General features: G+C 43.7%; 46 protein-coding genes and 1 tRNA gene (2 of these 47 cut by a window edge). 25 read left to right on the top strand and 22 right to left on the bottom strand.

Annotation, left to right across the window (positions count from 1 at the left end; all coding sequences use genetic code 11):
- A protein-coding gene (gene ftsZ, locus PPO43_RS03085) for a cell division protein FtsZ (protein WP_272620333.1) crosses the window boundary here: on the top strand, positions 1–978 show its 3' portion. It extends 414 nt beyond the left edge of the window; only the last 978 of its 1392 coding nucleotides appear in the window; its start codon lies off the left edge, out of view; the stop codon is at positions 976–978.
- Positions 979–1128: 150 nt separating this feature from the next.
- Here ftsZ and PPO43_RS03080 read toward each other — a convergent pair whose 3' ends face one another.
- Together PPO43_RS03080 and PPO43_RS03075 are read right to left on the bottom strand one after the other, a co-directional pair.
- Positions 1129–2274, bottom strand: coding sequence for an OmpA family protein (locus PPO43_RS03080; RefSeq protein ID WP_272620332.1), 1146 nt, complete (start codon positions 2272–2274; stop codon positions 1129–1131).
- A gap of 69 nt (positions 2275–2343) precedes the next feature.
- Positions 2344–3105, bottom strand: coding sequence for an alpha/beta fold hydrolase (locus tag PPO43_RS03075; RefSeq protein ID WP_272620331.1), 762 nt, complete (start codon positions 3103–3105; stop codon positions 2344–2346).
- A 348-nt stretch (positions 3106–3453) separates the two neighbouring features.
- On the opposite strand from PPO43_RS03075, the gene topA reads away from it, so the two are divergent.
- On the top strand, positions 3454–6084 hold the full coding sequence (topA, locus tag PPO43_RS03070; protein WP_272620330.1) for a type I DNA topoisomerase: 2631 nt from the start codon (positions 3454–3456) through the stop codon (positions 6082–6084).
- 210 nt (positions 6085–6294) lie between these two features.
- On the opposite strand, the gene PPO43_RS03065 is transcribed toward topA, so the two are convergent.
- Positions 6295–8598, bottom strand: coding sequence for a T9SS type A sorting domain-containing protein (locus PPO43_RS03065; RefSeq protein WP_272620329.1), 2304 nt, complete (start codon positions 8596–8598; stop codon positions 6295–6297).
- A gap of 249 nt (positions 8599–8847) precedes the next feature.
- Here PPO43_RS03065 and PPO43_RS03060 point away from each other — a divergent pair, with 249 nt between their 5' ends.
- The gene (locus PPO43_RS03060) at positions 8848–10710 is read left to right on the top strand and encodes a T9SS type A sorting domain-containing protein (RefSeq protein ID WP_272620328.1); all 1863 of its coding nucleotides are present in this window, start codon (positions 8848–8850) and stop codon (positions 10708–10710) included.
- A gap of 696 nt (positions 10711–11406) precedes the next feature.
- Here the strand turns inward: PPO43_RS03060 and PPO43_RS03055 are convergent.
- Complete coding sequence (locus tag PPO43_RS03055) at positions 11407–15435, bottom strand: AAA domain-containing protein (protein ID WP_272620327.1); 4029 nt, start codon at positions 15433–15435, stop codon at positions 11407–11409.
- Between the two features lie 309 nt (positions 15436–15744).
- On the opposite strand from PPO43_RS03055, the gene PPO43_RS03050 reads away from it, so the two are divergent.
- The 12 genes from PPO43_RS03050 to PPO43_RS02995 all read left to right on the top strand — a co-directional run bounded on the left by PPO43_RS03050 (position 15745) and on the right by PPO43_RS02995 (position 29571).
- Complete coding sequence (locus tag PPO43_RS03050) at positions 15745–16131, top strand: hypothetical protein (protein WP_272620326.1); 387 nt, start codon at positions 15745–15747, stop codon at positions 16129–16131.
- A 41-nt stretch (positions 16132–16172) separates the two neighbouring features.
- Positions 16173–16664 (top strand): hypothetical protein, encoded by a 492-nt coding sequence (locus tag PPO43_RS03045; RefSeq protein ID WP_272620325.1) that lies wholly within the window; start codon positions 16173–16175, stop codon positions 16662–16664.
- A gap of 636 nt (positions 16665–17300) precedes the next feature.
- The gene (locus PPO43_RS03040) at positions 17301–20327 is read left to right on the top strand and encodes an amidohydrolase family protein (protein WP_272620324.1); all 3027 of its coding nucleotides are present in this window, start codon (positions 17301–17303) and stop codon (positions 20325–20327) included.
- A gap of 198 nt (positions 20328–20525) precedes the next feature.
- The gene (locus tag PPO43_RS03035; RefSeq protein ID WP_272620323.1) at positions 20526–21818 is read left to right on the top strand and encodes an amidohydrolase family protein; all 1293 of its coding nucleotides are present in this window, start codon (positions 20526–20528) and stop codon (positions 21816–21818) included.
- Between the two features lie 126 nt (positions 21819–21944).
- Positions 21945–22322, top strand: a complete 378-nt coding sequence (gene rpsF / locus PPO43_RS03030; RefSeq protein WP_272620322.1) for a 30S ribosomal protein S6 — start codon at positions 21945–21947, stop codon at positions 22320–22322.
- Positions 22323–22373: 51 nt separating this feature from the next.
- The gene (gene rpsR, locus PPO43_RS03025) at positions 22374–22643 is read left to right on the top strand and encodes a 30S ribosomal protein S18 (RefSeq protein WP_336298913.1); all 270 of its coding nucleotides are present in this window, start codon (positions 22374–22376) and stop codon (positions 22641–22643) included.
- A 35-nt stretch (positions 22644–22678) separates the two neighbouring features.
- Positions 22679–23203: a 50S ribosomal protein L9 gene (gene rplI / locus PPO43_RS03020; RefSeq protein ID WP_272620321.1), complete on the top strand. Its 525-nt coding sequence runs from the start codon at positions 22679–22681 to the stop codon at positions 23201–23203.
- Between the two features lie 127 nt (positions 23204–23330).
- Positions 23331–24074, top strand: a complete 744-nt coding sequence (locus PPO43_RS03015; RefSeq protein ID WP_272620320.1) for a type III pantothenate kinase — start codon at positions 23331–23333, stop codon at positions 24072–24074.
- Entirely contained in the window at positions 24049–25428 is a 1380-nt protein-coding gene (locus tag PPO43_RS03010) for a hypothetical protein (RefSeq protein ID WP_272620319.1), read from the top strand. The genes PPO43_RS03015 and PPO43_RS03010 overlap by 26 nt, the downstream gene beginning before the upstream one ends.
- A 333-nt stretch (positions 25429–25761) precedes the next feature.
- Entirely contained in the window at positions 25762–27189 is a 1428-nt protein-coding gene (locus PPO43_RS03005) for a hypothetical protein (RefSeq protein WP_272620318.1), read from the top strand.
- Positions 27190–27266: 77 nt separating this feature from the next.
- Positions 27267–28124 carry a DMT family transporter gene (locus tag PPO43_RS03000; RefSeq protein WP_272620317.1) on the top strand — a complete coding sequence of 286 codons (858 nt, stop codon included), beginning with the start codon at positions 27267–27269 and terminating at the stop codon, positions 28122–28124.
- Positions 28125–28416: 292 nt separating this feature from the next.
- Entirely contained in the window at positions 28417–29571 is a 1155-nt protein-coding gene (locus PPO43_RS02995) for a vWA domain-containing protein (RefSeq protein WP_272620316.1), read from the top strand.
- 71 nt (positions 29572–29642) lie between these two features.
- Here PPO43_RS02995 and PPO43_RS02990 read toward each other — a convergent pair whose 3' ends face one another.
- The 11 genes from PPO43_RS02990 to PPO43_RS02940 form a co-directional block, all read right to left on the bottom strand.
- Complete coding sequence (locus tag PPO43_RS02990) at positions 29643–31154, bottom strand: GH3 auxin-responsive promoter family protein (protein WP_272620315.1); 1512 nt, start codon at positions 31152–31154, stop codon at positions 29643–29645.
- A gap of 321 nt (positions 31155–31475) precedes the next feature.
- The gene (locus PPO43_RS02985) at positions 31476–32195 is read right to left on the bottom strand and encodes a YdcF family protein (protein WP_272620314.1); all 720 of its coding nucleotides are present in this window, start codon (positions 32193–32195) and stop codon (positions 31476–31478) included.
- 233 nt (positions 32196–32428) lie between these two features.
- Positions 32429–33604: a TlpA disulfide reductase family protein gene (locus PPO43_RS02980; protein ID WP_272620313.1), complete on the bottom strand. Its 1176-nt coding sequence runs from the start codon at positions 33602–33604 to the stop codon at positions 32429–32431.
- A 41-nt stretch (positions 33605–33645) separates the two neighbouring features.
- Positions 33646–34890 carry a hypothetical protein gene (locus PPO43_RS02975; RefSeq protein ID WP_272620312.1) on the bottom strand — a complete coding sequence of 415 codons (1245 nt, stop codon included), beginning with the start codon at positions 34888–34890 and terminating at the stop codon, positions 33646–33648.
- A 219-nt stretch (positions 34891–35109) separates the two neighbouring features.
- Positions 35110–35334: a preprotein translocase subunit SecG gene (gene secG, locus PPO43_RS02970; protein WP_272620311.1), complete on the bottom strand. Its 225-nt coding sequence runs from the start codon at positions 35332–35334 to the stop codon at positions 35110–35112.
- Between the two features lie 48 nt (positions 35335–35382).
- Entirely contained in the window at positions 35383–35976 is a 594-nt protein-coding gene (locus PPO43_RS02965) for a hypothetical protein (RefSeq protein ID WP_272620310.1), read from the bottom strand.
- A complete protein-coding gene (locus PPO43_RS02960) occupies positions 35973–36236 on the bottom strand; it encodes a hypothetical protein (RefSeq protein WP_272620309.1) in 264 nt (87 codons plus the stop codon). The genes PPO43_RS02965 and PPO43_RS02960 overlap by 4 nt, the downstream gene beginning before the upstream one ends.
- A gap of 293 nt (positions 36237–36529) precedes the next feature.
- Positions 36530–36898: an RNA recognition motif domain-containing protein gene (locus tag PPO43_RS02955; protein ID WP_272620308.1), complete on the bottom strand. Its 369-nt coding sequence runs from the start codon at positions 36896–36898 to the stop codon at positions 36530–36532.
- 226 nt (positions 36899–37124) lie between these two features.
- Positions 37125–37886 (bottom strand): class I SAM-dependent methyltransferase, encoded by a 762-nt coding sequence (locus PPO43_RS02950; RefSeq protein WP_272620307.1) that lies wholly within the window; start codon positions 37884–37886, stop codon positions 37125–37127.
- A 1-nt stretch (position 37887) separates the two neighbouring features.
- Positions 37888–38433, bottom strand: coding sequence for a hypothetical protein (locus PPO43_RS02945; RefSeq protein WP_272620306.1), 546 nt, complete (start codon positions 38431–38433; stop codon positions 37888–37890).
- Between the two features lie 47 nt (positions 38434–38480).
- Entirely contained in the window at positions 38481–39104 is a 624-nt protein-coding gene (locus PPO43_RS02940) for a hypothetical protein (protein ID WP_272620305.1), read from the bottom strand.
- A gap of 401 nt (positions 39105–39505) precedes the next feature.
- Between PPO43_RS02940 and PPO43_RS02935 the strand changes: the two genes are divergently transcribed.
- Positions 39506–40084: a hypothetical protein gene (locus PPO43_RS02935; protein WP_272620304.1), complete on the top strand. Its 579-nt coding sequence runs from the start codon at positions 39506–39508 to the stop codon at positions 40082–40084.
- 362 nt (positions 40085–40446) lie between these two features.
- Here the strand turns inward: PPO43_RS02935 and PPO43_RS02930 are convergent, their stop codons facing one another.
- Complete coding sequence (locus tag PPO43_RS02930; protein ID WP_272620303.1) at positions 40447–41337, bottom strand: hypothetical protein; 891 nt, start codon at positions 41335–41337, stop codon at positions 40447–40449.
- A 471-nt stretch (positions 41338–41808) separates the two neighbouring features.
- Here PPO43_RS02930 and PPO43_RS02925 point away from each other — a divergent pair, with 471 nt between their 5' ends.
- The 4 genes from PPO43_RS02925 (at position 41809) to PPO43_RS02910 (ending at position 46701) form a co-directional block, all read left to right on the top strand.
- Positions 41809–42606, top strand: a complete 798-nt coding sequence (locus PPO43_RS02925; RefSeq protein WP_272620302.1) for a UDP-2,3-diacylglucosamine diphosphatase — start codon at positions 41809–41811, stop codon at positions 42604–42606.
- Positions 42607–42615: 9 nt separating this feature from the next.
- Positions 42616–43422: a hypothetical protein gene (locus tag PPO43_RS02920; protein WP_272620301.1), complete on the top strand. Its 807-nt coding sequence runs from the start codon at positions 42616–42618 to the stop codon at positions 43420–43422.
- 340 nt (positions 43423–43762) lie between these two features.
- A tRNA-Phe gene (locus PPO43_RS02915) sits at positions 43763–43835 on the top strand.
- 466 nt (positions 43836–44301) lie between these two features.
- Positions 44302–46701 (top strand): AAA family ATPase, encoded by a 2400-nt coding sequence (locus tag PPO43_RS02910; protein ID WP_272620300.1) that lies wholly within the window; start codon positions 44302–44304, stop codon positions 46699–46701.
- Positions 46702–46816: 115 nt separating this feature from the next.
- On the opposite strand, the gene PPO43_RS02905 is transcribed toward PPO43_RS02910, so the two are convergent.
- The 5 genes from PPO43_RS02905 to PPO43_RS02885 all read right to left on the bottom strand — a co-directional run bounded on the left by PPO43_RS02905 (position 46817) and on the right by PPO43_RS02885 (position 53013).
- Complete coding sequence (locus PPO43_RS02905; protein WP_272620299.1) at positions 46817–47272, bottom strand: hypothetical protein; 456 nt, start codon at positions 47270–47272, stop codon at positions 46817–46819.
- Between the two features lie 402 nt (positions 47273–47674).
- The gene (locus tag PPO43_RS02900) at positions 47675–48640 is read right to left on the bottom strand and encodes a polymorphic toxin type 23 domain-containing protein (RefSeq protein WP_272620298.1); all 966 of its coding nucleotides are present in this window, start codon (positions 48638–48640) and stop codon (positions 47675–47677) included.
- A 403-nt stretch (positions 48641–49043) separates the two neighbouring features.
- The gene (pbpC, locus tag PPO43_RS02895) at positions 49044–51458 is read right to left on the bottom strand and encodes a penicillin-binding protein 1C (RefSeq protein ID WP_272620297.1); all 2415 of its coding nucleotides are present in this window, start codon (positions 51456–51458) and stop codon (positions 49044–49046) included.
- A 72-nt stretch (positions 51459–51530) separates the two neighbouring features.
- Positions 51531–52580, bottom strand: a complete 1050-nt coding sequence (locus tag PPO43_RS02890) for an SPFH domain-containing protein (RefSeq protein WP_272620296.1) — start codon at positions 52578–52580, stop codon at positions 51531–51533.
- Between the two features lie 58 nt (positions 52581–52638).
- Positions 52639–53013: an START-like domain-containing protein gene (locus PPO43_RS02885; RefSeq protein ID WP_272620295.1), complete on the bottom strand. Its 375-nt coding sequence runs from the start codon at positions 53011–53013 to the stop codon at positions 52639–52641.
- 418 nt (positions 53014–53431) lie between these two features.
- Between PPO43_RS02885 and PPO43_RS02880 the strand changes: the two genes are divergently transcribed.
- From PPO43_RS02880 to ung, 5 genes are all read left to right on the top strand, one after another.
- The gene (locus tag PPO43_RS02880) at positions 53432–54304 is read left to right on the top strand and encodes a sigma-70 family RNA polymerase sigma factor (protein ID WP_272620294.1); all 873 of its coding nucleotides are present in this window, start codon (positions 53432–53434) and stop codon (positions 54302–54304) included.
- Positions 54305–54633: 329 nt separating this feature from the next.
- Positions 54634–55317 (top strand): endonuclease III, encoded by a 684-nt coding sequence (gene nth, locus PPO43_RS02875; protein WP_272620293.1) that lies wholly within the window; start codon positions 54634–54636, stop codon positions 55315–55317.
- Between the two features lie 200 nt (positions 55318–55517).
- Positions 55518–55937 carry a RusA family crossover junction endodeoxyribonuclease gene (locus PPO43_RS02870; protein ID WP_272620292.1) on the top strand — a complete coding sequence of 140 codons (420 nt, stop codon included), beginning with the start codon at positions 55518–55520 and terminating at the stop codon, positions 55935–55937.
- Positions 55938–55949: 12 nt separating this feature from the next.
- Positions 55950–56600 (top strand): hypothetical protein, encoded by a 651-nt coding sequence (locus PPO43_RS02865; protein WP_272620291.1) that lies wholly within the window; start codon positions 55950–55952, stop codon positions 56598–56600.
- Between the two features lie 91 nt (positions 56601–56691).
- On the top strand, positions 56692–57372 hold the full coding sequence (ung, locus tag PPO43_RS02860; protein WP_272620290.1) for a uracil-DNA glycosylase: 681 nt from the start codon (positions 56692–56694) through the stop codon (positions 57370–57372).
- Between the two features lie 37 nt (positions 57373–57409).
- On the opposite strand, the gene PPO43_RS02855 is transcribed toward ung, so the two are convergent.
- Positions 57410–57671 carry the final stretch of a hypothetical protein gene (locus tag PPO43_RS02855; protein WP_272620289.1) on the bottom strand. Its footprint extends 629 nt past the window's final position, so the window shows 262 of its 891 coding nt (coding positions 630–891); its start codon lies off the right edge, out of view; it ends in the stop codon at positions 57410–57412.

Genomic DNA, 57671 nt, shown 5'->3' with positions numbered 1-57671 from the left:
GAGGGCCGTCGTCGGGCCAAGCAAGCTCAAGAAGGATTGGAAGAATTGAAAAAGAACGTAGATACGCTTATCGTTATTTCAAATGATAAGTTGCGTAAAATCTATGGTAATCTTTCTCTTTCTGATGCCTTTGCGCAGGCCGATAATATCTTGACTACAGCAGCCAAGGGTATTGCGGAAATCATTACGGTTCCTGGTTATGTGAACGTAGATTTTGAAGATGTAAATACCGTTATGCGCGATTCTGGTGTAGCGGTTATGGGTACAGCGGTCAAGGATGGTGAAAACCGTGCTTTGGAAGCAGTAGAAAGTGCTTTGGAGTCACCACTACTCGAAGATAGCGATATCAAAGGAGCTAAACATATTTTGTTGAATATCACCTCTGGTGCACGTCAAGTGACTATGGATGAGGTATTTGAGATTACGGAATATGTGCAGAATGAAGCTGGTGAAGGTACTGACTTGATCTGGGGTAACTGCCATGATGAAAGCTTAGGCGATAGCCTAGCTGTTACGGTTATTGCTACAGGTTTTCAGTCTTCTCTAAAAGAGAACGAACTTCGCTTTAAGGCCGAGCAGGTTCGCAAGCAGGAAGAGCCTGTAAAGCAGCCTCGCAAAACGATTGAGCGCGTTTCTTTGGATGATGGAGAAGATGATAGCTACAATTTTTTGAGTAAAAAAAAAGGGATTCAAGAACTAGGTTCTGAAAAAGAGCCCTTTTCGGATAAAAAAAGAGAAGAACCCTTCGTTAAAAATGAGCAAAAGCAGCAGCGCCGTAATATGGAGCCGCCTTATCAGCTTGGAGATAGCGAAGAACTTCGTCGTCTAGAGAATCAACCCGCTTATATGCGTAAAGGAGTTCGATTGGAAGGCAAGGAGAAGAAGGATAAAAAAGAGTCTTCTAATTGGTCAGTAGATGAACATGGCCGTCCAGAAATTAACGAGCGGAATTCTTATTTGCACGATAATGTAGACTAGTTAACTTCTTTGTCTTCAGTGAAAAGCAGAAACTTTCTAAATGAAAGTTTCTGCTTTTTTTTGAGGCCGAAGGCCCTTTTTTGGCTGTGGCCCAAAAATATAAAAAAGCTCACCCTTACTAAACAAGGATGAGCAAAGTACATATACAAATTAGTTGCAGCTTAATTTTATTTCTACACGACGATTGAGCGAGCTGCCTTCAGGCAAAAGGGGTTTTTCTAAACCATAATACTCCGTTTCGATACGCCAAGGAGAAATGCCCATCATTGAAAGCCAGCGCTGCACCTTATGAGCACGTCTTTTAGATAGTTCTTTCATTCGCTCCTTATCGCCAAAAATATCGGTATGCCCGATGACCGTCAACTTAGCATTAGGGTGTTTTTCCATAAAGTCAAAAACATAATGCAAGACCTGTTTACATTTGACCATACCCTTGAAATCAGTTGTTCCGTCCTGAAATTGAAGGCCGTCTAAAACCAAAGGTTGGCCACAAATAACATCTTCCGCAGAGCGGACTCTAGCAATACCTCCAGGTTCTTCTGAGGCAGGAATCTTTTTAGGTTTTGGGGGAGCTGTAGGTTCAGGCTTGGGCTTAATTGTTTCCTTAGGTTTTACTTTAGGCTTTGGCTTGGGATCTACTACCTGAGCAATAGGATCTTTTGGACTTACTTTAGGTTCTACTTTGGGCTTTGGCTTGGGTTTTTTATTCGTATTTACACCAAATTTGCGTTCAAAATTACGCACATTCTCTTCCGAATCGGCAATTTTGCCTAAGCTCTCATCATCCCAAGTTTTCAACTTGACATCAAAGCAGTTAAAGTGGTTTTGGTCAAACTCATGCCCACGCCCCTCAATAAAATCAGCCGTTTTGACATCATTGGGAAGCCGTTCAAAATGAACCTCACAACTAAAAACAGTGTAGCCAAAACCATCCAAAGACATATATTCGCCTTTGCTACGTAGATGTTGAGCCAACATTTGACTGTTTCTCCGAATATTTTTAATCGCTTTGAGGTTGTAGGCACGCCCATCTTTGGCCCGCAAATACCAAGGAGCCTCCCCTCCCGGAGGATAAAAAATGGCACTAATACCTTGACCTGAACGACAAACAAAGCGAAAATAAAAAACAGTCTCGTCCTTAGTATACTCAATTTTATCTAAAATGTAGTTGTCTTGCCATTTGCGATAAACAGGCTTATGATCTGTATATTCCTTTTGGGCCAATAGGGAAGTGCTAGCCCAACAGACAAGAAAGAGGAAGACAGAGAAAAACCTCAGGGGAAAATGCATCGTCATTTAATATTCTTTTTTAAGTGAACTTAATAGTTACTTTTGGAGAATCAAAAGACTTACCAAATCCTATTTTTAGGTGAAAAATTTCCGCAAGGCCGCCAGAAAAGCTTGGGGCTGTTCGGCATGTACCCAATGCCCCGCATCCGCAATGGGCGTAATTTGAGCCGCAGGAAAATAATGTTGGTAATCACTTAATTCTTCGGGATTTATATAATGAGAATTAAGGCCCTGTATAAATAAAGTTGGACCCTCATATTGTTCTTCTGGCAAACTATTAGCCAAAATTTCTCTATAATGTGACGCAATAACAGGCAAATTCATTTTCCAACGATAACCCCCTGTTCGCTCCCGACTCAAGTTCTTAAGTAAAAATTGTACAACCCCTTCCTCATGAATGCTTTTTCGCAAATGAGCTTCGGCCGCTGACCGGTTTTCTAATTCTCCTAAAGGCAAAGATTGCATGGCCGCAATAATCGTCTCATGATTGCCCCTATAACTCTTAGGAGCAATATCCACAACCACCAATTGTTCAACCATGTCGGGCTCCTCTAACGCCAGTTGCATAGCCACTTTGCCCCCCATAGAATGCCCCACTATTTTGGCCTCATATAACCAATTCTCCTCCATGAATTTCCGAACATCATCTGCCATTAAAGCATAACTAAATTCCTCCGAATGCGGAGATTTTCCATGATTGCGCAAATCCACCAAAAATACCATATATTCCTCAGCCAACTCTTTGGCCACATATTGCCAATTATCCAACATCCCAAACATCCCATGCATAATCACAATTGGCTTACCAGCCCCGTACTGCTTAAAATTTAATTTCATTTATTATATATTTGGTTAATTTTTTGGGGCCTCCGCTACGGCTTCGCCTTGCGGCGCTACGTTTCAGGGCTCGCTCTCTGCTCGGCCCTTCAGCCCTTCGGGCTTCGGTCTGGCCTTCGGCCACCCTTTCACATCGCTAGGCCAAAAATAGCCCAGTTTTGGCCCTTAACTAGGCCGATAAAACAATTTTTCTGGCAAAAAGCTGCCTTTTTCTTGATTTTTACAAAAAAATAAGCTTTCATCTTTCCACAAATACAGAAAAAACTTAGTATTAGGGCAGAGATCTTATCCCCCCACCCAAATTTCACCCCTTGCCACCCTCTTTAGGCACACCTATTTAAACTTACTATGGCCAAAAATTTATTGATTGTCGAGTCGCCTGCTAAGGCCAAAACTATTGAAAAATATCTCGGTAAAGACTTTACCGTAAAATCGAGTTTCGGACATATCCGAGACCTCATCAAAAATTCTAAAGACCAAAAAGCAATTGAAGTGGACAATAATTATAAGGTCCACTACGAAATCTCTCCCGCCAAAAGAAAGGTAGTGAGTGAACTCAAAAGCTGGGTCAAAAAAGTAGACGAGGTCTGGCTCGCAACGGATGAAGACCGCGAAGGAGAAGCAATCTCTTGGCACCTCGCTAAGGTGCTAAACCTAGATGTACATAAAACCAAGCGTATCGTCTTTCGCGAAATTACTAAACCCGCCCTCCAAAAGGCAATTACAGCCCCCCGCCTCATTGACCTCGATCTGGTCAATGCCCAACAAGCCCGCCGCGTCCTCGATCGACTGGTTGGCTTTGAACTTTCAGAACTGCTCTGGAAAAAAATTCGTGGAAAACTCTCTGCAGGCCGTGTCCAATCTGTAGCGGTCCGCCTAGTCGTAGAAAAAGAAAGATCGATTGAAGAGTTTACCCCTGAAGCCTTTTTTGCAGGTACCGCCAGCTTTTTAGTACCCAATGAAAGAGGCGGAAGCTCTAAACTACAAGCTAAACTCTTTAGCCGCGAAAGCCGCAGCAAAGAATTGCATATTGAAACAATAGAAGAAGCCCAAGCTTTCCTCCAAGATTGTATTGGCGCCGAATTTACGATTGAAGATATTGAGGTTAAAGATAGCAAGCGTAGACCACCTGCCCCCTTTACCACTTCTACGCTCCAACAAGATGCTTCTAATAAGCTCTACTTTAGCGTAGCCAAAACAATGCAGGTCGCTCAAAGACTTTATGAGGCTGGACATATTACTTATATGCGTACGGACTCGACTAACTTGAGCGAAACGGCCCTGCAAGCCCTAGAAGCTGAGATTAAGAAGTCTTTTGGACCAAAATATCACCAAGCACGCAGCTTTAATAATAAGAAAGGCGCTCAAGAAGCGCACGAAGCTATCCGCCCTACCAATGTAGAAAAACAAGTGGTCAGCAGCAACCGAGATGAGCAACGCCTTTATGACCTCATCCGCAAAAGAACTTTGGCCAGCCAAATGGCTGACGCCCTCTTAGAAAAAACTACGGTGACCATTGATATCTCTAGCCGCCCGGATGAAATTTTCTTGGCTAAAGGAGAGGTAATCAAGTTTGAAGGCTTTTTGGCCCTTTATCTGGTCCATAAAGATGATGATGAGGAAGAAGAAGAGGAAAACAGCGACTTGTTGCCTCCTATGAAAGTAGGCCAAAAGCTAAAAAATGAGGGAATCGATACCACAGAACGCTTTAGCCGTGGACCCTCTCGCTATGCAGAGGCTTCTTTGGTTAAAGAGTTGGAAAAAAGAGGAATCGGTCGACCTTCTACTTATGCCCCAACAATTACTAAAATTATGGACCCTAGCCGAGGCTATGTGACTAAAGAAAGTAGAGAGGGCCAAGAGCGAAATTACCGCAAACTGTCTTTAGTACAAGAAGCCGCCGAAATTAAAGCAGTAGAACTAACCGAGAAATACGGAACGGAAAAGAATAAGTTGTTTGCTTCAGATTTGGGCAAACAGGTAACGGATTTTCTCATGGAGTACTTTGGTGATATTATGGACTATAATTTCACCGCCGATGTAGAAGACCGCTTAGATAAGGTGGCAGAGGGGCAAGAGCAATGGCAAAAAATGCTGGACCTCATCTATAAGCCTTTTCATAAATTAGTAGAGCAAACCGCTGAGGATGCCGATCGCGTAACTGGAGAACGAATCTTAGGTAAAGACCCCAAAACTGGGCATACGCTACTTGTTCGTATTGGCCGCTATGGTCCTTTGGCCCAAATTGGCGCTCCCGATGAGCTAGGCGAAGAGGAAAAACCTCAATATGCGAACCTCAAAAGAGAGCAGTCTATTGAAACGATTACTTTTGAAGAGGCTTTGGAGTTATTCAAATTGCCTCGAAATATTGGAACCTATAAAGGCCAAGAATTAGAAGTAAATGCTGGCCGCTATGGTCCCTACGTCAAATTCGATGGCAAATTTATTTCTTTGCCCAAAGGAGCCGATCCTATTTCATTTACTTATGAGGAGGCAATTCCATTAGTAGAGGCCCGCATCAAAGAAGATGCGCCAATTGGTCACTTTAAAGATTTGCCAATTACTAAGGGTTCTGGTCGCTTTGGTCCTTTTGTGAAATGGAATAAGATGTTTGTTTCGATTACTAAAGGCTCTGGCTTCCAATTGGAAAGTATTACAGAGGCCCAAGCTGTAGAATTGATTGAAGCAAAGCTGGAAAAAGAAGCTAATCGCTACATCCAACAATGGCCAGATCATAGCCTCAACATTGAAAATGGCCGCTGGGGCCCCTTTATCCGCTCTGGCAAAAAATCTTATAAGTTGCTGGATGCCGATGGCAAAAAACTAACGCCAGAAGAAGCCAAAGAGGTTACGCTAGAACGCGCGATTGCTTTGGTGGAAGATCAAGGGGGGACGGTTAAAAAGCCCAAGGCGAAGAAAGCAACAGCCAAAAAGAAGACGACAACAAAAAAGGCTAGCCCGAAAAAGAAAGCAAAGTAGAGCTTGTCGATAAACAAAGAGCTATCAGATTATTCTGATAGCTCTTTTTGATTTTTGCCAAAAGCTTATTTGGCCCAGCGCTGCGCAGCGGTGGCCGAAGGCCAGACCGAAGCCCGAAGGGCTGAAGGGCCGAGCAGACCTGCGAGCCGCGAAGCATAGCGGCGGCCGACCTAGGCGAAGCCTAGCCGGCCGCGGGCCCCAAAAAACAAATTAGTGAATCTGAATTTTTTGACTGTGTTGAATATGGGCGCCTGTAATTTGGAGGAAATAGATGCCCTGGGGAAGATTTTCCCAGTTCATTTGGTAATCTTGTCCCTGTACCTGATAATGTAGTTTTTGTTTTCGACCTTGCAGGTCAAACAACTGCAAATGAATCTCTTGTTGATCTTGCTCAAAGCTTAAATACAGTTCATTTTGAGCGGGATTGGGATAAATGCTAAATTGATGGTTGGCGATAGACTCAAGGCCTGTAGTGAGAGTAAATGGATAGCAAGCAGAGGTTTGGCTGCAGCTGTTTAGCGTTAATTCTACGGCATAATTTCCAGAACTACTGGGGGCAAAACTCGCATTGTTGGCGCCAGGAATAGCCAAGCCGCTATTGCAATCGATCCATTGGTAGCTGCTGGCGTTGGGGCTAGCAAAAAGGCTGTCATTGCTTTGGCTAACTGTGCTATCTAGCTGCTCAATGGTCAGTTGAAGATAGACGATAGAGTCGCAACCTGCGGCATTGCTAAGTAGGTAGCTTGCGCTATTGTTGCTACTATAATAGGTGTTTCCATCAATCCAGCTAAAGCTTCCACAGGCCTGTTGCTGGTCAATAGAACTGCTAGCTTGAGCCAAAATAATCTCTAAGGAATCTTGGGCTCGGCAGCCTAGGCTATCTTGGCCAAAAACATAAATCCATTCAGATTGGTTGGGGGTATAATAGCTGTTATTGGGCCATTGGGGCTGGAAATAAATGCTATCGGCTCCGCTAGCTGATAAATAGATAGAGTCATTGGCACAAACAATATTTTGTAGCGACCAATTGGATTGAATTTGTAGCTGACAAGCTCCATTTAAGCCTAAGAGAAAGGCATCTTGGCTGGCTAGGCTTTGGGCTAGGCCAGCGCTAGAAATTGGATCAAAATCAACACTATTAGAAAAGCTTCCGCCTAGATAGAGTTTGCCATCAGGGCGAATCAAGCTAGCCGCAGCAACTTCATCGGCACTGCTGCCCCAGTTTTGGGCCCAAAGAAGCTCCGCCTGAGCAGAATAACGGGCCAAAAAGAGATCAAAACCTCCATTGTTGGCCAAGAACTGGCTGTTGCCTGCTGCATCAGAGATGTTTAGGTTGCTGGCATAATGTCCCCAAAGATAGATCTGCTGGCTGTTATCGAGCAAAATGCCGCGAGCAGCCTGAGTAGAGGTGTTTCCAAAACTATGTCCCTGCACAAAATGGAGTTGTGCGTCATATTGGGCAAAAAAAGCATAGCGTCCAGAGTAACCCGTAACCGAATAAGTAGCTGCAGAGGGATCTAGATCAGTTGTCGCATTAAGATCGCCACAAAGGTAAAGCTCATCAGTGGGGCTAAGCGCAACATCGCCCAAAATATGCCCTCCGCCAGAAGAAGAGCTTAAGCCAAAACCCGCTAAATATTGCCCCTGTGCATTATACTTGGCCACAAAAATTCCATTGGAGCCGCTATAAGAAATGCTTTGGCTGTTGCTAGAGGGATCTAGGTCTAAGCTGCCGTAATAATTGCCAAAAAGCAACCAATCGCCCTGACTATTTACGGCTATTTTTTGGCCATAATCCTGATATTGATTGCTCAACTGAAAACCTCTCTGATACTGAAAACTGCTATCATAGGCCAAGACAAATACATCATAAGTAGAATAATTTCCCTGATAAGCTGTCGAGCGCCAATATTGAGGATTGGCCGCTAGCGAAATATTAAGGCTGTCTTTAAATCCACCCGTCAAAAGCAAATCTCCTCCAGCCGTTTGCGCAATATCTCGAATCATTAAATCGCCTTTGGCACGCAAGGCCGCTCCTCTTTGCCACTGCCCCGCAGCAGAAAGCTGAAGCAGAAAACCATCTGTATTGCCATCTGCATCAGCCGCCAAACTATCCGTTTGTCCAGCATGTACCCAGCTCAAAGGGCCACTAAAACTGCCCACTAAATAAAGTTGCTGTCCAATAGCTTGGAGCCCATACAGCTCAAAATCAGCAGCACTCTTCAACTCGCCCTGCCAAATCACTTGCCCTTGAGTATCCTGTTTTTGGATCAAATACTCCTTTTGTCCCAAATTTTGCCCCAATACATACTGCGTATTGCCTGTTGCCAAAATGCTGTCTTCATAGGCAAAAGCCAAGTAAATATAATCCTGCTCATCCTGCGCCAAAAGCGTCAATCGCTCTATAGATGGCCCTTCTGCCGTTTGTAAATCGGCAAAATGCAATTCTTGAGCTTGCACCCAACTGCCCAATATTAGGCCCAAAAAGATGAGGTAATTTGATAAATGATTCATAGTTGTTGTTAAAATAGTCCCCCCTCAATTCTTTTATTTCTAGGGAGTTCTGAGGTTAAAAAATCATCAGCCCCTTGACAAGAACACTGCCAGTCCCCAAAGTTTAACTGAATAGTCTAGACATTAAATTTTTTACAATTAGTCTTCCTTTGAATAAAAACTACACATTTTTTATATTTGTGACAACAAATAATTGTAACCCCACCTTAAGTAAATTTTAATTTTTAAAAAGTATTTAAAACTAAAATTTTGAAGAACATTTATCTCTTTTTATCCCTACTTTGTTTTGCCCATTTTGCTTCGGCCCAAATGCAGGTAAATGCTTATGCTCGAGTGACTAATATTAGTGGCAATAGCTTACAGCTGAGTCAAGTAGATGAAACTTTTGATAGCTTTGAAGATGGCGAACAAGTCCTAATCATCCAAGTTCAAGATGATGTAATTGGTAGCAATACCGCCAATAACAGTAGTTTTGGGGATCTGGACCAAATTCTCAACGCAGGCAATTTTGAAATAGCCCAAATTCTATCCCATACAGAATCTGCTGGTACGCCTATTAGCATTACGCTCCAAAATTCATTGATTAGACCATATAGCACAGGAACTAATAGCCGCCTACAAATTGTCTCTTTTCCACAGTTGGGTAGCCCCAATTATACCACAACAGCAGACCTAACTGCCAAAGCCTGGGATGGCCAAACAGGAGGTGTTCTAGCCTTTGAGGTGCTCAATCAACTCACTCTAGCTCACAATATTTCTGTAGACGGCCTCGGTTTTAGAGGTGGCGCAGTTTCTAGAAACTATAGTGGTCCCGCTTGTAGCGCCAATGGCGTTTATATCAGTAGCTCCGATGAATATGGCGAAAAAGGAGAAGGAATTTATCCAAATACTAACCCTAATTATACCTATGCCCGAGCAAAAATGCTCAATGGTGGCGGCGGTGGCGCTCATCACAATGGTGGTGGCGCTGGTGGTGGAAATTATACCGCTGGTGGCGAAGGTGGCCGTGGCTATAATGGTGGCGGCAATGTCTGCCCTGCCGCTACCGCTGTTGGTGGGCAATCTGGCCTTGCTCTTTCTTCGCAAATAGCACCCAACCGCATCTTTTTTGGTGGCGGCGGTGGCGGCGGCCAACAAAATAATAGTCGCGGAACTTCTGGTGCCAATGGTGGGGGCCTAATTTATATCAAAGCCCAAGAAATGATCAGCTCCGCTAGCTGTAGTGGCATCACTATCTCTGCCAACGGAAATGATGCCGCCTCTTGGACCAATGACGGTGCTGGCGGCGGTGGTGCTGGAGGTAGCATTTTGCTCGCCGTCAATAATTTTAATATCAATTCTACTTGCCCACTTTTAGTTGAAGCAAATGGCGGAACTGGCGGCTCTAGCCTTAGTAGTCCACATGGCGGCGGTGGCGGCGGTGGCCAAGGCGTTATTTTTTACTCTAGCACAGAACCTAATAGCAATGTGCTCAGCCGAACTACTAATGGTCAAGCAGGCTGTAATAATAATAGCTCCCCCTGCAATAATTTTGCGGGTAGTCCTTCTGGAACTAATGACGATGGGGTCTTTGATGAGGCGCTTCTTCCCTTAGAACTTAGCTATTTTAAGGCCCAAAAAGCCAATAATAAGGTTGATCTAAGTTGGGGGCGTAGCCAAACAGACCAAACCAACTGGTTCGAACTCCAACGATCTGCTAATGGCCTCCATTTTGAAACCTTAACCCAAATTCCTTCACAAGATCAACAACAACATTATAGCTGGACCGACGAATCTCCCCTCCAAGGTCAATCTTATTACCGCCTCTTGCAAATAGCCCAAAACGAGGAACAGGCAATATCTGCCCTGCGTACAGTTTACTTTGAAAACGGCGCTCTAGCACTCCAAATTTTCCCGAACCCAACCCAAAATGAACTCTACCTCCAACTCAACCAAACAACTGATGGTCTTCAACTAGAATTGCTAGACATTCAAGGCCGAAAACAAAGTATCCAATACGAAAAAGAAGCAGATTTATATAAGATCCATTGGAATAACCTCCCCCAAGGCATATACTTCCTCCAAATTATTGGACCCAATTTTCATCAAATCAAAAAGATCCAAATTCACTAAGCCAATAATTTTTATTTGAGGCCTGCGGCCGCCCTTTCATTTGGGGCGGCCGCCCCTATGCTACAGGGCTCGCAAGCTTGCTCGGCCCTTCAGCCCTGCGGGCTTCGGTCTGGCCTGCGGCCACCCTTCCGCAGCGGTAGGCCAACGGCCCTACGGGCCAGGCGGCTTCGCCGCCCCAAAACCCTAAATGGACCTTTTTTACAAAAAAATGAAGCAAAATTTGCAAATCCATAAAATGAGCGTATATTTGCCACTGAGCCAAGAGGCAGGAGCAGCTCCTACTGAACTCCCCCAGGTCGGAAACGAAGCAAGGGTAGGTGGTTGAGCGCTCCGTGCAGGTCGGGCTCTTTTTTTATGCCTATAACTAAGCTGAATATATAAAGCCGCTTTTCTGTAAAGAAAAGCGGCTTTTGCTTTTTATAATAACTGTTCAGGACCTTCTGTACCCCAATAAAACTTGAGCTTTTAAACGGCTTAATTTCATGAGGGTTTTAACCCTCATTCATAAATCATTGCGCAGCAATACCATTCTTGCTGTAGGTTTCAACCTACAGTAAAAAGGGCCGAAGGCCCGTCGGCCTAGGGGCCTGCAAGGGTGCCGCGTAGCGGCAGACCCAGCCGCTGAAAGCGGCGCAGGGCCGAGCAGACCTGCGAGCCCTGAAAGGGCCCGGCCGCCGAAGGCGGCAGGCCCCAAACCTACTCCAAATCTTCTAAAATTGCCCGAATCCGAGCCTGCTCCGCCTCTGTCTGCTTCCACCAACTGTAGGTCCAAACCCGCTCCAAAGGAATATTCATGCGCTGTAAATAATCGCGACGGAAGAAATCCCAAGCATAGGCCTCCTCCGAATAATCCGAATGATAGAGGTCAATGAAAAAGGCCAATTTGGGCTGTCCTTGCCCATCTCTCAACAAAAAGGGAATCTGCAAACCCGCCAACTGCGCCTGCCAATCTAATTGATAACTCTCTGGCAAATGCTTGGACAAAAAGCGATGAAAACGCAAGGCAAAACCCGCTAAGCGACTCTCAGGATTAAATTCCTCTAGCTGCTTCTGGTCCGAATGACTATAAACAAGCTGCAAAATCTGCTGCCGTAAAGCCAAATTCCCCTCACTAACCGCCTGCGCATAAGCCAAATAAGCATAGAAAATAGCTTTGCCATAATTGCCCTCTTCTGGAATTAACTCCCGATAACGCAAAATGTACTCTTGCGGAATACTCGAAAAGAGAAGGATTTTCTGCTTGGCCCGACTAATCAACACATTCAGCAAACGATAACCTTTCTCCCTATTGATCGGACCAAAGTTCTGAATGAAACGCCCATCTTCTCTTTTCCCAAAGGTGGTCGATAAAAGCAAAATATCTCGCTCATCTCCCTGTATGTTCTCCAAGTTCTTGACAAATAAGCCCGCCCCCTGCAAGGCCTCAAACGCATTGGCCTCACTCTCGGATTGACTCATGCGCAGCTGCATTTTTTCCAAGATTAAGTTGCGCTGCTTGAGGTTGAAGGTGGCTACCCCTATGGAGGGGAGCTGCTCTTTATACTGCTTGTAAAGGACCAATAACTCTTCTAAAATCGCCTCCGCCTCTGTCGGATTCGTCGAGTTTTCATACAAGCCATTTACCGCCCTAAACTCAATGGGACAATAGTCTTCCTGTGCAGGCACTGGCCGCAAGCGTTTCCCATAAAAGGCCGCATTGGAAAAATCAATGAGGTAGGGGTGCCGACTCCGATAGTGAATCTGCAAAAAACTCTCTTCATAACGCCCATCAGCCACCGAATACTCCAATAAAGACTCACTACCTGCCAAATAATCCACTGCCTCTTTTTCCAATTCCCAAGCGTTTTCATCCTCTTCTTCTTCTTCCAAAAAGGCCGATTCTCGACTGGCAAAGTAGTCCGAGGGCGGCATCTGCTGACTATCCCCAGAAATGACCTTGAGCCGCCCCCGCAATAGGGCCGAAAATGTATCCTCCAAACGCAATTGACTGGCCTCATCAAAGATGACAACATCAAAAAGATGGGGCGTTAAGGGCAACATAGCCGCTGCTACCGAAGGATTAACCATCAGGACCGGAAAAAAACTAGTAAATAGCTGTGGATCGGCCTCAAAGATTTGCCGCAATGGCGTGCGCTTGCCTCCATTGGCCCCCCTGAGGTTGTAAATGGAATGTACTTTTAAAGGCGCCTTCTCCCGATTAAATTGCTCTACAGCCTGCGCCTGCTTGGCTCGCCAATAAAGCAAAGTGTGCTGCTTCAACTCTTTCCGCATCCGATCCTGCTCTTCTTCATAGTACTTGAGCAAACGACTATAGCTGTCCGCCTGAGGTAAACGTTCCTTGTCTTGTCGCTCCAAAAGTTCATAAATGTACCAGCTCTTAAAATGCCCTTGCCAATCGGGTGGATCAGTTTCCGAAAGGGCCATAAAGGCCTGCTGCTCGGCCGCAGAAAGCTGCTCCCAAAAGAACTTGAGCCGATGATAAGCATCAAACTCCTTTTCAAAACGAGCCAAGAGTTTCCCCAAATTCTCATAGAGGTTCTCCAAATGATTGAGCCGCTGCCGCAAAACCGCAGAATCAAAGCGGAAAGGGACCTTAAAGATGTTGCTCTTGCGATAAGAGTCCGCAAAAACATCCAAATTGCGACTTAACTCCTGCACTCTAGCCTTAAAATCTACATGCGGATGCACATTCTGCAAAGAAAGCTCATTCACCAAACGCTGAATGTCTTTGCTCCGATCAAAGTACCAATCGCCTAGCTTTTTGCTGTACTCCCCTATATTTTTCTGAATATCCTCAAAGATGATGATGTCTATATCATCCAGTTTCAAAAACTGGAAATCAAAGTAGTTGTAGCGCTGATGAAAACTACGCAACAACTTATAATGGGCCACTACTTTCTCCTTATCGTCTTGTAGCTTTTTGTATTTACTAGAAACCGAGCGCAGCAAAGAACGATAAAACCCCTTGTTTTTATTAAAGAAGTATTTGCTGGTCTCAAAACCCTCCGAAATCAAATCGTTCATCTCCTCTAAGGCTTTGCCCTTAAAGCTCATGGTCTCCGCATAATGATTCTCTAATAACTTCTCATACTCATACAAATAGGAGAGGAGATCACTCTGGGCCGCATCCAATGCATTGTGCAAGCCCCTGAGCTTTTTGCCCAAATCCAGCTTTACCGCATGCGTATTCCCATTGCTAAAAAACTGGTCACTAAAGGCATTGAAGGGATGCTGCAAACTGCCTAACTCCCGAAACAAAGGCTCCCCCTCTTCCAAAATTCGCAGGATTTCTTCTAATTCCGCATTCTCAAAACTAAAGGCTTTGGGATTCAACTTGCCCGCAATCCGCTTGCGATCATAGCTCAACGCCAACTCCAAATATTCATCCACCAAATCACTCCAGCGCTTTTCTCCAGATAGCTGCGCCAATAGCTGCTCATGATACCCCTGCAATTGCTGACTATAGGCCGCCATGGTCTGCAAGCTCCGCAAATAATGACTAGAAGGCTTATAACTCTTCTGCTTTTGCTGCAAACGCGCCCGCATAGAACGCACCAAGGGACTACGATCCCGATAGAGATCTTCCACAATGACCGCTAGCTCCTCTAGCCCCAAATCCTTGAGGTTGTTGTACAAAACATCTAAGGCCGTTTTCTTCTCACAAACCACCAAACAACGCGCCCCATTAGATAACAAATTGCTGAGCACAGCCGTCAAACTCTGGCTTTTTCCCGTACCCGGAGGGCCCTGCACAATGATCTGCTTGCCTCTAAATAAATCATGCAAAAGATGCTGCTGACTAGGGTCTGTCGGAACCATCGGAAAACTATGCTGCATGAGCTTGGGCGCTAACTGCCCCCCAAACTCTTCTTGCCCAATAGGACGCAATAAATGCCCTAAGCTGTCAAACCGCTGTATGAATTCCTGTATGTCTTGGGCCAAACTCTCTTTTTGCCCCTTATACAAACCAAATAAACCCGCCCAAACGAGCTTGGGGCCATTTTCAGTCAACTCTAATAACTCATCTTTAAGGGTCGGCAAAGGAACAATCCCCTTTTTCCAACTGGCCAAGAGATCCGCCTGTACCTCCGCTTCCTTTTGCTCCGGAAGCAGTTGGGCCAATTGCTTGCCCACCGTATACAAAACCTCTTTCTCATCCAATAAACCATCATCCGTAAAATGATCGTAAAGCGGAGAAAGCCGAATCTGCATGTCCTTAAGCAAATGCGCCGCCAAGGAACGATTGCTAGAAAGCGCATAATCATCACTTCTTTCTAAGGTCCACTCATTACTTTTGCGCCAATTGCGCTTTAACTCCAAAGACCAAACAAAAAGCGGCGCCTTAATGATCCGACTCGGATCCTCCTGATCTCGCTTGAGCAAGACCGGAAATCCAAAACCAAAGGTCGCCACACCCTGCTCCGCCAAATGATCCTGATGATCCAATAACATATTATTGAGCCGACGCATGACCCGCCCCAACTCAGGCTCCGCCTGCCAACGCTCCTCAGTCGGCCTAAATTGTAAACGAAAACTAGGCTTGCTCAACAATAAATGAATAAATTGCTCCGCCAAACGAGGCTCAATCTGATTGAGGTCCGTAAGGTTCAAACGGTTGCGAGACCGGCCCGCCAACGCATTCAAATAAATAGATCGGCGGTTAGAAAGTTGTAAACGCTGCTTGAGCTGCTCTAAAAAACGTAAATCAAGTGATGAGGCCTGCATACAATTGGGCTATATTTTCAAAGGAATTTTATAGCAGGAAGATAGCGAGTTTTTTTAGAAAATGCTTTACTTCTCCCTCTAAATGCAAGTCTACCGCTTTTTCTGCCGCTGTTTAGGGGCTGCCCCGCCTTGCAGGCGGGTCGGGCTGTCTCGCAGCTCGCTAGTCGCTCGGCCCTGCGGCGGCAAAGCCGCCTTGGTCTGGCGCTGCGCGCCACTGCTGCCCATCCCTCAGCCGGCTCGCTGCGCTCGCCCCCAAACGCAGAGAATATACCCACTGTAAATGAAGTTGATTATATAAAACTATACCTTATGAAATATCTAGCTTATAGCGCTATCGCGCTTTTCTTTCTGGGCGCCTGCACGGGCCCAAAAAAATTGGCCCAATCTTCCAAATTTGACCTAGAGCTGCTCTACCGCTCTTGGGATGTTGCTTATATCAAAACCCCAAAAATGCAAGTAGATGGCCCATCTATGGGAGACCCCAGATATACCTTTACTCGCGATAGCTTCCGCATCAAAAGCTTTGTCAGCCCCCCCCATGCCGATAGCGTCCGCTTTTTCTTCCGAAATGATAGCCTCTTTTATCAACATCCCACTAAAATACTCCCCCCCACGGCCATTGTGGAACTTAGCGATAGTTTGTTAATTTTGCAGAGTGAAAAGGCGGAATGGAAATTGCAAAAACCTGCACCATAAGCCTTTTACATACCGCATTTTATAAAATTTAAACGCTTGTTATGCCCCTTAGATCATTAGTCATTGCTTGTTTTTTGGCCCTCTTGGTCCTCCCACTACAGGCCCAGAAAAATAAAAAGTACAAGCCCAGCAAGGAAGAAAAAAAGACCATGAAAATGCTCAAAAGCCACCCCTGGCAAACGGAATACCTTGAGCTCAATGGCCAGTTTATCGACTGTAACGCCCAAGCCGGCCCAATCGTCATGTATTTCTATGACCTCAAAGAAAAAGTAGAGGTCAAAAAAGGCAAAAAGACCAAGTACAAAAAACAATTAGTAGACAAGTGGAAGATGGATATCGGTGGCCGAGATCGCATCTTTGACTTCCAAGTTCGCCAAGACTCTATCCAATTTCTACAAGTGCGCGGCTGGAACGATATGCGCATTATCAAACTAGAAGATGGCAAACTGGTCGTGGACCAATTGCATGAAGGCAATCTCCGCCGCTGGTATTTTGTCCCCGCCGAAGAAGAAAACATTTTTATGGAAAACTAATTGGCCCTTTTGGCCTAAACTTAAAGCGCCCGTCGGTAGACGGGCGCTTTCTTTTGTCTCTCTTTTCTACTTTTCTGGACCAAGCCTTCGAGATGCCGTTTTGCATCTGCAGAATAGGGCAAAAAGGTTTTGATGATGTGGATTTCTGTTAATACTTATAGCCCTAGGCTGAAGCCCAGGGTTATTGACTGAGCGAACTAAAGTCCTTGTTCGCTTTTCTACTCCTGAAGCTATTCACTAAACAAGAAAATGAGCCCAAGCCCTAGCCGCAAAGAAGGGCTAAAAGATGTTTATTTATGGAGGGTTTCAACCCTCCATTGAACATGAAAATACATTTGTTAATTGGCTGTAGGTTTCAACCTACAGGCCCATGGCCGAAGGCCAAACGGCCTAGCGATGCGGCGGGGTGGCCGTCAGGCCAGACCAAGGCGGCGCAGCCGCCGCAGGGCCGAGCGAACAGCGAGCCCCAAAGCGTAGCGCCCGCCGCAGGCGGGAGGCCCCAAATAAAAATCATTTAGTGGATAAGAGAAAAGCGTCTATCGAAAAAAAAGGAAGCCGCCTAAAAACTGTCCTATATTGGCCAAAGAGCGTATCTTTCGCTTGTGGATTACATCAAAAAACCAAATTTTATTTCGTATGAGGATAGTCTATTTATGTTTACTGCTTTATTTGGGATTGGGGGCAGGCCTGTTGGCTCAGCGGCCTAGTTTTCCAGAAAATGGGGTGGTAGACCAAAGAGAGGGCTGCTACCTATTTACCAATGCCCATATTCAGACGGGGCCCAAGCAGTTGCTCAAAAATGCCCAGTTGCTGATTAAAGAAGGGAAGATTGTGGCAGTGGGCCAAGATTTAAAGCGGCCTCAGGGGGCTGTGGAGATTGATCTGGCGGGCAAATACATCTATCCCTCTTTTATTGAATTGAGTACTAATTACGGTCTTTCAGCCAATCCTAAAAAGGACAATAATCAGGGGAATCCGCAATTTCTGTCGGATAAAAAGGGGCCCTTTAGCTGGAACGAAGCGATTCGGCCAGAACAAAGAGCCGACCAGCTGTTTTCTCCCGATAAAAAGGCAGCTAAGGCCTTGCGCCAAGCAGGTTTTGGCCTTTGCCTGAGCCAACAAAAGGACGGTATCGCCAGAGGAAGTTCTGCCCTTGTTTTCCTAGGTGAAGAATCGGCCCAAGAGATGATCCTCAAGGGAGAAGCTGGGGCGCATTACTCTTTTTCTAAGGGGAGTTCTTCTCAAGATTATCCCAGCTCTTTGATGGGGGCTATTGCCTTGCTTCGCCAAACCTATTATGATGCGGATTATTACCAAAAGCAGGAGGCTGGACTAGAATACAACCGCTCTTTGGCCCGCTTTAATGAGCTACAAGCCTTGCCGCAGTTTTTTGAGGCCAAGCAGCGCTTTAATATTCTGAGAGCGCATAAAATTGCCCAAGAATTTGGCAAGGAATACATCTTTGTTGGGGCCGGGGATGAGTATCGCCGTTTGGAGGCTTTGCAGGCCATAAAGGCCAAATTGGTGGTGCCCCTGAACTTTCCAGAGGCCTATGATGTGAGTGACCCACTAGATGCCAACTTTATCAAATTGGGACAAATGCTGCATTGGGAGCTGGCTCCCGCCAATCCCGCCGCCTTAGCTGAAGCAGGTCTGGCCTTTTCATTAACCACAGAAGGACTCAAACAACCAACAGCCATTTGGGCCAGTTTGCGCAAAGCTTATGCGGCTGGATTAAGTGAAGAGGATCTCTTGGCCGCCCTAACCACTCAGCCCGCTAGCTTTTTGGGCCTATCGGAGCAACTAGGGACCTTAGAGGCGGGTAAATGGGCCAATTTCTTTATTAGCTCAGCACCAATTTTAATGGAAAATAGCCAGTTGTTGCAACATTGGGTGAAGGGCAAGGTTTATAGCGAGGCCAACCTTCAAGCGGATGATATTCGCGGGACCTACAGCCTCAACTTGGAGCAAAAAAGCTATCAAATTAGCATAGAGGGCAAAGCCTTTAAGCCTACTGCAAAACTTACTTTTGCTGATAGCACGCAAAAGCCAATCAAACTAAAGTTGGATTATCATTATCCCAGCCTGAGCCTTTCAGGGAAGTTTACGGCAGATAGCACAGCGCCTATTATTCGCATTAGTGCTCAATGGAAGGCCGGCAGCATCATCGGTTATGCCGAGGATGAAAAAGGCAATTGGCTGAATGTAAAAGGCCAACGCCAAGCGGCTTTTGAGCCTAAGAAAGCCGCCGAATTACCCAAAAGAGATAGCAGCCTGAACTGGGCCAGTAAACTGCGCTATCCCTTTACCGCCTTTGGTCATACGGCTGAGCAGGCGCCCAAACAAGAGCTCGTTCTCTTTAAGGGGGCTACGGTTTGGACCAATGAAAAACAAGGCATCTTAGAGAATACTGATGTCTTGATTGAGAATGGAAAGATCAAGAAGATTGGGAAGAACATCAAGCTGCCCAAAGGGGCCAAATTGGTGAATGCTCAAGGCAAGCACCTCACCACTGGGGTCATTGATGAGCACTCGCATATTGCCATCCAAAACGGGGTCAATGAGGGCACGCAGGCTAGCTCTGCGGAGGTCCGCATTGGGGATGTACTCAATAGCGATGATGTCAATATCTATCGACAGTTGGCTGGGGGCGTGACTTCGGCCCAATTGCTACATGGTTCGGCCAATCCTATTGGGGGACAAGCGGCTTTGATTAAGTTCCGTTGGGGCGTTTTGCCTGAGGAGCTCAAGTATGAAAATGCGGCTCCTTTTATCAAATTTGCTTTGGGCGAAAATGTAAAACAGTCCAATTGGGGCGATCGTCAAAACAAACGTTTTCCCCAAACTCGTATGGGGGTAGAACAGGTCTATGAAGACTATTTTAGTCGGGCCCAAGCCTATGGCGAAGCCCTAAAAAAGGATCCCGAAAATACCCGTCGAGATATTGAGTTGGATGCCCTGCTCGAAATCCTCAATAAGGAGCGCTTCATTAGCTGCCATTCTTATGTGCAAAGTGAAATTACTATGCTGATGCGAGTGGCCGAGCGCTATAATTTCCGCATCAATACCTTTACGCACATTTTGGAAGGCTATAAGGTAGCCGATAAGATGAAGGAACATGGGGCCGGGGGCTCTACCTTCTCGGATTGGTGGGCCTATAAGGCAGAAGTTCGGGATGCGATTCCCTATAATGCCAAAATTTTGGATGCTATGGATGTGGTTACGGCCATCAATTCAGATGATGCTGAGATGGGCCGCCGCCTCAATCAAGAGGCTGCCAAAAGTGTAAAATATGGCCAGATGAGCGAGGAAGAAGCCTGGAAGATGGTGACGTTAAATCCCGCTAAACTGCTCCGTTGTGATGACCAATTGGGCAGCATCAAAAAAGGCAAGGATGCGGATTTGGTCCTTTGGTCCGACCATCCGCTCTCTATTTATGCCAAGGCCGAACAAACCTATGTAGACGGCATTTGCTACTACTCTTTGGAGCGCGATCAGCGTCTCCGGGCCGAGCTCAAGGCTGAGCGTCAGCGGCTGATTCAGAAGATGTTGGGCGCAAAATCGGCTGGAGAACCTACGCAGCCCGCTATGCCCACAGAGGACAAGCATTATCATTGTGGAGATGTGCAGCTCAATGCCTTGGGGGGCTGGAAATTAGATTAGGGGGATTTGGGGCCTCCGCCTCGCTGCGCTCGTCGGCGCTACGCTTTGGGGCTCGCTATTCGCTCGGCCCTGCGGCGGCTTCGCCGCCTTGGTCTGGCCTGACGGCCACCCCTCCGCATCGCTAGGCCGGCGGGCTTCGCCCGCCTCTAGTCGCAGAAAAGGGGGCCTAATTATTAACATGATACATATTATATATAGATGAAAAAATGGAGTTTGTTGGTCCTCTTATTTTGGGCCATAACCGCCTCGGTCTGGGCACAGAAAACAGATCATTATCTCCTGAAAAATGTTCGTATTCATACGGGCCAAGGAGAAATTATAGAAGAGGGGGCAATCGCCGTGAAGGCAGGCAAAATTGTAGAGCTTGGTCCAGCCAAAGAACTGGCCCAGAAAAACTACAAAGAGCAGATAGATGGGCAAGGGCAGTGGGTTTATCCGGCCTTAATTGCTGCCAACACCCAATTGGGCTTGGTAGAGGTAGAGGCGGTTCGAGCCACCCTAGACTTTAGAGAAGTCGGCTACTTTAATCCCAATATTCGCTCTGTGGTGGCCTACAATACCGATTCGGAGATCTTGCCCACCATTTTAAGCAATGGCATCTTATATAGCCAGGTCGTACCAGAAGGCGGACGGATTTCGGGCCAGTCATCTGTTTTGCGTCTATCGGCTTTTAATTGGGAAGATGCGGCTGTAGAATTGGATGAGGGCACGCATTTGTGGTGGCCCAATCGCTTTCAGTTTACGGGTTGGTGGGCGGCTCCTGGTCCCACCAAACTCAATGAGAAATATCGGCCAACCATAGAGGGTTTACAGCTCTATTTAGCAGAAGCTGCGGCTTACTGCAAGCAAGAGCTGCCTGAAAAAAAGAACATCAAAATGGAGAGCATGCGGGGCTTATTCTCTGGAGAGAAGCGTTTGTATGTGCATGTAGATGAGGCCAAGGCCATGTTAGAGGCCCATCAGTTATTATCGCCTTATGGAGTGAAGTTAGTTTTTGTTGGGGCGGCAGAGGCATGGCGCATTGCTGATTTCTTGGCTGAGCAAAAGATTCCCGTCATCTTAAGCAATCTACACGCCTTGCCTCGTTTGGAGCATGATGATGTGGATCAGCCCTATAAAACGCCGGCCATTTTGCATGAAAAAGGAGTTCAATTCGCTTTGAGTATGCAGGGGAGCTGGAACCAGCGAAACCTCGCCTTTCAGGCGGGGCAAGCGGTAGCTTATGGCTTGCCCAAGGAAGTGGCCTTGGCTGCCATTACCAGCAATGTAGCAGAAATCTTGGGGGTATCGGAGCAGATTGGTAGTTTGGAAAAGGGCAAAGCGGCTAGCTTCATCCTTTCCAAGGGCGATTTATTGGATATGCGAAGCAGTCAGATTACTGCAGCTTATTTGGATGGGAAGCTTTTGGATTTGGAGAAAGACAAGCAAAAACAGCTTTACAAAAAGTACATGGATAAATATGAGTTGGAAACTCCAAGCAGCAAAAACTAAAAACCTTAGCAATAAGGATCAAATAGTTTTTGATAATTGAGATAAAAGCTTATTTTTGCAGCCGCTCCTCCGCTCAGAGGGGCGGTTTTTTATTTTATCTAACCATATTTAACACTGTAAATCTTAATGAGACAATACGAGTGTACTTTCATCGTCGATCCCGTTCTGTCAGGTGATGAAATCAAAGAGACAGCTCAGCTTTACGTAGAGCATTTGAAAAACAACAAATGCGAGATCGTAAATGTTGATGAGTGGGGTATCAAGCAATTGGCTTATCCCATCAACCGTCGCAGTTCTGGAGCTTACTTCGTAGTAGAGTTCAAAACTGAGGAGGTAATTGGAAATTTGATTGAGGACCTAGAGTTGGCCTTCCGTCGTGATGACCGTGTTTTGCGTTTCTTGACTATCAAGTTGGACAAACATGGTGTAAAATACAATGACGACAAGCGCAACGGTTTGATCGGTAAGAAAAAAGAGGAGAAAGAAGAGTCTGCTGAGAAGTAGTCTAATTCTTTTTAGAATCATTCATTTATTCCAATTTAAAATTAACTTGTTATGGCAAGTAGAGAAGATATCAAGTTTCTGAGCAATCCTAAAATTGGCCAAAAGCGCAAAAAATATTGTCGCTTTCGCCGTTACGGCATCAAGTACGTAGATTACAAAGATGTCGATTTCCTTATGAACTTCATTAACGAGCAAGGTAAATTGCTACCTCGTCGTATCACTGGTAACTCAATGAAGTACCAGCGTAAAGTGGCTACAGCTGTTAAGCGTGCTCGCCACTTGGCTATGCTACCTTATGTAGCTGACTTGATGAAGAAGTAATTGATTAAAGAAGATTGTTCAAAACTGATCCTGTTATGGAAATTATCCTTATCAAAGACGTAGAGAACCTAGGTTATGCCAACACTTTGGTGACTGTAAAGCCTGGCTACGCTCGTAACTACCTCATCCCCCAGGGATTTGCTATCGTTGCGAATAAAGAAAACAAAGACTCTCTAATGGAGCAAATCCGCGAGCAAGAAGCTCGTTTGGCTAAGATGACTGCTGAAGCTCAAGAATTGGCTGGCAAAATTGAGGCGGCTACGCTTCGCATTGCAGCTAAAGCTGGAACTAGCGGAAAGATCTTTGGTTCTGTTACTTTTGTACAGATTGCTAATGCACTTAAGGAAAGCTTTGGTCTAGAAGTAGACAAGAAGAAAATCAAAATGCCTGAGGAGGTAAAAATGTTGGGTAAATACAATGCGATCATCACTTTGATGAAAGATGTACGTGCTACAGCTACTTTTGAGGTATACAATGATGATCCCAATGCTGTTGTTGCTGATGAGGTCGTAGACCAAACTGAAGCAGCTGCTGAAAATACAGAAGAAACTGCAGAGTAATTTGTTGTTCTTCGCCTAAAAGGTCACTACTTATATGGGGTAGTGGCCTTTTTTTTTGGCAAAAAAGGCCCAACTGCTTCAAATGAAAATGGTTATCTTGGCCTTCCAAAACTAGTTGATTTTTTATATGAATCTTTGCATTGACATTGGCAATAGCCGCTCGAAGTTGGCGGTTTTCTCTGAGGATGGAGAGTTATTGCAATTAATAACTAGAGAGCGCTTTAGCCAAAGGAAGTTGGATAAGGTTTTGAAAAAGTATCCGATTCAGCAAGCTATACTCTCTTCTGTGCGCCGACGCAATAGTCGGATTGAGCGGCAGCTCGGTAGTCAATTACAACATTTCATTCGGTTAAATTGGGAACTTCCGCTTCCTATAGAAAACAGCTATGCCACCCCAGAGACCTTAGGTAATGATCGAGTTGCTGCTGTAATTGGAGCGAATAAATTATTTCCGGATTCAGATATTCTCGTTATTGATGCTGGGACTTGCATTACTTACGATTTCATTACAGCTAAAGCTAATTACTTGGGGGGCAGTATTTTAGCGGGGATAGAAATGCGTTTTGCTGCGCTAGAGCATTTTACGGCTAAGCTTCCATTGGTCCAAAGGATAGATTTGGATCAGGAAATAGGGAATACCACTTTTAGTTCTATACAAACCGGAGTGCAGTCTGGTGTCGTTTACGAGATGCAAGGCTTTATTGCCCAATACCAGAAAGAATATCCTGAGTTGAGGGTATTGATTACTGGGGGAGATGCCGATTTTTTTGAAAAGCGCCTGAGCAGTCAACTTTTCAAGGTGCCCAATCTGGTCCTCATGGGCCTCAATCAAATTTTAAATTATCATGTGCAACAACACACTGCCGACTAATGCAGTCTGCTGGGCTTTTGCCCTCCTTTTTTTTAGCTCTTCTCTTTTTGCCCAAGATTATACCCGAGCCAATTCGCCTTATTCTCGTTTTGGCCTTGGAGATCTTTATGGTAACCAATTGCAAGTTGTGCAGAGCTCTGGAGGAGCCTTTAGCTCAACCTTTAATAGCATTTGGGAAGTAGACCTTACCAATCCTGCCTCTTTAGGGCATCTTCGAACCACCGCCCTTGAAACGGGGATTTATTATAAGCGCTCAAATCTAAGCGAAAAGGCTTCTGGCCTTTCTGCTACAGCCAATGATGGAAACTTAACTTATTTCTCTATTGCATTTCCTATCACTCGAGTTTGGGAGGCAGAAACAGATAGTCTCCGTAAAGGAATTCCAATTCAGTGGGGGATGGGCTTGAGTTTACTCCCACATAGTGCTATGGCTTATGATGTACGCATTTTACGCTCTGATGCTCAATTTGGCGATATTGAGTATCAATATGAAGGAGAGGGGACGCGCTTTAGAGCCAACTGGTCCAATGGATTTAAATACAAAGGACTTTCTGCAGGGGTAAATTTGGGCTACCTTTTTGGTAACTTTTACCAAAATAGCTATATCGACTTTCAGGATAGTGTTTATACCTTTGGTTATGATGAAGAGTTTCAGTTAGAAGAGAATGCTTCTGGACTGCTTTGGGATGTTGGTTTGCAGTATGAACATTTCTTTTCTCCTTTAGATGATCAACCTCTTCTTTTTGAAGATTTACGTTTAACGGTAGGGGCTTATGCTAGTGGAAGTAGCAATATTCAGCTACTTTCTCAAGAAAAAGTTATTCGCTATGGCGCCATTTATGCTCGAGACACCATCATTAGTACAGAAGATGCTGTGAGCAGTATGCAAATGCCATTAACTTATGGTTTTGGTGTTGCTTTAAACAAAGGCTTGCATTGGCGTTTGGGGCTAAACTTTGAGCAAAGTCTTTGGTCTTCTGGCTTTTCGCATAGTAACAACAACATTAAAATGGAGGATAGCTATACCTTTGCATTGGGTGCAGAGTATACGCCAGACTACAAAACTAGACACTTACTCAAGCGGGCTAGATATCGTGCGGGGCTCTTTTATGGAACAGATGCACGGAGCATAGAGAGCGGAGGTAATGACTATCAGCTCCAGAAGTATGGCATAGCTTTTGGCTTGGGACTTCCCATACAGCCTCTAAAATCGCCATTGCTGGGCCATGTACAACTAGGCGTAGAATATGGATTTTTGGGACATAGCGAGCTGATCAGAGAGAATTACTGGCAGTTTAATCTGGCCTTTACACTTAATGATGGTAGCTGGTTCCGTCGTTCTAAGTTTAGATAAAACATTATTCGCAAAAGCCTAGTCTAAACAAGAAAAAAGCTGTTTAAGCTGGCTTTTTTGGAGCAGATTTTTGTTCAACTCTTTAGAATGTTGTTTTTTGGGGCCGCTGTCCAAATCTGCAGCGGACAGGCGGCGAAGCCGCCGCAGGCTGAGGGATGGAAAGTGGTGCGGCGAAGCCGCAGACCGAGCCAGCTTGCTGGCGAAGGGCCGAGCAGCACTGCGAGCCACGACACAGCCCGACCCGAGCCAAGCGAGGGGCAGCCCCAAATAGAAACCCGCTAAATAAAGAAGAATAAGGGCCTTGCCCTTAGCTAACTAAAAAGAAGCTATATTATGAAATTGCATCCAAAAAAAATGATGAAGTGGGCCCTCTTCCTAGGGCTAGGGCTCTTTAGCCTGCAAACGGCTTATGCACAAGATGCTGCAGCCGACAATAATTGTACAACCTGGGAGAGTTATCCCAAAGGTCGAAAAGCGGCCCGCCAACAGCACGTAATTTATCGCGATCGATTTAATCAACAGCAGTATAAGGAGGCTTATCCTATTTGGGAGGAGCTTTTTCAGTACGTGAAGGCACCCAAAGGAGCAGAAACTCGCCACTTTGAGGATGGGGGCGTAATGGCTTTTTATTTTGCTGGACAAGAAACTGATCCAGAGAAGAAAAAAGAATGGTTTGAAAAAGGCAAAGCCCTTTATGACCAAAATGCTGCCTGTAATGGCGAAGATGCTTTGGTCCGTGCTTATCAGGCCTATTATATGTATGCCAATCAGGCGCCTATGATGGAAACTATCAAGGCTTATGAGCGCAGTTTGGAGTTGGGCAAAGACAAAGCGCCAGCGATGATTATGACCCCTTTGGCTACGCTAACCGTCTATGCGTTCCGCTCTAATGTAGAAGGCATTGATGACGAATATATGCGTAAACTTTATGCAACTTTGGAGGAATTGACCAAAAAGAACCCCAAAGATGATTATAAAAAAGCTTGGGCGGAAGTAGATGCGCAGTTTGAGCCGATCAAAGATGCTATTTTTGGTTGTGCTTACTATACCAAAATCTGGCGCCCCAAGTTTGAAGCAGATCCTCGTAACCAAGCGCAGAATACCGAAATCTTGACTGTAATCGGTAAGAAATGTGGTGGTGAAGATGAGTTTTACTTGGAGGTTAGAAAGGCTTTTGAAGAGGTGGCAGATAGTATTGCTGCGGCCAACTTTGATAAAATCCTTAATAATGACACGACTACTGCCTATACCAAAATTTTGATGTACCGCTCTAAAGGCGCTCGTGAAAATAGTGAGGAGCTCAAGAATAAAGCCTGGGAGTTTTATCCTGACGCTATTGATGGAGAGGGCTGGGTAAGCGATGAAGTAAAAGCAGATTTGGCTTATCGCTATGCAGATCGTCTTTTCCGTGCTGGCAATTTTGGTTCTGCTCGTAGCTATTGTCGCAAGGCTTCTAAATTCCGCCCTAATTGGGGAGAACCTTATTTGCTTGTAGGTATTATGTACGCTTCTAGCGGTAGCCGCTGCAGCGCTAAAGGAACGGGCTGGGATGCTCAGATTTGTGTTTGGCCTGCCATTGACGAATGGGTGAAAGCTAAATCTGTGGATTCTTCTGTAGCCGCTAAGGCCAACAAATATATTGCTCAATATAGCGCCTTTATGCCAACTAAAACGGAGATCTTCCAGCGTCAACTCAAAGAGGGAGGAAGCATTAAGGTACCTTGTTGGATTCAGCAAACTACAACTATTCGCGGACGCTAGATCGCACTAAAGTTTTGAATTTTTACTAAAGAGTCAACTGCTAACTGTAGTTGGCTCTTTTTTAATGTATATAGAAAATGAAAACAGTAACGAAGGCCAATTTGGGCCTACAATTGGCCGTAATGCTCTTTGGTGGAGCAGGTTTATTTGCTCGATTTTCAGGCTTATCGGCTAGTCAATTGCTGCTGGGGCGCACTTTTTTAGCCGCCTGTTGCCTCTTCTTTTTTTTGCCCAATGCCTATACCCTAATTAGAAAGAATTATAGCCTGAGTCTGCGTTTAGGTGCTCTCTTGGCCCTGCACTGGTGGTCTTTTTTTATGGCCATACAAGAGGGGAGCCTGGCCCTAGGCGTAATTAGCTTTGCTGCATTTCCTTTGTTTACGGTTCTTTTGCGGCCCATAGTTGGCCAAGGAGCTTGGTCGCCTAGCGATATGAAGCGCTCGCTTTGGCTGCTTTTAGGTGTTTTTCTACTGCTTATTCCCTCTCTAAAAGCAGGCGATTTATTATATGTGCAAGCTTGGGGATGGGGACTTTGTTCCGCCATTTCTTTTGCCTTATTGAGCTGGACCAATAAAAAAGCTTTAATGCAATTGGATGCTAATACTCTCGCTTTTTTGCAAAATTTTGGGGCCTTTCTGTTTGCTGCCTTTTGGCAACTTGGCTGGCTAGAAAGTTGGCCTAGCCGCCCTTTGCCCTACCTTTATTTACTCTTGTTGGGCCTCGTATTTACCGCCGCCGCTCACTTTTTATACATTTGGGCCTTGGGCCGGCTACGTACCGAACAAGTTAGCCTAATGGCTAGCCTAGAACCCATTTACGCCATCTTTTGGGCCATGTTGCTATTGGGCGAATATCCAAGGATAGAAGAACTCTTTGCCGCCTTTTTTATCCTAGGCGCCATCTTTTGGCCCAGAAATCGTTTAAAAGAAAATTAGAGGAGGATCTTTTGGGGCTGCCCCTCGCTTCGCTCGGGTCGGGCTATGTCGTGGCTCGCTGATCGCTCGGCCCTGCAGCTTTTTCGCTGCGCTCAAAAACTTTGGTCTGCGGCTGCGCCGCACCACTATCTATCCCTCAGCCAGGCGCTTCGCTCCTCTGCGGCGGCTCCACCGCCTTCCATTTTGGTCCAAAATGTGACAATAGCCTAAACACCAAAATGGCAACTACTTACATCTTACTAATAAGACTATTAAGCCCAAAGGATTCCCCACTAACAAAAAACTACCCACTATGAAAATTTTTCATTTTTTCGTCTTTGGGCTGCTGCTCACTTTTGGCGCAGTCCAAGCTCAGACACCATCCCTAACGGCACCCCTAGTAGAAAAATCCCGACAACAGACAGCCGAACCCAAAATTCAAATTGCGCTCCTACTGGACGCCAGCGGCAGCATGGACGGCCTAATTGAACAGGCCAAAGCCCAACTCTGGAAAATTGTTAATGAATTGGCCCGTAGCCGCAAAGATGGCAAAGCCCCAAATATTGAGCTGGCCCTCTATGAATATGGGAAAGATAATCACCCTAGCAAAAACGGCTACTTACTACAACTGGCCCCACTCACTACAGATTTGGACCTCGTTTCCGAAAAACTTTTTGAAATTCGTACCAATGGCGGCTCTGAGTATTGTGGTTGGGCCATAGAAGATGCCCTCGATAATTTGAATTGGTCAGATCGAGACGAAGATCTTAAACTGATATTTATTGCTGGAAACGAACGTTTTACGCAAGGACCAAAAAACTATAAAGCAGTTTGTAAAGCAGCCGTAAAACGCAATATTGTCGTCAATACTATTTTTTGCGGCGCCTGTGAACAAGGCGTACAATTATTTTGGAAAGATGGAGCCGATCGGGCCGAAGGTAAATACCTTTGCATCAATCAAAATGAAAAAATTGCTCATATCGAAGCGCCTCAAGATGCCGAAATTCTTCGCCTCAACGATAGCCTTAACCGTACTTATATGAGCTATGGAGGAAGCAAAGGAGCAGAAATGAAAGCTCGCCAAAAGAAACAAGATATGAATGCCGCTAGCTTTAGCCTAGCCGAACGCGCTATCTCCAAATCTTCTGGCGCCTATAAAAATTCAGCTTGGGATGCAGTAGATGCCTATGAAGAAAATGAAGATGCCATTTTAGAAGCCGAAGAGGAAACCCTACCCGAGGAGCTTAAAGGCCTAGATAAAGAAAAGCGTAAAGAGGTCCTAGAAGCCAAAATGAAAGAAAGAGAACGCATTCAAACTCAAATTCAGGAACTAAGTAAGCAGCGCTCTACTTACATTAGTGAGGAACGGAAAAAACAAGCCGCAGATAAGGGCAATAGCCTCGATGATGCCATGCTCAATGCCGTTCGCGAACAAGCCACTAAAGAGGGCTTCATTTTTGAGAAATAAAGTCTGACCTTAAGGTCTCCCCCAAAAAGAAGGGCTACCGAATCCTCGGTAGCCCTCTTTTTTTGCCCAAATTATTGCTCAAATTGAGCTAGGGCCTCAATATATTCTCGACTATTGGATAGGCGGGGCACTTTGTGTTGCCCCCCATATTTTCCTCTCGATTTTAACCAAGCATGGAAACTCCCTTTGGGTAAAGTATGCAACTTTAAAGCTTGTAAAGCCAAGTTTCGATATCGTTTTGCTTCATAATCAGAGTTGAGCGTTTGTAGCGTTTGGTCCAAATCATAAGCAAAAGCCGCCAAATCACTGGGTTCCTGCTCAAATTCTATCCACCATTCATGTCCCCCCTTATCCTCTTCCAAAAAGATGGGACCAACGGTATATTCACTAATCCGTGCACCCCATTTTTCACAACAAATCGCTAAAGCTTTATCTGTATTCTGGACCATCACTTCCTCGCCAAAAACATTGATGAAATGCTTGGTTCGCCCACTAATTTGTATGCGATAAGGTGCCAAACTCGTAAAGCGAATGGTATCGCCAATCTGATACCGCCAAAGCCCCGCATTACTGCTAATGAGTAAAGCATAATCTTGGTCCAATTCCACTTCCGCCAAACTCAAAACTATTGGCTGAGCCGAACCCAATTCATCTAAAGGCATAAACTCATAATAGACCCCATTGTCCAATAACAACAACATATCCTTATTCTTGCTATCGTATTGGCTGGCAAAATAGCCCTCAGAAGCATTGTAGTTCTCTCGATATTGGACCTTTTCCGAGGGCAAAAAGCTTTTAAATTGCTGCCGATAAGGCTCAAAACTAACGCCCCCATGCATATAGACCTCAAAGTTGGGGAAAACCTCCAAAATATTCGACTTGCCCGTAATTTCTAGCAATTTCCGAAAGAGAACAATGGTCCAAGTAGGCACGCCACCAATAGTCGTCAGGTTTTCTCGACAAATTTCATGGGCCATCAATTCTATTTTTTGCTCCCAATCTTTCATCAAGGCTGTTTCCATAGAAGGCGTATAAAAATACTTGCCATAAAAAGGCATATTGAGTAACATAATGGCCGAAATATCACCAATTTGACTCTCTGGAAATTCTGCAAAACGCTCTAAGCTTCCTCCCATGATCAAACTTTTGGCATTGGTCATTACCTGCGTTTGTGGCTGGCTGTGATACCAAAGCGCCAAGGCATCATGACTCCCCTGCAAATGACATTTTTTGAGGTTTTCCATAGAAACAGGCAAATATTTGCTCTTGTCGTTGGTTGTCCCCGAAGATTTAGAAAACCAAGAAGTTTGCCCTGGCCAAAGCACGTCTTTTTGGCCCAACATCATTTGCCGAATGTAAGGTTTTAAGGCCTCGTAATCCGTTAAAGGCAGCTGCTTCTGAAAATCTTTATGTGTTTTAATATGTTGAAAACCAAATTCTTGCCCCCATTGGGTCTGTTTTGCTCGGGCAAGCAAATGATTTAACCATTGCTGCTGTACTTCATGCGGATGCTGCATGAAATAATGAATTTTTTTGGCCCGAAATGAAAATGCAAAACGCACAAGACTATTCAGTATCTTCATAAATTTCTTTTTAAATAGGCTTTTGGGGCGTTACTCCTTGCAGTCGTCGAACTGCGACTTTCAGCCTTGTTTTCGCTGCGGCTTTGCCTTGCGGCGCTATGTTTCAGGGCTCGCAGGTCTGCTCGACCCTTCGTTTTTTCGCTATGCTCAAAAACTCGGTTTGGCCTTCGGCCCCCCTTTCACATCGGTTACTCCCTTTGGTCGTCGAACTGCGCCCAAAAGGCTTGTTGTGGCCGGCTCGCTGCGCTCGCCTCTACACGCAAAAAAGAGATGGATAGATGAAGCGGCTAAAATAGTGAAGTTTTTGGCTTTTTAGTCTTCTTATAGAGAGAATAAAAAGTCTTTAAGAAATGCCAGATACTCTCTGGGCAGTTGATTGAGTAGCCAAAGAAAGGGGGTAGGCGCAGCTTGCTCCCGAATATTTTGGAAGCCTTTTTTTTGGGCCAAAAAACGAGCGCGCTTTACATGATAGTCACTACTGAGCAGAATCGTGGGGGCCGTTTTTAATTGGGGAAACTTTTGGGTCGAAAAATCTAGATTTTCCTGAGTAGAAGTAGATTGCTCTTCTTGGTGAATACGTGTTTTGTCTAGTCCTCCTTGGACCAAATAGTTTTGCATAGCTTGGGCTTCGCTTAACGGCTCATCTGCTCCTTGTCCACCTGATAGAATGAGCTTGGCCTGAGGGTAGAGTTGGGCCAATTCAAGGGCTTTGTCTAGGCGGTAGCGCAATTGATTTTTGGGGCTTCCATCTGCTCGAACGCCAGCACCAAGGACCAATATATATTCAGCTTGAAAATCTTCATTTAAAGGTTGATAAACGCCATTGACTAGCCAAAAACTAAAGCCTAGCCAAGAAGCAAAGCCCAAACTAAAGAGCAAAAAATAGAGTTTGCCCCAATTGGGCCAGTGCTTTAAAATGCGTTTTCCCCAGCGGAGAGCCAAAAGTAAAAAGACCAAAAAAGCCAGGCCAAAGCTTTGGCCAAAAACAATAAAAAGGGGAATGGCCAGCAGGCCAAAAATATCCCAGCGATCGAAAGACATCAGCAGTTGTTTTGCGTGTAGAACTGGGCGAAGCCCAGTAGGCCCAGCGCTGCGCAGCCGTGGCCCGAAGGGCCAGACCCAAGCCGCCTTAGGCGGCTGCAGGGCCGAGCGAAGAGCGAGCGGCGAAGCATAGCGGCGGCCGCCCCACTAATCAGGGCGGCCGCGGGCCCAAAAAGAAAAAGCTAGTACTAAAAATAGCACTAGCTTTTCATAAACTTATAAAAGAAGAAGGATTAAAGTAATTCTTTGACCTTCGCTTCAAGTTCGGGGCCACGGAGGCCATCGGCATAGCGGAGCACGCCATTTCTATCGAGCAAAAAGGCTCTGGGGATAGAATTGATACCAAATTGGCGGGCGACCAAGCTGCTCCAGCCGCGCAATTCGCTCACATGATAGGGCCAAGCGAGTTGATCTTGTTCGATGGCTTGTTTCCAGCGTTGGTTTTGTTGTTCCATCTGCATTTTGAGCATATCGCCTTTGCCTTTAAAAAAGGCCATTTTGCGGTCATCGAGTCCATCTAAAGAGACGCTATAGACGGTAAATCCTTGGTCTTTATATTTGTTATAGGTGCGCACCAAATTAGGGTTTTCGCGGCGGCAGGGACCGCACCAGCTGGCCCAAAAATCGACTAAAACGACCTTGCCTTTAAGCGAGGAGAGGGCAATTTGTTCTCCATCGGGATTGGGCAATTTGATTTCGGGCATAGGGTTGCCGATGCCAAAGGGTTGTTGTTGTTTCTTTTGGGCGGTAAGTATAATGCGATTATTAAATTCGCGGGTATAATTCCAGTTTGGATAAACTTTAGTGAGTTGGTCACGCACCTTTTCGTAGAGAGGCAAGTGCTTGTTAATATCTAGGCTTTCAACGATAAATAGGTTGACTAGTGCTTGTTCTTCTGTTTTATCTTGTAGGTATTTTGCTCGATCTTCGGGCGTAGCTTTGGCCAGAACGAGTTTATTGAGTTCGCTAGAGAAGGGGGAGCCTTCGATATTTATGCTTGTGAGTTCTTTTTCATTGACTTTGGCGGCAATTGTTAGGGTTTCATTTCCTTTTAGGGCTAACCAAATATATTGGGCGCCAAAGCGGAGGCGAAGAATATTGGGGTGGTCTAATTCTGCTTGGATAGAAAATTGGCCTTGTTCGTCAATTTCTACAGAAGAGAGAGATTCAACGCTATTGGTTCCTCTTTGGTCCAAGAAGATTTTGGTGTTGGGGGCTACGCCTTCAATTCTTCCACTAATTTGGATGGGTAAGCCTTTTTCTTTTTCGGGCTTATTATTTTGCGTTTCGCTAGTTTGAGGATTGTTATTGGGGGTTTCTATTTCTACTGCGGGGCTATTTTCGCCACCACAGCTGGCTAAAAATAGAAGGATGGCGAGCAGGCTGCTATGCAAAAAGAGTTTATACATAATTTGACAAATTATTTAAGTGGTCGCTAAAATGAAGTAGGTTATTTAAGGTCTAGGGCTTCTTCCCAAAGATCTAGGGGGAGCGCAGCATATTGCTGGAGGAAAGTTTTTGTATTTAGGGTTTGGTTATTTTTGGTCATTTTATAGGCAAGTTCTCGGAGGATTTCGTTTTGGAGTTTGGGGCGCAGTAATTGGCCTGGCCAAGAGCGAAGATAGAGAATTAGTTGTTCTTGAAAGTAGTTTGGGAGGGGACTATTTTGCTTTAAAAAGTCTTTTAGTTGTTTAATATCCCAGTTTTGGTCGTACCAGCCTAGTTCGGCAAGGAGGAGTTTAGTTTGCCATATTTGGGCAAAGAGGAGGGCTTTTTCTTCCGTTTTATTTTCGGCTTTTAGTTCGAAGAGGTTGGGGTAGGGGAGAGCTTGAAAGGGGGATAAGATAAGGCTATCAGCCTGAACAGTATTTTTTTGGAGTAGGGGGGCTAGGGGGAGTAAGGCATTGGGCCAGGCTATTGTTTTGGGAAGTTTTTGGAGGCCTAGTTGTCCATTTTTAGAATAGAAAGGAGGTAAAAAGAGGCTGTGGACATTATTTGCAGGCCAATGGGGTAGACTATCTAACCGGCCTTTTTGTTTTTGGAGTTGGCTCCAATAGTTAGGGTTGAGGCTATTACTGTCTAGTTGGGCTAATTGGGTATAGAGGCTATCGAGTTCTTGTTGAAAGAGAGAGAAAAGGAGTTCAGTTTGAACATCTGTTCCCATTAGTAAAATGAGTTGTTGTCGAAAGTAATTTTTTTCAGTAGGATTGGCTTTTTGGCAGATAGGAAGTGCTTGCAAGCATTTCTGGATGCTATCAGGAGTATTTTTTTGCAACCACTGTTTTTCTATAGCTAAGAGTGTGGTTGAATCAGGTGGGCAATAATAGGGTGTTTGTAAAAAAGAAACACTGCTAGGTTTGGGGATTATTTGGGCCTGAACATGTCGCTGAAGCAGTTGAATATTAAGTTTTTCTTCTGCCTCTAAAGCGGAGATTTGCAAGCTATCTTGGCTATAATTTTTGGCCCAATTTAGAAAAGCTGGAGATAGATTTTTACTCTGCAGACTATCTTTATAGGTTTGCATAAAATATTGGGCAGCAGCTCTTTGAGCTTTGTTTTCTTTTCCCCAATATTGAGAAGAAAACCAGCTTTCTTGTTCTCTGGAACCATAGAATTGCAAAAAGATCCAAAAGCCAAGGCCTAGCAGGGCTAAAAAGGGAAGTATGCGTAGCAGTATTTTGAGAAAGTTGCGCATGCTAAAAACGTTTTGATTGGGGTGGGGTGTTGGATGAGTTTATAAACAAAGAGGCTGTTGTTTAGCCTGTTAATTTGCTTAAGGTTCTTTAGTTAGCAAAACGGTTGATAATCTAGTCTAATATCCGTTAACAAAAGGAGCAAAACTAAAGTTTAGGGACAAAAAAAGCCCCGAAAAACGGGGCTTAGTGCTTATTATGAATACAATCAATCTTAAAACCTAGACAATGAGGCCAGCAATGAGGGTAAGCAGCATAAGTAGGCCGCCTAGCGTCCAAGTTACCTTTACTAGGATGTCGCCTGATCTAGAAGCGCCCATAATTTTTTGGGCTTCTTGAGTACCACCAAATGCCGAGTTGAGTCCTCCTCCTTTAGGATTTTGGACCATAACAACGAGAATAAGTAGCAATGCAATCAGGGCGATGAGGATAGTGAGCAGTGTCATAATTTATATCTTACTATTAGTAGGCTTCTAATGGATAGACTTCTCTTCTTAGAGAGAGAGTTCTTTAATCTTCTCGGCAAAGAAAAGACTTTTTTTAGGAAATTTCAAACTTAGGCGCTGGTACATTGCAATTGCCTCCGCTTTTTTTCCTTGTTGGGCCAAAATTTCTGCTAGACGTTCAGAGGCTAATTGATTATCAGCTAATATACTTTGTTGGATATCTTCTTCGAGCTGTTCAGAGTTCGTCTTTTTTTTCTGCTTGCGGTTGGCTCTTAGGTCAATCAGTTTTTGATCAATTTTGTCCAAAAACTCTTGGGTGTCATCCTGCTCTTGGGCAGCTACCTCAATATGTTCTGGCTGGGGCAATTGCTCATCGCCAGTAATAATATAGCCATCTGCGGGTTGTTGGTCCTCCTCTTGAAGTTGGTCGAGCAGGGCTTTTAATTTTGGAAATCTCAAGAACTTAAAACGTTTTTTGCGGTCTGGAATTGGAATTTCGCCTATAGGTTCATCTTTGGGCAAGGGTTCACCTAGAGCTTCTGCATTTTCTTGCAAAAACCGCTCTAGCAAAGATTTTCCTTGCCTTGGATGAATGTTGTTTTGGGGCTCCTCTTGAAAAGGGCCTTCTACATACTCTCTCATAGGCTACGCTTGCTCTGCAATTTTAGGCCTTTTGTTAAAAGTTTGCTACGCAAACCTTTTATTTTTGGATCATAAAAGGCAAAAAGTTGCTGCTGTCTGTAATAATTGCGGCCTTGGTTTTGGCCCAACTTAATAAGGAGCAAGGCCCGAAGTAAACTAGAACTAGGATAGTTGAGCAAAAGCTGCTCAAGTTCTTCGTAACTAGTCTTTTTCAAGGCTTCTGGCTCTGCAATAAGTTGTTGGAGTTGCTCAGCAGTCATGTCTTAAATGTTTTGGGAAGTAAATTAGCTTTAAAAACAGGCATGCTTAGCAACTTCAAGATGGTAAATTTACAAAATAAACTTTTTGCCAACAAATTGCATTTTCCCCATTTTTAAATTGTAGGTTATTTGCCTAAAGCTACTAAAACATATTGCTAAAAGAGCGCAGAATTAGGGGCTATTAAAAATTGCAATCCCAAAAAATAAAACAAAAAAAGCAACTCCCTAAAAAAGGAGTTGCCTAGTTGTTTCTATCAGTTAGCTGTGCTAACTATATTAGAAGATGTTGTCGTTTAGTAGTCATAACCACCACGACCTCCGCGATCATAACCGCCACGACCTCCACGGTCGTAACCACCACGTCCGCCACGGTCATAGCCGCCACGATTGCCGCCACGGTTGTTGTTACGAGGACGCTCCTCACGGGGACGAGCTTTCTTAACAACGATAGTGCGCTCATGGAATTCGGTTTCGTTCAAAGCGTCGATAGCAGCTTGTCCGTCCTCTTCATCGGGCATTTCAACGAAGCCAAACCCTTTCGAGCGGTCCGTTTCACGGTCCATAATGATTTTTGCAGAATCCACAGTACCAAACTGTGCGAACAGCTCTTCAAGCTCTTCAGAAGTAGTTCTGAAGTTCAACTTCGCTACGAAAATGTTCATAGAAAAAATATTAAATAGAATGAATAAAATGTAATGTAAGAGCTTTGCGGCCTAGGGCCCAAGACCAAAACAGGGGAGATAACAACAAAAGAAAAAAGGCACTCACAAAAGCTAATACAACACTTATTACAACCTAATTTTTACCTTATCGTAGCTTACCAGTTTGCCGGTCAAAGCAAAAGCGTATGCACAAGATAGGTTTTTATTTTTGGTCTGTCCAACTTTTTTAGCTTTCTTTTTGTAAACAAACAAAGTAAGTCATACAATCGACCCAATCCGCCTGCTCTTGTACTATATTTTGTTCCTCATCAAAAGCTGGCCCCGTTTGTAATTTGCTGATTTTTAATGGAATGTTTTCTAGCAATAACTCGAAATCTGCAGGCGTATAACAACGCAAAGATTGCTGATAAACTTCTTCAGGACTATTTTTTAGCCACCATTTATCTATTAAACGGCAGCCAATAGGATCAAACTCATGCCGACGAATCCCCAACTCAAAATCATATTCTTGTCCCCAAGCTTGGCCCGACCAATACCAACTCGCACCCACCTCTATCACGATTAAACCATCAGGCGCCAACCAATTATACATTTTTTGGAGCAACTCTTTTTGCTCCAAATCACTGCCTATCCCAAAACTATCAAAGTAGCAAATGAGATCGTAATAATTTTCAGGCCCTTCCCAATCATAAAAATCAGCCTGAATGATTTGTAAACGACTTTGCGCCTGCTGCTCCGCCAATTCTTTGGCCCAATTTGCAGAACTTTCCAAAAGTTCTACCATATCTACCTCATGCCCCAATTGCGCTATCGCCAAAGCCGTTTGTCCACCACCTCCCCCCAATTCAAGCACTCTTTTTTTCCCATTGAGCTCTGCCAAGTCTTGCAAACGCTGCGCTCTTCGATGATCGTCTTCTGAAACCGGACCCAAATAAACGCCCAGCCAATCATTCTGCTTTTTATAAAATTCGGCTACCCAATCTCGCATTTTATAATTTAACGGTTTTAATGACTAATCCTTTTTCCAAATCCAACTGATAAATTTGAAGCTCCCGACTACGCACATCTATTTTCCAATCATTCCCCCGCGCAGCAGTTGCCAATAACTGATGCTTTTTACCCAAACTATCTAATAACCAAAAACGCCTTTGCTCTTCGGCCCGACTCCAAACCAAAATTTGGCCCTCCAAAAAGTCTTTGTGCATAAAATTGTAGTCATTTAATATATGCGGCTGATAAGCATAGCCATTAAAACGCCAAGAACGCTCATCCGCAAAATCTAAATGCTGAATCAAAAAACCTTCTGCATATTCCCCCTCTGCCAAATCCAATTGCGCTAAAAGATCATATTGCTGGCCTTTCTCCTTATTATGTATCCAAAGTTGAGGCAAACTTTCCGAAACAGCCGATTTTTTAGACAACAAACTTTTTCCCTTGCCTACCAACTGCTCTTGCCAATAAATGTAATTGATTAGCTCATAGCCCGTAAAGTAGTTGCAAATTTTATGAATGCTTAATTTTTTCTGGGCGTCCATGCTACCGTTTTTTTATTTTTTGAAAATTGCACCTTAGCATAAGGGTTTTATTTTAATAATTTAAATAATCCCGCCTCGTATTTAAATTGCTGGCGTTCTTCTACCGACGGACAACAAAGCGGATCCGCTTCCTCAAAATCGCCATAATACATTTGTAAACGACCATCCGCAAATAAACTATCTATACGCTCCACAGATGCCCCCTTGCGCAAAATACTCGGATCATCTAATACCGCAAAATCTCCTTGCCCATCCGAAAGAAAAACCAAAAGATGCACCGCTGTCGCCTGGCTTTTTCCTCCATCACACTGCAAAAGCGGCACATTGGCCACCGCATCCATAATTCCATCGCCATTTATATCCGCTTGCATCCATTTAGGCGCCAAATCTGCCAAACCTGTATTGCAAGCCTCTTCGCCCGCCTCAATTTTTTTCATCCAAGTTTCTGGATTACAATCGGATTCCGGACAAGCTTTTCCCGCCGCAAATTGCGCCTCCATCCATTTTCTATACTTTTCATCTATGCCTTTTTGTTTTTTGGGCTGCTCTTGCTGGCTGCTGTCCGCACTTTCTTGCTTTACTGGTGTCGCTTTGGGCTGCTCTTTTTCCTGACAAGCCACAAAAAAGCTCGCTAAACTCAATGCCACTAAAAATAGACTCGTTTTTTTCATGAGGATTTTTTTATGATGGGAATTTTTTGGGGCCCGCGGCCAGCAAAGCTGGCCGCCGCTATGCTCCGCGGCTCGCTATTCGCTCGGCCCTTCGCAAAAAAAACAAGTTTTTTTGCTCGGTCTGGCCTGCGGCCACCGCTGCGCAGCGCTGGGCCAATCTTTGGCCTCGCCAATCTTTTTCGCTAAAAGCTCGGCCACTTTTCAATTTAATCATTTTTCGGGGCCGTTTTTCTCTTCAACTATAATTTTCTCATTTTTTTAGTGCAGCCAATAAATGGCCGCACTTTTTTTTGGGCCCAAAAAAAGCGGCAGAAAAAAAACATTTTTTTCTGCCGCCCCCTAATTGAAAGCCGTTAATTGAAAAGGGAAGACTTTTGCCCCAAGCCCCTAAAATCTAATAAATGAAACCGCACTATTTTTATCTAAGCTTCTTTTTGCTCCTGTTTTTTTCTAGCGCTTGTCGTTTTCTATACGGAATTAAAGAACGAGCATTTGATGAAGAAGAAATTGCCCAGTTCGCCGCTAGTTTCGAGCCCGATGAATCCATTATTCTAAAAGATAATTTATACAGCCTATATTATTATGCTATAGATAGCTGTAGCGATTCGGCAACGGTCAAAAATTTATTTCAACCACTACAGGTCCATTATTTTGATGCCGATTTAAATTATTTGGCGGGACATATCAATTGCTATGCGCAACCTACTTTAACTAAACTCAATTGGTCGGCTCATGGAAAGTTGGATCAATTTCCTCCAAACTCTGATATTGATCCTAAAAATTGTATGGCTGGACTAAAACTTTTGCTAAAACCCTATCCCCTAAAAACAGAAGAAAAATATTATGTGCTAATTTTTTGGAACCTCTGGATGAAAAAACAATCTAAACACCTCATTCACACAGTTAAAAAATATATGGCAGACAAAAATTATAAGCTGCTGCTCATCAACAATGATATTTTGTATGCGCTGGAGGACTGATTTTATTTTTTGACCAAAATAGCAGCCTGTTTTTCACCTTAGCTTTTTTTTGAACTGAAAAAAATCAATGCCTTTTGATCCTAGTTGCTAATTGAAAGCCGCTATTTGAAAGGGGGATTTAAGGGCCGAAGAGAAAAGACCAGAGAAAAAACTAAAGTTGTGCGGCCTAGCGATGCGCAGCAGTGCGGCGTAGCCGCAGACCCAGCAAAAAAACTTGTTTTTTTGCGCAGGGCCGAGCGAACAGCGAGCCCCAAAGCGTAGCGCCGCAAGGCGAAGCCGCAGCGGAGGCCCCAAAAAAGAACAAAAAAAAAGCCAAACTTAAAAAAGCTTGGCTTTGAGGGCTGTCCTAAAAAACGGAGACTTTATAAATAAGAAGCGGCGGCAGTGCTGCTTGTTTTTTGCATTTGGTAGCGCCCAAATAAGGAACGGGCTTCAATTGGCGAGCCTAGTTCGAGACAACGCAAATTTTTGGAGTGAAAAATATGCTGCCCCTCTGTTTGCCAGTTAATATCGAGTCGGCTGTCTTCTAACTCTAAACTTTGGCGAAGGTTGCGAAGTTCTTCGGACCAAGGAAGCTTGCTATTCCAACTCACCAAAAAAAGTGGGCTACTATTTATTGAAGTAGAATTTTGAGTGAGTTGCTGCAACTTTTGTTGGCTGAGCGGCTCTTTTTGATTGTTGGCCAAACAAAGCAGGCGAATTTGCGCTTGGGTGTCAATCAAAACGGGCGCAAACCCCCAGTTACTCGAATCGATCAACAAAGGGCGATGACTATAAACGGTAGAAGTTTCTTGCGCTAAATCATATTTATAGGCATATTTTTGATCGAGCAATTGCAAACAACTATTTGCGCTTTGGTCGGCTTGCAGATAGAGTAAATCGGCCTCCAAATTGGCCAAGTTTTCTAATAAAATCGTTTTTTCTTCAGGAGAAACTTTTTTGAGATCAAGCTGTAAGAGTTGAAAAATGGGTTCTTGCTGCTGTGCAGAGGCGTAGTAAAAGCTATCGCTACTTCCTTTTAGAAAATAGCAAAAACAAATACAGGCCAGCCAAGATTGCAACATAAGATAAGGTCGCTTGAAAAAAAGAAAAATTCCGCCAAGGAGAAAAAGCCCAAACATAATGCTTAAGCTTTCGGCAGCAATTTTTTGTGCAAAACCAGAATCGCCGGGGAAATAACTGATGTACAGTAGGCTCATCATGGCGCCCAAATAAACAAGCTGCAGAAAGGGCTGCTTCATGCTCAAATTCATAGTAGTAGTGTATTTTTTTTGAATGGTAACTATTTAGCTGCGAAAAAGGCGCCAAAACAGTAGAGGGGGATAGAAAGCCAAGGTGTTTTTTTATGGGCTCATTTTTAGTAACTCTTCTTGTTCTTGCTTTCGTCTGCAAAGAAACGGAAGAAAAGCTATAAATGTGATGCGATTTTTTTGCTGAGGTCACAATTAGCAATTACTTAATAAGCTTAGGGATTGAGGCTTAATGAATTCAGTGAACAATAATTGTCTTTACTCTTGAAGGTTGATTCGTTATAGTTTCTGCTTGTTTTTTTTGATAAAAAAGGAAGTCGGCCAAAAAATGGTTAATTATTATTCTATTCTTATAAGAAGACTATTTCTAAATGAGTTCAATTTTAACGGCTCTAGTCAAGGCTTTATTTTAAGGAATCTATATCGAACTCGCCATTGCTTTTTGGTATCTTGCGGCAAACAGCTATAAAAATCATGTCAGCGCGTATTTATTTTGCTTCAGATATTCATTTGGGAGTAGCCAATTCGGCAAAAAGGGAACGACAATTTGTTCGTTGGTTACAAACTATTTTAGCAGACGAAGAGGCTGAAGCCTTGTATTTGGTCGGCGATATATTTGATTTTTGGTTTGAATATAAAACGGTGGTGCCCAAAGGTTTTTTGAGAACTTTGGGAATATTGGCGCAATTGGCCGATCGGGGAGTAGTTTTACATTTATTTACGGGTAATCATGACGTTTGGATGTTTGATTACTTTGAAAAAGAATTAGGTGCAAAAATTTATCGTGATCCAATTCAAGTTTGTTTGCAAGGCCAAAACTTTTTGATTGGGCATGGCGATGGCTTGGGGCCAGGCGATCATGGCTACAAATTCATCAAGAAAATTTTTAGAAATTCTTTTTGTCAGTGGTTATTTCGCTGGTTGCATCCAGATATTGGAGCGGCTTTAGCGCAATTTTTTTCGCATTCTAGCCGAGCGGCCCAAGATGGTCCCCAAGATTTTTTAGGCACTGAAAAAGAGTGGTTAATTTTATATTGCCAGCGAAAAAAAGAGAGTTGCCCAGCAGTTGATTTTTTTATGTTTGGCCACCGACATTTGGCACAAGACCTGTGCTTAGATGAAAGTGGTCGCCGTTATATTAACTTGGGCGATTGGTTTTCGCAGCCCACTTTTGCTTGTTTAGAAGATGGAAAGTTGCGTTTGCATTATTTTGAACATCCGGAGGGCTTAGCAATTTTGCAGCCGCAAAATTTGTCCGAGCTTCCGACTTAATCCCTTTTTATGCGCCATTTTTTTCTGCTCTTCTTTTTTTTCCTCTCTTTTTGGGCTCAGGGCCAAGAATTACTTTGGAGCATTCCGCAAAAAAGTAGTTTGATTCGCCTCGATCATCTGCAACAACTATATATAGTATCGGCGGATGGCAAAAAAATAGACAAATACGATGGCGAGGGCCAAAAATTATACAGTTTTAGCCAAAACAATCGGGGCGCAATTCAAGAATTGGATGTGAGTAATCCGTTTCAGCCCCTTATTTTCTTTTCCGATTTTCAAGAAGTTTTATTGTTGGACCGCAGATTGGGCCAAATGCAAACCCTAAGTCTCAGTGATTGGGATTTATTGCAGGTAGATGCGCTTTCGGGTAGTTCGGACCAAAAAATTTGGTTGTTCGATGCAATTGACTTCCAACTCAAAAAAATGGGGCCCGATGGCCAAGTTTTAATCGAAACGGCCGAATTATGGTCCATTTTGCGAGATGATTTTTTGCCCAGCCGTCTTTGGGAGAGCCAAGATAAATTATTGCTTTGGGAAGAGGGCCGCGCTTTATACCTCTTCGATTTATTCGGCAATTTTTTGCGCAAAATTCCTTTGCCCGATGCGCGCAGCATACAACTCACGGGCCCTTATTTATCTTGGTTGGATCATCAGCAGTATTGGCAGCGCATTCATCTTCAAAGTTTTCAGCAGCGAAAAATTGATTTAAAAAAGTCGGGCATTCCCACAGAGGGCCTCAAAGCCTTGCGTTATCAGGCTTACCGTTTATATTTGGCCTACGAAAATGAAATACGAGTGTATCGTTGGGAGGAATAATTTTTTATTTTTTGGGGCAGCCCCTGCGGCCTACGGCCTTGGGTCGCTATGCTGCAGGGCTCGCAGGTCTGCTCGGCCCTGCGTTTTTTTCGCTGCGCTCAAAAAACTGGGTCTGGCCTTCGGCCACCCTTTCGCAGCGCTCAGCCCATTGTTGCCTGGCGGTAGGCTTTTGCTTTAATCGGGTGGAAAAATGGAGCTATTTTTCTTTTTTGGATAAAAAATAAAATTTTTCTGTCTCATAATCAGGAGACTATATTTTGCGGTTAATTTTTTTGCGGATAAAATTTGTTTTTCTGCCTATAGATGTCCTATATTTGTGTCGCTGACAAAGCAAACGGCTGGTTTCGTAGCTCAGCTGGTAGAGCATCGGACTGAAAATCCGTGTGTCGGCGGTTCGAGTCCGCCCGAAACCACTTCAAAACCTCTAAGTTTAGGCTTAGAGGTTTTTTTTGTGCAAAAAATGCAGCGGCCTTTCAATTAGCGGCTTTCAAATAGGGAAGGGCAGCAAAAACTAAATGTTTTTGCTGCCCTTTTTTTGTGGCCAGTAAAATATCTTGGCTGTATTTATTTTAGAAAAAAATTGTTGTCTTTAAATTGCCGAAGAAAAAAAGAAAAAAATTTTTGCGGGTGGAAATAGTGTTAGGCATTAACCCTTTTTATAAAATGGTTGCGTCTCTTGCTCTTACTCCAAAAATAGGATAGTAATGTAAGGTTGAAAATGCAGAAAAGTTGTATAATGAACTATTGAATTACAAAAGAGATAAGAAAGAAGCACAGATATTTTATACTAAAAAGTATAGTCGTAAGCCTGCACAGTATGAGCGTAGGTAGGTTGTCTGTTTAAATTTTTAAAACTTAGCTTAAGCTTATATATAACCAATGGAACATTTATCACTATTTGGGATTAAAAACTTCAGAGTCTTTGATGACAAAGAAGGATTTCTAGAAGAACTTGCTCCTATTACTTTAATTACTGGTGCGAATAACTCAGGTAAGAGTTCGATATTAAAGGCTCTAATTATGTTAGAGGACAGTATTAACAAATATAGAGAGTCTTCTGTTTTTGATTTAGAATTTTCAGGAGATCGACATTTTTTAGGAGATATAAATAATGTTTTATTTGAGAAGACAGATCATGGAGTTACAATATCTTTACCTTTCCCTTTTTTGTCAATTAAATCATTATTTACATCATTAACTTTTAGTAAGACTAATGCTTATCAAGCTACTTTATCAAAGATTTCAATACATGATAAATTAGAAGATGTAGAAGTATTTTCTGCAGAATATAAAAAAGTTGATAAAGAAGAATCAGAAGCTGATTGGGAAGTAAATAAGGCTGAATACGATAATGATCGTCAAACCTATGATCATTTCATTGGCTTTTTAGAAGGATACATACATTGGAATATAGACTGGAAATACTTTCAAGAGAACCTGACAATAATATCAGATTTTTACACTAAATATCGAGAGCACTGGACCGAGGACTATGATAAAAAAAGTATGTTTAGCTGGGGGGTAGATATATTTGATTTATTCCTTAGTGATAAATTTGATTCGAAGCAGGAACAGTTGGATGCAAATAGGTTCAATCTAAAAAGCTTAATGCAGTTTTTGAAAAAAAAAGAATGTGTTGATGATTTAAAAACGATTATTGATGGAACTCTAAGTAAAGAAAAAAGTGGAGTAATTTCAGTTCGAACTAAAGATTTTGAACCAATGCTAGAAGCTCCAACCGAAGGCAAAATACTATTTTTTTATCTAAGGAAAATTATTAACAGTGAATTTACTTTAGATGTAGACAGCGATATGTCTAGTAATTTAATATTAGATGCTTTTGATAAAGCATGGAGTGAAATTTTTTCTCTCTTTAAAAGAAGCGTCTATTTGTCAGCTAACAGAGGAGATACTTCGAGAATTTATTTTGAGACCAATAGTTCCTTTAGACAAACCTTACTTGATTATGATAGATATGTAGAGTCAAACAGGTTTTCATTATTTGAACCATTTATAGAAAAATGGTTAAGAGAGTTTGATATTGCTGACTCCTTATTTATTAAAAGTAGTGCAAAATATGGTTATTCTAGAGTAGAGGTAGTTTATAAGGATGGGACTAAAAGAGACCTAATAGATTTTGGATATGGAGTCATGAACTTAATTATTATTTTTATTCAAATTGAAGTACTTGCTGTAAAAAACTACAATTTTCAAGATAATTACCAACCAAGTATTTTCTTTTTAGAGGAGCCTGAAACAAATCTTCATCCTAAATGGCAATCGCTTTTAGCAGAGGTATTTTGGGAGGCAAGCCAAAAGTTTAACATACAATTTTTGATAGAAACACATAGCGAATACCTAATTCGACGGTTTCAAACTTTGGTTGTGAAAGATAAAGGTTCTTCCGAAAATGTTAAAATATTATATCTTCGAAATCCTAAACATAAAGCACAAGGTAAAAAGCAAGTAGAATCTATAGCAATTGAAAAAGACGGTAGTATTGATTATGGGGCATTTGACTCTGGTTTTTTTGATGAGCATGATAACTTAGAATTAAGTTTGTTAAATATTCAGAGAGAAACAAAATTAAAGCAACTTGAAGATGGGCTAGATGAATATGTGAATAAAAATAATATTCAAAATTATCTAGATGAAATAGATAGGCTACTAGGAGTAGATAAAACTAAAGTACTTCCTACTAGTATAACTTGGCTAGCAACTGCAAAACACATGTTTGCAAATTTTGGAAATTCCTATCCAGATTATAGTGCTATTGCGGTGCAATGTGGACGTATCATTGAAGCTGAATTAAAATGTTTCTTTGAGAATTGTAAAAACCTGTGCACTGGTACATCCTATTCACACACAACAACCCCTGATTCTTTAGTTGGTTGGGGATTTATGATTCAATCGTATGAAGTTGCAAAAAATAAAAATGGAGATCCTTTACTGCGCTGGCATCAATCCCTTTCTTCTGGAAAATTAGGCAATTTAGCAATGTGGGATACTCTTGCTTTATTACTTCAATATCCAGGAATTATTTCACATGCAAATTTGCCATCAAATGGGTTTCTTGTTGTTCGAAATGAACTCAATACTAAATTTAAGGATCCAAATCGTATCCTAAATGAAGATTTTTTAGCTCGTATGAGGTTTTTGATAGATAAGCGAGATGGGGCTGCGCATACTTATGCATCTCCAGTTAGTTATGAGGAAGCGCAATCGATTTTGCAATATATCGAGGAGTTTATTGACAATTGGGTTGTAAATAAAAAATAAGAACAGACGCTACAAAATGTATTTATACAAAGCCTTTTATCAAGTCATCTAAAATTTGAATAGGCATTAGAACTTCCCACTTCTCAAAGCTATATCAGATAAATATTCACTCCCCTTACGCCACCTCCGCCAGCCATTTTTCTTTTTTCTCTCCATACAAGAGCTCCAAGCCCAGCAGCAGTACTTGATAATACTGCTGCAAAAAGTTTTGCCAGAGGACCAAGGGCGTAGAAATTGGCCGTAATGCAGGGCGATTTTTGTTTTGGGCTTGTTTTTTCTTCTTTTTTTGGGGCAATGCTTTTTGGCTTTGGCCTTTGAGGAGTCTAAGGTTTAGGAGTTGCTCATAAATAAAGGCGAGCTCCTCAATTTCTTTTTCGATTTGTTGGGGCTGGCCCAAAGCCTTAAAAATGAGTAGGAATTCGGCAAAGAGAAATTTTCTACGGCCAATAAAATGCTGCAGGCCTGCAGTGCGCAAGCGTTTGCGTAGGGTGGGATAAGAAATGCCGTAAAAAGCTTTGAGCATTTTTTTGCTCAATTTATAGTCTTGTAATTTTTGATTGAGTTGAATCATGGCTTATTTTTTTAGTTGCTTACTAAAGTTAAGTCTTTTTTGTACTAAGCGCAAGTTGTTCTCTCATAAAAGTTTAGCTTTTTTAGGCCTTTCAATTAGCGGCTTTCAAATAGGGAAGGGCAGCAAAAACTTAAATGTTTTTGCTGCCCTTTTTTTTGTGGCCAGTAAAAAATCTTGGCCATATTTATTTTAGTAAAAAATTCTTGTCCTTAAACTGCCGAAGAAAAAAGATAGACTGAAAAAAACAAGATGAGCGGCTGAGGGATGGAAACTGGGGCGGCGAAGCCGCAGACCCAGCAAAAAACTTGTTTTTTTGCGCAGGGCCGAGCAGACCTGCGAGCCCTGAAGCGTAGCGCCGCAGCAAAGCTGCGGAGGCCCCAAAAAAAACAGATTAGAAAAAAATCAATAAAATTCTACCTCATTGAGTTGAAGTTCGCCAAAAAAGCGGGGCCGACGAATTTTTTGGCCGGGCAAATACAAATAAGAACAGCCCTTGCTATCTACCATTGGAATATGAGGGTTTTTTTCTTCATTCCAGTTTAACGGCAACAACTTAGAATCATGCACCCATTTATTTTGGGCCACATTTCGAATCTGTTCGGCATCGACGCCCAAACGCAAAGACAATTGTGGTTGCAAATGAACTAAAAAGTCATGCGATAAAGCCGAAAAATTTGGTCGCCAATCTATTTTTAAGGCCAAAACGCCCAAAGATTTATTTCCATAAGGAGCCGAAGCCATATCAATATAACCAGAGGCCGAAGGAAACTGCGGATCTTCAATCCATGGACTAAAAGGGCTGTAGGCATCGCCTGTATAACTAATATTGCTGAGCCCAAACTGCCAATCTTTATAACGATAATGCAAACCCATGGCCCCCGTTCGATAACGATCCAAACTTTGAAAGGCTAAAAAATCATTTTCAAAAAAGAAGCGAAAATCTTGAACCTGAGCAGAAAAAATACCCGAACGCTGCGAAGTTTTCCATTGGTCCAAATAAATAATATAGGCATACCCCAAGGCATAAGGCCGAGCCGTTTGTTGCCCGACGGCCGTCAAAAAAGGATGAATTTGTTCGGCCCGCTGATATTTTTTGCCCCAACTTGCCTGGCCGCCCAATTTAATCTGACTTTCCCAACCCCGCTGATCCGTCCCTCTAGCGGACCAATTATATTGTTGATGCCATTGCAAATTCAACTGATAAAAATCGCCTGCATAATACAAACGTCCCATAAAACCCAAGCGCCGCAAATGCGTCCCCAAACTAAAACTAATTCCCAATTGTCCCCCAAAATGTGGCGATAAGGATTGGGCAGACAAAAAAGAGCTGCTCAAAAAGAAAAAGAGAAGAAAGAGATGACTTTTCATGCTAAATTATTCCGTTGGAAAAGTCCAAAAGTACCCATTTTATTCAACTCCCTGAAAAGAGAAAGAGGAGATTTGATTTTTGTTTTTTTGGGGCCTCCGCTATTTCTTAAAGTGCGGCGGTTACTCCCTTTGGTCGTCGAACTGCGGCCTGAAGGCCTTGTTGTCGTTTTGGGGCTCGTTGCTCGCTCGGCCCTGCGCAAAAAAACAAGTTTTTTGCTGGGTCTGCGGCTGTGCCGCTCCCTTTCGCATCGGTTACTCCCTTCGGTCGTCGAACTGCGCCCTAAAGGGCTTGTTGTGGCCGCTCAACGGTCTTTTTTCTTTTGGCCATATTCTTCGGCGGTTAAATTCATGAGGGTGTTAACCTACCGTAAAAAGGTCTTGGGCTAAGGAATGGGGGAAAAACCTAATCGCCTTCAGATAAAATTTCAATATTTCGGCTGATATTTTGGCCCAATTCATCTGTCACAACAATTTTGTGTTGTCCTTTGGCGGCTTGAATTTCCATTTCGTGAAAATTTTCGGTGCTGCCCAGATAAAGTTGATCCAAATGCCAATGTAATTTTGCATTATTTTCTTGATGTGTCACTTTAACGACCAATTTGGAACGTTGGCCATCATAATCAATGGGTAAAAAGACCTTCAAATCTTGTTTGGGATAAATAAATTGCATTTGTCGGGGAGCTTCGGGCAAATCGGCCAAGCAATCTGGACGATAAGGCGGAGCGGGTTCGTATAAAGGTTGCCGCAATCGGTAATAATGCGCTTCTAAAGGGGGCAAAATAAGATAAGATTTTTGTTTGCTCTCGGCTAAACTTGCACAGTTTGCGTGTAAGCGGTATTGCTCCGCACTATCCACCACCAATTGCTGATGATAAGGGCAACTTGCTAGTTGTGATTGGGCCGAAGGAGGCAAAAGTATGCGCTCTTTTTGGATGCAGTTTTCTTGCGCTCGATAACCAGAATGGGCACAAAGCATTAGCGGCTGCAACTCTGTTTCAGGCAAAATAAATTCTTCTGCTTCATCGGCGGGCAAAAGATCTAAAATATCAAATAGAATAGGGGCCGCGGCCTGTACGCCGACTAATTCGGGCCGACCTTCTCCGGCGGCATTGCCCACCCAAACGCCTAAAGCATATTTACCATTTACGCCCATGGCCCAGGCATCTCTAAATCCGAAACTAGTACCTGTTTTCCAAGCTAAAGGTCGGGCCGATTCAAAATATTCCCAAGCGCCTTCAGAAGCGGGTCGCTCCAAGCGCTGCATATTTCGAAAACAATGATAAATCGCTCCTGCCGATAAAAGTAGCGGTTGAGCACTACAGTTTTCTAAAGCGGGCTGTTCATTCGCTACATAAGGTTGATAGGAGAGGGGCCGAAACTGTTCGGGTAAATAGGGACAATAAGGTCGTTCTTCATAAGCCTTTAAGGTTCGCGCCATACTGGCAAAACCGCCGAGCATTTCATCTAAGCGCCCTTCAGCCCCACCTAAAATAAGGGAGAGTCCATAATCTTTGGGCGAACGATGCAAACTACTCATGCCCAGGTTGCGCAATCGCTGTTGGAATTTAGCAACGCCATATTCTTGTAGCATGAGGACCAAAGGAATATTGAGTGAGCGCTCAATGGCTTGCCCCGCGGGCACCAATCCCATATATTGCCCACTATAATTTGTTGGTCGATACCCTTTTATGGAAATCGGCACATCTGATTGCCAAGTTTTGGGACTTAATAGCCCTTCTTCTAGCATAAAGGCATATAAAAAAGGTTTGAGAATACTGCCTGTGCTTCTTGCGGCCCGAATCAAATCTACATCATCCGCATGAATATCAGATTTATCCTCATCCTGAATATTTCCCACATAAGCTAAGATTTCCCCAGTTTCTATATCAGCAACTAGAGCAGCCATATTATAAATATCCTTCCGCCGATAATCTCGATGATAACGTTGTAAAAGATTAGATAGCTGTAGTTGTAATAAGCGATCAATAGAACTTTGTAGCTGTAAGCCATCGCCTAATTCTTGGCGGGCTCGCTCTAATAAGTGCGGCGCTTCTTGAGGCAAAGGCAGAGGTGCTTCAGGTAAAGGTTCTTTTTGGGCCAAACTTGCTTCTAGGCTATCTAAAACCTGACGCTCGACTAAAGTCTGTAATAATCGATCGCGCTTAGTTTTTAGAGCCGATCTATTTCGGCCAGGGTGAATAAGTGCCGGACTATTCGGCAATACAGCCAAGGTTGCGGCCTCGCCCCAACTGAGCTCTTGGGCTGATTTTCCAAAATAACGCCAGGCTGCAGCTTCTATGCCCACCACATTGCCTCCAAAAGGCGCATGGCTAGCATAAAGCTTCAATATTTCATCTTTTGAATAGGACCATTCTAAACGAGAAGCCAAAATACTTTCCATGATTTTTTGACTGAAGGCTCGTCCCTTGCGCTTTCTAGATAAGCGCATCAGTTGCATACTAATAGTACTCCCGCCGCTAACGACTTTCCCAGCTTGCCAATTATCTCGAACTGCCCGCCCAAAACCATAGATGTCAATTCCCCAATGCGAATAAAAACGACGATCTTCAAACTCTAGTAAACAGCGAATATACTTTGGGGATAAACTATCGGTAGGGGGAAAGCGCCATTGTCCATCAGTGGCAATTTTGGCCCCCAAAAATTGCCCTTTGCGATCAAGCAAAACAAAGCTATAAGGATCTTTGAAAAGGGTTTTGGGCAAGCAAAAAATATAAAACAACAAAGCCGCTGAAAAGCTCAGGAGCCAGAGGTAGCGCCATCGATATAAGAAACGGACAAAAGCTCGGAAGATCTTCATAGGATCGGGGCTAAAAAAAGTCAATCTTACCTCAAAAGATAAGATTGACTAAATCACTTTAATAAAGTTGGCTTAAAGCTGGGCTAAAAGCTCAGCTTTTTTGCTATTAAACTCTTCTTCTGTTAGGATACCCATTTCTTTGAGTTCTCCTAACTCTCTAAGGTTTTTCATCACTTCCTCTCGGCTTAGCTTGGGGGCTTGGGCCTGAGGTTGTTGTTGCTGCTGTTGTTGCATCATATTATTCATGCCGCCACCTTGATTCATCATCTGCTGCATCATTTGTTGCATCATCATCTGTTGCATCATTTGCTGCTGATTCTGATTTTGGAGCTGCTGCGGCTGAATGCCATGTTTGGCCGATTCTTTTGTCGCTTCAATATTGGCCATGCGCTGCATTTTGTCCAAATTGGCGTCAGAAGTATAATTTACCTTGGCCATTTCATTGATGTGTGCTTCCACTTCTGGCGGAAGAGACACACTAGAAATTTGGAATTTAGTCAACTCAATACCAAAGGGATCGAGATCTTGCTGCAAAATAGGCGCAATAGTATCCCCTAAAGTGGAGTAGTTGGCATAAATATCAAAAGCCGATACCGCACTTTTGGCCAAAGCTTCTGCAAATTTAGGCGCAATAAGACCACGTAGCGAATCCTCTAGCTCAGAAATGTAAAGAATGTCTTTGGTCCCTGCATACTCTCTATAAAACTTCTTGGGATCCTTAATACGAATAAAGTATACCCCAAAGGCCCGAATTTGAACGCGATTGAGCTCAGGGTCCTTAATGAAAATAGGATTGGGCGTACCCCAACGCATATTCGTAAACTGTCGACCGCTTACAAAATAAACATCGCACTTAAAAGGCGAGTTGAAGCCGTGCTTCCAAGATTTGATAGTTGTGAGAATTGGCATATTTTCCGTAACCAATTTATGGCGGCCAGGAAAATAAACATCCGCAATCTGTCCCTCATTCTGAAAAAGGGCCATCTGCGACTCCCGCACGGTCAATTGAGCACCATATTTAATATTGGCATCTTTATCCGGGAATTTCCAAAGCACAACGTCTTTGCTATCTTCTTTCCACTCGATTACTTCGAGCATTTCATTTCTGAGGAAACCAAACATAGTATTTAAGTTTTAAGTCGTTGGGATAATCATGTAAAACACTAAAAAAACAAAAAGATTAACCACCCATAGCTCTGCGAAGAGATTCCATTTGGTTGGCCCAAAAATCTTTTTCCTCATCTACTTCGTCCGCATCGCAAAAGGCAGTAATCTCCAAAATAGTTTCTGCAGTTACCTCTGAACGACTCATCTTATACTCCAAATACTCATCAGGGAAATCTTCCCACTGCAAACGCAAATAACTATCTTCTTGAGACTCGAGCAAATAGGCAATTTCTTCATTGCCTTCCCAATCAAAACTAAATTGCCCCTCTACCAAATTGCAATCATCGCAAAACCAACGCGTTAAATTGTCAGGAGTAGAAAGAAAGCTATATACAATTTTGGGAGATGCCCGAAATAAAAATTCTACCTTAAATTTTTTTCTATTCATAAGGATGTTCTCTTTTTTATGAACTCATTTGACGTCTAAATCGTCTTGAATATTAACTTTTAATGAGTTCACTGTGACTAACGCCCTGTTTTTTCTTCTCTATGGGGCATCTTCTGATTTAGGGAGAAAATTGGGAGGCCTTTTAAACCCACAGAACTATCTCCGTTCGTAATAAAAAATAAAAAAACAACTTTTGCAAACGAATGCTTAAAAACTTAGGCCCCTAGAAAAGCTGATCCCAAGGAAAACCCTTTTTATTTTCATAAAATAGCGAAGAGATGAACAAAAAAAGCAATTCTGGTAGTTAAAGAAGCGAATACCACAAAAAAGCCCTATATTTGTAGTTGGGCATTTTCTATCTTAATCAAAATACAGTGCAACTGCAGGCTAATCGGTTGCCTCTCAAAATAGTAGGTTCATGAGACAGTTAAAAATTACCAAATCCATTACCAATCGCGAAAGTCAATCGCTAGAAAAATATCTGCAAGAGATCGGTAAAGTGGATTTGTTGACCCCTGAAGAAGAGGTGGATTTGGCAAAACGCATTAAGGCTGGCGATCAAGTCGCCTTGGAGCGCTTGACGAAGGCCAACCTCCGTTTCGTGGTCTCTGTGGCCAAACAATACCAAAATCAAGGCCTTTCCCTCAGTGACTTAATCAATGAAGGAAACCTTGGCCTAATCAAAGCCGCTCAACGCTTTGACGAAACCCGTGGTTTCAAATTTATCTCTTATGCCGTTTGGTGGATCCGCCAATCTATCCTCCAAGCCCTAGCCGAACAATCTCGTATCGTGCGCCTTCCCCTCAATAAAGTGGGTTCACTCAACAAGATCAATAAGGCCTTCTCTAAATTGGAACAGGAGTTCGAACGCGAACCCTCCGCCGATGAACTCGCTCAAGTGCTCTCTATCGGCTCCAATGAAGTAGAAACTACCCTAGGCGTGGCCGCTCGCCACGTTTCTATGGACGCACCCTTCGTAGAAGGAGAAGATAACTCTCTCCTCGATGTACTCGAAAATACCAATACGCCGCAAACAGACGCCAACCTAGAATATATGGAGTCTTTGCGCAACGAAATCGAACGCTCTCTTTGCTCACTAACTGACCGCCAAAGAGATGTGATCAAACTCTATTTCGGTATCGGCTACCAACATCCCATGTCACTAGAAGATATTGGCGATAAGTTTGGCCTGACTCGCGAACGCGTTCGCCAAATTAAAGATAAAGCTATCAATAAATTGAGAACCTCTACCTCTAAAAGTAAGTTGCTCAAAGCTTATCTCGGCCGCTAATTTTAGCCAGCCAGAAAAAATCTCAAGGTCTCCTTATATAAGGAGGCCTTTTTTTTGGGGCCTCCGCCTCGCTGCGCTCGTCGGCGCTACGGTTACTCCCTTTGGTCGTCGAACTGCGGACTAAAGTCCTTGTTGTCGCAGCTCGCTATTACTTGCTTCGCTGCGTCGGCTCCCGTTGGTCGGGTCGCTCGGCCCTGCGGCCTGACGGCCTTGGTCTGCGGCTTCGCCGCACTGCTGCACATCGCTAGGCCAAATAGAACTCCTTCGCCTCGGTCCGTCTATCTGCACAAAAAATTGTATCTTGCTCTGCACTCAAAAGATTTTTACTTATGCCCAAAAGAAAACGCCCTGGCCGTTATCCTAGCCATAAAACAGTGAGCAAAAATATACGGAAATGGCTGGATGAGCTTTATCCAGAAACGCCTATTCCACTAGAACATACCGATAATTACAGTTTGTTGGTGGCCGTTTTGCTCTCGGCCCAATGTACAGACGCTAGAGTGAATACCGTTACGCCCATTCTGTTTGAAAAGGCCAGCACGCCAGCCGAAATGATTAAATTGCCCGTTGCCGAAATCGAGCGAATTATTCGGCCCTGTGGCCTGGCCCCCCGAAAATCTAAGGCCATTTCTAAACTCTCTCAAATTCTGCTAGAGGAATACCAAGGTGAAGTGCCCGAAAGCTTTGAGGCCCTAGAAAAATTGCCTGGCGTGGGCCACAAAACGGCCTCTGTAGTCATGTCTCAAGGATTTGGTCATCCCGCCTTTCCTGTGGATACTCACATTCATCGTTTGGCTTGGCGCTGGCAATTGAGCAATGGAAAATCAGTAGAGCAGACAGAAAAAGACCTAAAAGCATTATTTCCTAAGAAAAGTTGGAACAAATTGCACCTGCAAATCATTTTCTTTGGTCGAGAGTACTGTCCCGCAAGAGGACACAACCCTTATGACTGTCCCATTTGTAGTAAATACGGCCGCCAAGAACTATTTGAGGAATTTGATAAAAAGGCCTAAATTTAAGGTCCCAAAAGGGCGCGAAGCGCCCTGCAGGCAAAGCCTGCAACGGCCTAGCGCTGTGGAGGGGTGGCCCAAAGGGCCAGACCCAGGCGGCAGCGCCGCCGCAGGGCCGAGCGAATAGCGAGCCCCGCAACATAGCGCCCGCAGCCCCGTAAAAAGGGCTGCGGGAGGCCCCAAAAAATAGGAAACGAAAAGAAATGCAAAAAATAGTGATTGCCGTAATTGGCAAGCCGGCCAGTGTGCAATCGAGTGGAAAAAGGCGAGAGCGCTGGAAGGGACAGATACGAAAAGAGGCCAAAAGAGTGTTGGCCAAACGCAAAGATTTGCCCAATGAACGGGCCATGGAATTATCTATTTCCTATTATTATCATCAGGAGACGGATTTGGATACGGACAATATCATCAAGCCAATTCAGGATGCTTTGAATGGGGAAGTTTACTTGGATGACAAACAAGTTAAAAAAGTAAGTGCCCATGGGCGGAACATTTATGATATTCAAGACATTAGAGGAGCTAAAGCCTATCTAATTCAATGTTTTCAGGATGCTTTTCGGCAAGAAGAAGATTTCATTTCGATTACGATCGAGGCTTATGAATTGCAAACCCGCCTCAGTTAAAAATACCCCAAAATGCAAAAGCTACAACCCTATTTAACGGCTTATCAGGCGGCTGCTCCCAAGCGAATTGTGGAGGGGCCAGCTGCTCATGATCTTCATCAGCGTCTGCAACAATTTAAATTTGATTTGTTGGTAGAAGATGGGGAGGAGGATGTTTACTTTATTTACTGTGATTGGGATAGCCCCAGTTTAGAACAGATTCAGGAAATCACCGAACTGGCCGAGGATTTGCCGAATTTGCGCATTGATGTGGCAGGCCCCATTTGGAAAACCTCGCCCAAACATCGGGCGCAGCGTCAGCTTTTGCGCAATCAATTGAGTGCTCAGCAGGGACAAGTTCAGCGTTTGCTGCAGGCCTCGCAGTCTAGCTTTTTAAATGAGCAGCAAAATTATTGGCAACAAATAGATCAATTGAGTTATTTGTATGGGATGCAGCAGCAAGATCAGCCTCCAGCGAGGAACTTGCGTCAGCGACTGCAGCAATTGGTCCAAGAAAAAGCCCTGCTAAGCCCCGAAGAATGGGAAGTTTTACAACCTTATGTAGATAACCGACAGCTATTACAACTAGAACAAAGACGACTGCATAGCAATGCTATGCCCAAATTGCAACAGCTCCTACAACTAGAAAAGAAATTACTAGAAGCCCTGGCCAAAGGTGTTTAAGCTATAGAAAAAAGCCCCGATTTCGGGGCTTTTTTTATGGATATTCTCTGGCAAACTCCTTAGCTTTAGGCTGAAGCTAACTAAAAAAAACATGAGTCAAGTACAAATTGAAGCCTCTTGGTTAGAGGTCTTAAAAGCAGAATTTGAGCAAGATTATTTTGCCAAAATTAAGGCCCGAATACTGGCCGATAAACAAGCGGGCAAAACTATTTATCCACCTGGTCCCCTTATTTTTAATGCCTTTAATAAAGTCCCTTTTAATGAGGTGAAGGTGGTCCTTTTGGGCCAAGATCCTTATCATGGACCTGGGCAAGCGCATGGGCTTTCGTTTTCGGTGCCCAAGGGCCAGCGAATTCCGCCTTCTTTGCGCAATGTCTACAAAGAATTGAGCAGCGATATTGAAGGTTTTGTCGCTCCAAAACATGGTTGTTTGGAGTCTTGGGCCGATCAAGGCGTCTTTATGCTCAATGCGGCCCTAACTGTAGAGCATAAGAAGGCGGCTTCTCATGCCAAAATTGGCTGGCAAAATTTTACAGATGCCGTCATCCAAAAATTGTCAGAAGAGCGAGAAGGTTTGGTCTTTATGCTTTGGGGCGGCTTTGCCAAAAAGAAAAAGGTCCTTATTGATGAAAGTAAACATTTGGTTTTAGAGGCCACGCATCCTTCGCCTCTGGCGGGAACGGCCTTTTTGGGCTCGGCTCATTTTTCAAAAGCCAATGCCTATTTAGAAAAACAGGGGAAAAAGCCAATTGATTGGCGTTTGGAGGCATAAAAAAAGGGCTGTCGGAATTATCCGACAGCCCTTTTTGCTAAAACTTAGCGACCTTATTGGCCAAGCGTTGCAAATCTTTTGGCCGCAAATTAAACTGCAAAGGCCGTAGGCGACTATACAAAATATCGCCCGATTGCCCCTCAATGACTGAAACGTATTTGTCACTATTGCTGCGCACAAAAAGCAAATAATAAATTTTTTTGCCCTTTGGACAAGCCAAAATTTTCTTCGATAAAGCCTTATTACTAATTATTTTATAAGGGTAAGGATAATTCGCCATCAGCTCTTGGGCTGATTGC

The sequence above is a fragment of the Saprospira sp. CCB-QB6 genome (genome assembly GCF_028464065.1).
In the GTDB taxonomy this organism is placed as follows: Bacteria; Bacteroidota; Bacteroidia; order Chitinophagales; family Saprospiraceae; genus Saprospira.
The sequence above is the reverse complement of the archived record's forward strand: the minus strand, read 5'-3'. Positions and strand labels throughout refer to the sequence as shown.

What these genes read in the sequence shown, in the direction of transcription:
- PPO43_RS03080 (WP_272620332.1), bottom strand. Translation starts at nt 2,274, where the DNA reads ATGACGATGCATTTTCCCCTGAGGTTTTTCTCTGTCTTCCTCTTTCTT.
- PPO43_RS03075 (WP_272620331.1), bottom strand. Translation starts at nt 3,105, where the DNA reads ATGAAATTAAATTTTAAGCAGTACGGGGCTGGTAAGCCAATTGTGATT.
- topA (WP_272620330.1), top strand. Translation starts at nt 3,454, where the DNA reads ATGGCCAAAAATTTATTGATTGTCGAGTCGCCTGCTAAGGCCAAAACT.
- PPO43_RS03065 (WP_272620329.1), bottom strand. Translation starts at nt 8,598, where the DNA reads ATGAATCATTTATCAAATTACCTCATCTTTTTGGGCCTAATATTGGGC.
- PPO43_RS03055 (WP_272620327.1), bottom strand. Translation starts at nt 15,435, where the DNA reads ATGCAGGCCTCATCACTTGATTTACGTTTTTTAGAGCAGCTCAAGCAG.
- PPO43_RS03050 (WP_272620326.1), top strand. Translation starts at nt 15,745, where the DNA reads ATGAAATATCTAGCTTATAGCGCTATCGCGCTTTTCTTTCTGGGCGCC.
- PPO43_RS03045 (WP_272620325.1), top strand. Translation starts at nt 16,173, where the DNA reads ATGCCCCTTAGATCATTAGTCATTGCTTGTTTTTTGGCCCTCTTGGTC.
- PPO43_RS03040 (WP_272620324.1), top strand. Translation starts at nt 17,301, where the DNA reads ATGAGGATAGTCTATTTATGTTTACTGCTTTATTTGGGATTGGGGGCA.
- PPO43_RS03035 (WP_272620323.1), top strand. Translation starts at nt 20,526, where the DNA reads ATGAAAAAATGGAGTTTGTTGGTCCTCTTATTTTGGGCCATAACCGCC.
- rpsF (WP_272620322.1), top strand. Translation starts at nt 21,945, where the DNA reads ATGAGACAATACGAGTGTACTTTCATCGTCGATCCCGTTCTGTCAGGT.
- rpsR (WP_336298913.1), top strand. Translation starts at nt 22,374, where the DNA reads ATGGCAAGTAGAGAAGATATCAAGTTTCTGAGCAATCCTAAAATTGGC.
- rplI (WP_272620321.1), top strand. Translation starts at nt 22,679, where the DNA reads ATGGAAATTATCCTTATCAAAGACGTAGAGAACCTAGGTTATGCCAAC.
- PPO43_RS03015 (WP_272620320.1), top strand. Translation starts at nt 23,331, where the DNA reads ATGAATCTTTGCATTGACATTGGCAATAGCCGCTCGAAGTTGGCGGTT.
- PPO43_RS03010 (WP_272620319.1), top strand. Translation starts at nt 24,049, where the DNA reads ATGTGCAACAACACACTGCCGACTAATGCAGTCTGCTGGGCTTTTGCC.
- PPO43_RS03005 (WP_272620318.1), top strand. Translation starts at nt 25,762, where the DNA reads ATGAAATTGCATCCAAAAAAAATGATGAAGTGGGCCCTCTTCCTAGGG.
- PPO43_RS03000 (WP_272620317.1), top strand. Translation starts at nt 27,267, where the DNA reads ATGAAAACAGTAACGAAGGCCAATTTGGGCCTACAATTGGCCGTAATG.
- PPO43_RS02995 (WP_272620316.1), top strand. Translation starts at nt 28,417, where the DNA reads ATGAAAATTTTTCATTTTTTCGTCTTTGGGCTGCTGCTCACTTTTGGC.
- PPO43_RS02990 (WP_272620315.1), bottom strand. Translation starts at nt 31,154, where the DNA reads ATGAAGATACTGAATAGTCTTGTGCGTTTTGCATTTTCATTTCGGGCC.
- PPO43_RS02985 (WP_272620314.1), bottom strand. Translation starts at nt 32,195, where the DNA reads ATGTCTTTCGATCGCTGGGATATTTTTGGCCTGCTGGCCATTCCCCTT.
- PPO43_RS02980 (WP_272620313.1), bottom strand. Translation starts at nt 33,604, where the DNA reads ATGTATAAACTCTTTTTGCATAGCAGCCTGCTCGCCATCCTTCTATTT.
- PPO43_RS02975 (WP_272620312.1), bottom strand. Translation starts at nt 34,890, where the DNA reads ATGCGCAACTTTCTCAAAATACTGCTACGCATACTTCCCTTTTTAGCC.
- secG (WP_272620311.1), bottom strand. Translation starts at nt 35,334, where the DNA reads ATGACACTGCTCACTATCCTCATCGCCCTGATTGCATTGCTACTTATT.
- PPO43_RS02965 (WP_272620310.1), bottom strand. Translation starts at nt 35,976, where the DNA reads ATGAGAGAGTATGTAGAAGGCCCTTTTCAAGAGGAGCCCCAAAACAAC.
- PPO43_RS02960 (WP_272620309.1), bottom strand. Translation starts at nt 36,236, where the DNA reads ATGACTGCTGAGCAACTCCAACAACTTATTGCAGAGCCAGAAGCCTTG.
- PPO43_RS02955 (WP_272620308.1), bottom strand. Translation starts at nt 36,898, where the DNA reads ATGAACATTTTCGTAGCGAAGTTGAACTTCAGAACTACTTCTGAAGAG.
- PPO43_RS02950 (WP_272620307.1), bottom strand. Translation starts at nt 37,886, where the DNA reads ATGCGAGATTGGGTAGCCGAATTTTATAAAAAGCAGAATGATTGGCTG.
- PPO43_RS02945 (WP_272620306.1), bottom strand. Translation starts at nt 38,433, where the DNA reads ATGGACGCCCAGAAAAAATTAAGCATTCATAAAATTTGCAACTACTTT.
- PPO43_RS02940 (WP_272620305.1), bottom strand. Translation starts at nt 39,104, where the DNA reads ATGAAAAAAACGAGTCTATTTTTAGTGGCATTGAGTTTAGCGAGCTTT.
- PPO43_RS02935 (WP_272620304.1), top strand. Translation starts at nt 39,506, where the DNA reads ATGAAACCGCACTATTTTTATCTAAGCTTCTTTTTGCTCCTGTTTTTT.
- PPO43_RS02930 (WP_272620303.1), bottom strand. Translation starts at nt 41,337, where the DNA reads ATGAATTTGAGCATGAAGCAGCCCTTTCTGCAGCTTGTTTATTTGGGC.
- PPO43_RS02925 (WP_272620302.1), top strand. Translation starts at nt 41,809, where the DNA reads ATGTCAGCGCGTATTTATTTTGCTTCAGATATTCATTTGGGAGTAGCC.
- PPO43_RS02920 (WP_272620301.1), top strand. Translation starts at nt 42,616, where the DNA reads ATGCGCCATTTTTTTCTGCTCTTCTTTTTTTTCCTCTCTTTTTGGGCT.
- PPO43_RS02910 (WP_272620300.1), top strand. Translation starts at nt 44,302, where the DNA reads ATGGAACATTTATCACTATTTGGGATTAAAAACTTCAGAGTCTTTGAT.
- PPO43_RS02905 (WP_272620299.1), bottom strand. Translation starts at nt 47,272, where the DNA reads ATGATTCAACTCAATCAAAAATTACAAGACTATAAATTGAGCAAAAAA.
- PPO43_RS02900 (WP_272620298.1), bottom strand. Translation starts at nt 48,640, where the DNA reads ATGAAAAGTCATCTCTTTCTTCTCTTTTTCTTTTTGAGCAGCTCTTTT.
- pbpC (WP_272620297.1), bottom strand. Translation starts at nt 51,458, where the DNA reads ATGAAGATCTTCCGAGCTTTTGTCCGTTTCTTATATCGATGGCGCTAC.
- PPO43_RS02890 (WP_272620296.1), bottom strand. Translation starts at nt 52,580, where the DNA reads ATGTTTGGTTTCCTCAGAAATGAAATGCTCGAAGTAATCGAGTGGAAA.
- PPO43_RS02885 (WP_272620295.1), bottom strand. Translation starts at nt 53,013, where the DNA reads ATGAATAGAAAAAAATTTAAGGTAGAATTTTTATTTCGGGCATCTCCC.
- PPO43_RS02880 (WP_272620294.1), top strand. Translation starts at nt 53,432, where the DNA reads ATGAGACAGTTAAAAATTACCAAATCCATTACCAATCGCGAAAGTCAA.
- nth (WP_272620293.1), top strand. Translation starts at nt 54,634, where the DNA reads ATGCCCAAAAGAAAACGCCCTGGCCGTTATCCTAGCCATAAAACAGTG.
- PPO43_RS02870 (WP_272620292.1), top strand. Translation starts at nt 55,518, where the DNA reads ATGCAAAAAATAGTGATTGCCGTAATTGGCAAGCCGGCCAGTGTGCAA.
- PPO43_RS02865 (WP_272620291.1), top strand. Translation starts at nt 55,950, where the DNA reads ATGCAAAAGCTACAACCCTATTTAACGGCTTATCAGGCGGCTGCTCCC.
- ung (WP_272620290.1), top strand. Translation starts at nt 56,692, where the DNA reads ATGAGTCAAGTACAAATTGAAGCCTCTTGGTTAGAGGTCTTAAAAGCA.